Here is a 55022-nt window from a genome sequence, read left to right as displayed (position 1 = left end):
CAGGCCCTGGGTGCCGGCTACCGGCCGCGGATACCAGGTCTGGTAGGGCAGGTACTCGCCGAAGTCGCCGCGTTCGTCAGCCACCAGCACCACGTCGTACTCGGCGGTTTGGGTGAACAGCGGCATGTCGGCCTGGGCGCTGCGGCGCTGGTCGTTGTCGAATGTCCAGGCTTTCTCCGCGACCAGCTGCATGCCGAAGCGCTTCATGGCGCGGCGCAGGGCCGCCGCATAGGCCCGGTCATCGTCGGTCTGGCCGACGACCAACAGCGCCCGTTGCCATTTGCGCATTACCAGGAACTGCGCCAGGGCATCGGCCAGCATGGCGCGGCTGGGCAGGCTGTGCAGCACATTGCCCAGGCACTGGCTGCTGCGCAGGCTGTCGTCCGGGCTGCCGGCGTTGAACAGCAGGCTGTCGGGCAGGGCGGCAGATAGCGCGCGCAGGCTGGCGGCGGGGGCATTTACCACGAACAGCCGCAGGCCCTGGTCATGCTGGGCCTTGGCAGCCTGCAGCAGGGCTTCGGGGCTTTCGACCGTGGCATTGGCCAGGTGGAATTCCTGTTTGAGAAAACGCCCGCTGCTGTTGCTGTCGACAATCGCCAGTTCGGCGCCCTGCAGCCCGGCATCGGTGGGCTCGGGAAGGATGTTGGACAGCAGCGGGCCGGGATCGGGGCGATAGCCGAGGTAGCCGATGCGCACCTGCAACGGTTCCGCGGCCTGGGCCTGCGCAGCGGGCGCCGGGCTCGCAGAAAGCGTCGCGGCCAGGGCCAGCAGGCAGGTCAGGGCAAGGTGGGCAGGCTGGCGCATAAGGCAACTCCACGGCAGATGGCGCCAGCATAGGAAGCCCGCCGGGAGGGGGAAATATGCAGAAAGTAGCGCTCGGCCGGTACCAAGGTAGTAATTCACCACACGGGCCCGGGTTTTACGATGAGCCGCAGCCCCCTGCAGGAGAATTGCCCATGCGCCTTGTCAACCTGTCGGCCCTGTGGCGAATCAACCTCTGGGTCACCTGTTGCTTCGCGCTGGTGACGCTGGCCTGTGCCGGGGTGCTGCTGCGCCAGGCGGTGGCTGATGTGGAGCGGGAGTTGCAATCGGCGCAAGCCGTGGTGGCGTACCTCGGGGACACCGCCGAACGCGCCCCGCAGAGCCTGCAACCACGGCTGACGCAAAGCCTGCGCCATGTGCGGGTGCACTGGCTGGCGGCGGATGAACCTGCGCGGCTGCCGCAAGAAACCGGCCTGGATGCCTGGCTGGGCCGCCAACTGCTTGGCCAGCGCCATGACAGCAGTCGGCTGCTGGAGCTGGGTGACGGCCGCCGGGTAATGATTGCCGTGGATGCGCGGGATGAAATCGACGAGGTCCGTGACTCCCTGCAGCAGCTGTTGGTCCTGTGCGGCCTGGCGTTGTTGCTGAGCTTGTTGACCATTCGCTGGGCGGTGCGGCGGGGCATGGGCCTGCTGGACGAGCTGCTGCAGGCCTTGCGCCAGGTCTCGGGTGGGCAATTGACCACACGCCTGCGCGAGGCCGGCCTGCCGGAGGCGCGCCAGCTGGCCGAGCATTTCAACCGCATGACCGCATCTCTGCAGCAGGCCCGGGCCGACAATACCCAACTCACCCAGGCCCTGCTGGCGGTGCAGGAGCAGGAGCGCACCCAGCTGGCGCAGACGCTGCACGACGACCTCGGGCAATACCTGGCGGGTATTCGGGCCCAGCTCTGCCTGCTGCGCATGGTCGCCGACCAGCCCGCCGTGGTGGCGCGGACAACACGCACCCTGGAGCTCGATTGCGAGCGCCTGCAGCAAGGTTTCCGCGCCCTGGTACACGACCTGTACCCGCTGGCGCTGCAGCACATGCCGCTGGCCGAAGCCTTTGGCCTGCTGGTGAGCCAATGGCAGGCCAGCCAGGGTATCGATTGCCGCCTGCGGGTCGGCGAGCAGCTGCCGGCGCTGCCCGGGCCGAGCAGGACGCATCTGTATCGCTTGCTGCAGGAGGCATTGACCAACGTCGCCCGGCACGCCGGCGCCAGCCAGGTGCGGGTACGCCTGCAACGCAGCGCCAAGGGCTTGCGCCTGCTGGTTCGCGACAACGGTTGCGGTGCCAGCCAGCCCCAGCGCCCCGGGGTAGGCCTGCACTCGATGGCCGAGCGCGCCCGCAGCCTGGGCGGTGAACTGCGCATCCTCAGCCGCCCTGGGGCCGGCTGGGCGCTGGACCTGAACATTCCCATGGAGGTGTGATGAATATCGTGTTGGTCGATGACCACGCCGTGGTCCGCCAGGGCTATGCCAGCCTGTTGCGGGCAGTGCTGCCGACAATACAGGTGCGTGAGGCTGCCAGTGGCGAAGAGGCGCTGGCCCGGGTTCAGGAGCAGGTGCCCAACTTGGTGATCATGGACTTCGGCCTGCCAGGCATCAGCGGCCTGGAAACCACCCGGCGTCTGCGCCAGCGCCTGCCGCAATTGCGGGTGCTGTTCTTCAGCATGCATGACGAACTGCCGTTGGTGCGCCAGGCGCTGGATGCCGGTGCCTCGGGCTACCTGACCAAGAACTCGGCGCCCGAAGTGCTGATCGAGGCGGTGCAGCGGGTGTTGGCCGGGCATGCCTATATCGAACAGCCCCTGGCCACCCAGCTGGCCTGCACCTCACAGCAGAATGCCAGCGACCCGCGCTTGCAGCGCATGACCCAGCGTGAGCTGGAGATTTTCGTGATGCTGGCCAAGGGCACCCCGGTGCGAGGGATTGCCGAGCAGCTGTGCATCAGCGCCAAGACCGTGTCCAACCACCTGACCTTGCTCAAGAGCAAGTTGCAGGTCAGTTCCCATGCCGAGCTGGTGCATCTGGGGATTGATCTGGGGGTGGTGCGGGTGGCGCGGTGAGGTCTGTTTGGTTCGGGCCCGGACCCTGTGGGAGCGGGCATGCCCGCGAACACCGGCGAAGCCGGTGCCAGACACCGCGTCGGCTGCTTCGCGGGCGCGCCCGCTCCCACACGGTACGCGGATCGCTTGCGCACTGAGTTCTCTGCGCGACAGCGCAGCCCAAAGGGCTGGGTAATCTCCCACGGGTAACCGAGTGGTTGCAAAAATGGCAGCGCTCAATTGTCCCAGGTCTCGGGGCACCCCTTGCACCCCTCCATGTTGGCCTCCTGAAAATTCCCGTAATGCTGCCGCGCCCCGCGCAAGTCGGCGCGGGCCAGGTTGCTCTGGCCAAACTTGGCTTCCTGCAGGTTGGCATCGCCGAGGTCGGCCTCTTGCAGGTCAGCCTTGCTCAGCCAGGCCATTTCCAGGTCCGCCGCCCGCAGGTTGGCCTGCTGCATCTTTGCCCCTGACAACCTGGCGAACTGCAGGTAGGCCGCGCTGAGGTCGGCCTTGGCAAATTGCGCACCCTGGGCAAACAGGCCCCAGCCTTGGATAGCCACGAGCCGGCCATGGCTCAGGTCGGCCAGGCGCAGGTTGCTCTGCTGCAGGCTGGCGCGGGTCAGGTTGGCGCCTTGCAGGCTGGCCTTTTCCAGGTTGGCCAGGTCCAGCCGGGCATGGCGCAGGTCGGCATCGCGCAGGTCGGCGCCGGCCAGGTTCATCTTGCGCAGGTCCTGGTTGGCCAGGTTGGCGCCCCGCAGGTCGGCCCCCGGGCACTGGCTGGCTTCGGCAATCACGCAGCCGTTGATGGTCAGGGGGGTATTGTTGCCAACGTCGTCGGCATTCTCGGCCATGGCAGGGGCCAGCACGATCAGCAAGGCAAGTGGCAGGTAGTTCATGGCGAAAGGCTCTCAATGTGAAGTCGGGTATGCACCCTGGGGCCGCTTTGCGGCCCATCGCCGGCAAGCCAGCTCCCACAGAGACTGCGCAACCCTTGAGACCTGCGCTGTACCTGTGGGAGCTGGCTTGCCGGCGATGGGCTGCATCGCAGCCCCAGTGATGCGTCAACTCAGGCAGTCAACGCTGTGCAGTCTTGTTGTCCCAGCTGGGGATCTTGAACACCCAGAACGAACCACCCTGGGCAACCGGCTTGGTCAGTTCGGCCATGTCGCCGCCCCATAGCGGCACCGCGCCGCCGTAGCCCACGGTCACGCCGATGTACTGCTCGCCGTCCTGTTCCCAGGTGATTGGCGGCGAGACGATGCCGCTGCCGGTCTGGAACTTCCACAGCTCCTTGCCCGTCCTGGCGTCGAAGGCCTTGAAGAAGCCGTCGCCGGTGCCGGTGAACACCAGGTTGCCCTTGGTCGCCAGCACGCCGGCCCACAGCGGCAGCTGCTCCTTGTGCTCCCACACCAGCTTGCCGGTGCTCGGGTCCATGGCGCGCAGGGTGCCGACGTGGTCGTCATACATGCGCTTGATGCGGAAGCCCATGCCCAGGTAGGCCGAGCCCTTCTTGTAGTTCACTTCCTCGGTCCAGTACTCCTCCTTCCACTGGTTGCCAGGGATGTAGAACAGGCCGGTGTCCTGGCTGTAGGCCATGGGGTTCCAGTTCTTGCCGCCAAGGAAGGGTGGCGAAACCTCCACCGGCTTGCCCTTGGTTTCTCCCGGCAGCGGTTTGGCCGGGCGCTGCCCAGGGTTTTCCACCGGGCGCCCGGTCTTGAGGTCGATGTGGCTGGCCCAGGTGATGTTGTCGACGAAGGGGAAGGCGTTCTGCAGTTTGCCGTTGCTGCGGTCCACCACGTAGAAGAAACCGTTGCGGTCGGCGTGGCCTGTGGCCTTGACCAGCTTGCCGTCCTTGCCCTTGTAGTCGAACAGCACCAGTTCGTTGTTGCCGGAGAAATCCCAGGCATCGTTGGGCGTGTGCTGGTAGAACCACTTCACCTCACCGGTGCTCGGGTCGACGCCGACCTGCCCTGAGGTATACAGGCTGTCGTAGTCATGCGGGTTGCCGCCTTTCGAGGTGCGCGCCCAGGTGTTCCAGGGGCCGGGGTTGCCAGCACCGACAATGATGGTGTTGGTCTCGGGGTCGAAGCTGGCGCTTTGCCAGGGCGCGCCGCCGCCGTGGCTCCAGGCTTCGACCTTGCCGGTTTCGGTGGTGGGGTCGTCCGGCCAGGACGGCGCCTTGACGTCACCGGTCGGCGTGCTGTCCTTGCCGTTCAGGCGGCCCATGTGGCCCTCGACGAAGGGCCGCATCCACACCTCTTCGCCGGTGTCCGGGTCGCGGGCGAACAGTTGGCCGACCACGCCGAATTCATCGCCGGAGCTGCCGTGGATCAGCAGTACCTTGCCGCTGGTCTTGTCCTTGATCAGCACCGGGGCGCCGGTCATGGTGTAGCCGGCGGCATGGTCGCCGAACTTCTTGTTCCACACCACTTTGCCGGTGCGCTTGTCGAGGGCGATGACCCGCGCGTCGAGGGTGCCGAAGTAGATCTTGTCGCCGTAGATCGCCGCGCCGCGGTTGACCACATCGCAGCAGGGGCGAATGTTGTCCGGCAGGCGGTGGTTGTAGGTCCACAGGCGCTTGCCGGTTTTCGCATCGAGGGCGAACACCCGCGAATAGGAGCCGGTGACGTAGACCACACCGTCACTGACGATGGCCTGGGATTCCTGGCCGCGTTGTTTCTCGTCGCCGAAGGAATAGGACCAGGCCGGGGTCAACTTGAACACGTTCTTGTCATTGACCTGGGCCAATGGGCTCCAGCGCTGGGCGTTGGTACCCATGCCGTACTGCAGCACATCCTGGGTGGTCAGGTGGTCGTTGGCGATGTCTTCCCACGTCACGTTCTTGCTGGCAGGTGCCGCAGGGGTGGTGGCTGCCGTGGCCACGCTGCCCAGGGCCAGGCTACCGGCCAGCAGCAAGGCCCGCACGCTCAGGGCCAGAGGGGAAAGGGCGGGTAGCGTTCTTGTTGTCATGGTTGCAGTTCCCAGTGGAGGTTTTGGCCTGCACAGGGTGGGACGGGGCGGGCCTTGCGGGATACGGAAAAAATCCCGCCCTTGCCGGGAATAGTTCCCACGGGGCACCTCATTTGGCCCTTCGCCACAAGCCCTACTACCAAGGGAGTAAGGCGCGGCCACCAAAGCAGCATTCGGCCGCCTGCGGGCTGTTTCTAAGATGGCGACACGGCCTCTGTGGTTGAGGCCTTGCGTGCAATCGTGAGGGCATAAAAATGACAACAAAACGCAACGTCTTGCTGGCTGCCGGGCTGCTTGCCAGTGCAGTGCTGACCGGCACTGCCTGGGCACATGGCAATGTGGTGCCCCAGGCCGTGGAAACCAAGGGCCTGACCCCGATCAAGGACGCTGGCGTAACCCTGGACGGCGATGGCTGGGCAGCGGTCAACCCGTACCGCAGCTCTCCCGAGCACGACAAGGCCGTGGAGATCGGTGCCTCGGCCTACAACCAGAACTGCGCCGCCTGCCATGGCCTGGAGGCCAAGTCGGGGGGCATCGCCCCGGATCTGCGCATGCTCGATGCCGGCGAGGCCGGGGATGAGTGGTTCGTCGAGCGGGTACGCCACGGTGCGGTCCGCGACGGCCGGGTGTACATGCCGAAAATGGCCGACTACCTGAGCCAGGAGGCCCTGTGGGCGGTGCGCACCTACCTGGACAGCGTGCACGTCGAGGAATGACGGCCATGCGTCTGTTGGCGGTGCTGTTCAGTGGCTTGCTGCTGTGCTGCGCGGCGGCGCAGGCGCAGGTGCGCAACTACGACGCGATCATCGCCGCCGGCGAATTGAAGGTGGCTGTGTACAAGGACTTTGCGCCCTACAGTTTCGAGGACCACGGCCAGCCGCGAGGTGTCGACGTGGAGCTGGCGCAGGCCCTGGCCACGGCGTTGGGGGTGCGCTTGCAGCTGATCTGGGCGCCACCCGGGGAAAAGCTCGACGACGATCTGCGCGACTACATCTGGCGCGGCAGCCCGTTGCGCCACCAGCAACTGGCCGACCTGATGATGCGGGTGCCATACGACCATGCCTATGCGCAGCGACGCAACGAGGTAGGCGAGCTGGAAAACGCCCAGGTGGTCATGTTCGGCCCTTATCAGGAGGAGCGCTGGCAGGTCGCCTATGATCGCCGCCGCCTGCCCTCGGTGGCCAGTGTCGCGGTGTTCCAGCAGCACCCGATCGGGGTCGAGGTGGACAGCGTACCGTCGTTCTATCTGACTTCTGTGTTCAACGGCATGCTCAGTGCCAGGACCCATCACTACCCCAATGTGCAGCAAGCTTTCGGCGCCATGCAGGCCGGCCAGGTGGACGCGGTGATGGCGATGCGCGGCGAAGTTGACTGGCAACTGCATCAAGCCGCCGACCCGCAGCTGGCCCTGGCGGAAAACGCCTACCCGAACCTTGGCAAGCAGGCCTGGGAGATCGGCATGGCGGTGCATGAAAGCAACCGGCAGCTGGCCTATGCGCTGGAGGAGGCACTTGAGGGGTTGATTCGTGATGGGCGGATGAAGGCGATTTATGCCAGTTACGGCCTGCGTTACCAGGTGCCGGAAATGTATCAGTAGCGCTGGCGCGATCCCTGTGGGAGCGGGCACGCCCGCGAACACGGGCGAAGCCCGTGCCATCCACCGCGCCGCCTGCTTCGCGGGCACGCCCGCTCCCACACGCGGACCGCTTGCGCACTGAGTTCTCTGCACGACAGCGCAGCCCAAAGGGCTGGGTAATCTCCCACAGGGATCATGCTGGCTCAACGGATAACTGTTTCATCAAGGAGTGGGCGATGAACTGGCGAGCAACTTTGCTGCTGGCCTGCTGGATGCCCTGGGCCGCACAGGCCCAGGCCAGCGAGCCGAGTAACCACAAGGACCCGGTGCCGTCGGTGATGTGGGACTTCTACCACAAGCAGTTGCTGGGCCAGGCCGCATTCGTGTTCGATGACCGGGTCAAGCTGCTGGCGCCGCCGTTTGCCGAGGACGCCCGCCAGGTGCCGCTGGAGATCGACGCCCGGGCGTTCAGCGGCGAGGTGGTGCGGATTCTCGCCTGGGCAGAACTCAACCCGCTGCCGCGCATTATCGACTTCCAGCCCGGCGAGCGCGTGCTGCCCTGGTTGTCGATCCGCATCCGCATCGAGCAGGCCACACCACTGCGCGCTGCGGTGCTGACGCGCGACGGCCTGTGGCATGTCGGCTCGGCCCTGATCGATGCCGCTGGCGGCGGTTGTACCGCGCCCAGCGTGGTACGTACCCAGCCCGGCTGGGAGGAGCACCTCGGTGAAGTCCTGGGCGGGCGCTACCCGCGCGGCGACAGCAGCCGCTTGCGCCTGCAGGTGGCCCACCCGATGGACAACGGCCTGGTCAGCGGCATTCCCGAATTCTTCCTCAACCATGCCGAGCTGCAAGGCGCGGACGGCCAGCGCCTGGCCAGCCTGGAACTGTACCCGGCGGTCAGCGAAAACCCCAACCTGGGCTTCGACATCCAGGGCCCCGGGCCGACCCGGTTGGTGTTGCAGGACAACAGCGGCAACCAGTTCGAGGCGGCAGTGCCCTGAACGCCTTGCCCGACTCCATCCCTGACCAGAGGCGCCCGTCATGCGTTGCATTCTGCTGTTGCTGCTGTGCCTGGGCCTGCCGGCCTGGGCAGACCTGGACTATCGGCTCAAGCCCCGGCAGATCGCCGAGGGCACCTGGCTGCTGGAGGGCAGCACCGACAATTTCGCCAAGGACAACGGCGGCAATATCGTCAACACCGCGTTCATCGTCACCGACAACGGGGTGGTGGTGATCGACAGCGGGCCGTCGAAACGCTACGGCGAAGCCTTGCGCCAGGCCATTGCCGCCACCACCGACAAGCCGGTGGTCGAAGTGCTGCTGACCCATCATCACCCTGACCATGTGCTGGGCAACCAGGCCTTTGCCGATGTGCCCATCGGCGCCCTGGCCGGTACCGGCGAGCTGTTGCGCCAGCAGGGCGAGGCCATGGCCGAGAACATGTACCGCCTGGTCGGCGACTGGATGCGCGGTACCGAGGTGGTGCTGCCGACCCGGGTGCTGGAGCCGGGTATTCATGAGGTGGGTGGCCACCGCCTGCGGCTGCTGGCGCTGGGCGGGCATACCGGTGCCGACCTGGCGATTCTGGATGAAAACACCGGCGTGCTGTTCGCTGGCGACCTGGTGTTCCACGAGCGCGCATTGACCACGCCCAACAGCCCGGGGCTGGAGGTGTGGCTGAAGGACCTGGACACCTTGCAAGCGCTGCCCTGGAAGCAGCTGGTACCCGGTCACGGCCCGCTGGCCAGCGATGCCCGGCCATTTGCGCAGATGCGTGATTACCTGGGCTGGCTGGATGGGTTGATGCGTGAAGGCGCGGCACGTGGCGATGACATGGCCGAGATGATCCGCAGCCCGATACCCGAGCGGTTTGCCGGTATCAGCCTGACCCGTTACGAGCTGATTCGCAGTGTCAGCCACTTGTACCCCCGCTACGAACGCCAACAGCTGCGGCGCGTGGACGCCAAGCCCCCAATCTGAGGGTGTAACGCGGCCCCCTGTGGGAGCGGCCTTGTGTCGCGAAAGGGGCGCGAAGCGGCCCCAGAATTTGTGCCGATGGCTGAAATCGCCGGGGCTGCCTTGCAGCCCTTTCGCGACACAAGGCCGCTCCCACAGGGGGGGACCGCGTAGGTTCACTGATACCAAGGAACTAGAAAACTCAGCACTGCGGGCAATTGTTGGCAAGCAGGTCGGGACCAAGAATTCCCGACACACCGGGAAGTTTTCCCGGATACAACAAAAAAACCAAAGGTAGCCGTCATGACCCGATCCACACGTCGTCCCGTGTTCGCCTTGAGCCTGGTGCTCAGCGCCATGCTGCTTGCCGGTGCAGCCCACGCCGCTGTCAGCAATGAAGAAATTCTCCAGGACCCGAAGAACCCGCAGCAGATCGTGACCAATGGCCTGGGCGTCCAGGGCCAGCGCTACAGCCCGCTGAACCTGCTCAATACCGACAACGTCAAGGACCTGCGGCCGGTCTGGGCGTTTTCCTTCGGTGGTGAGAAGCAGCGCGGCCAGCAGGCCCAGCCGCTGGTCAAGGACGGGGTGATGTACCTGACCGGCTCCTACTCGCGGGTGTTCGCCGTGGACGCCCGTACCGGCAAGAAGCTGTGGCAATACGATGCGCGCCTGCCCGATGACATCCGCCCGTGCTGCGACGTGATCAACCGCGGCGTGGCGCTGTACGGCAACCTGGTGTTCTTCGGCACCCTCGATGCCAAGCTGGTGGCGCTGAACAAGGACACTGGCAAGGTGGTATGGAGCAAGAAGGTGGCCGACCACAAGGAAGGCTACTCCATCAGCGCCGCGCCGATGATCGTCAACGGCAAGCTGATCACCGGCGTTGCCGGCGGCGAGTTTGGCGTGGTGGGCAAGATCCAGGCCTACAACCCGGAAAACGGCGAGCTGCTGTGGATGCGCCCGACCGTGGAAGGGCACATGGGCTACGTGTACAAGGACGGCAAGGCGATCGAAAACGGCATTTCCGGCGGCGAGGCGGGCAAGACCTGGCCCGGCGACCTGTGGAAGACCGGCGGTGCGGCGCCTTGGCTGGGCGGCTACTACGACCCGGAAACCAACCTGATCCTGTTCGGCACTGGCAACCCGGCACCGTGGAACTCGCACCTGCGCCCGGGCGACAACCTGTATTCCTCGTCGCGCCTGGCCCTGAACCCCGACGATGGCACCATCAAGTGGCACTTCCAGAGCACGCCGCATGACGGCTGGGACTTCGACGGCGTCAACGAGCTGATCTCGTTCAACTACAAGGACGGCGGCAAGGAGGTCAAGGCCGCTGCCACCGCTGACCGCAACGGCTTCTTCTACGTGCTGGACCGCACCAACGGCAAGTTCATCCGCGGCTTCCCCTTCGTCGACAAGATCACCTGGGCCACCGGCCTGGACAAGGACGGCCGGCCGATCTACAACGAGGCCAGCCGGCCGGGGGCGCCGGGTAGCGAGGCCAAGGGCAGCTCGGTGTTCGTGGCGCCGGCGTTCCTCGGTGCCAAGAACTGGATGCCGATGGCCTACAACAAGGACACCGGGCTGTTCTACGTGCCGTCCAACGAGTGGGGCATGGACATCTGGAACGAAGGCATCGCCTACAAGAAGGGCGCGGCGTTCCTTGGCGCCGGCTTCACCATCAAGCCGCTCAACGAAGACTACATCGGCGTGCTGCGCGCCATCGACCCGGTCAGCGGCAAGGAAGTATGGCGCCACAAGAACTTCGCGCCCCTGTGGGGCGGGGTGCTGACCACCAAGGGCAACCTGGTGTTCACCGGCACGCCGGAAGGCTTCCTGCAGGCGTTCAACGCCAAGACCGGCGACAAGGTCTGGGAGTTCCAGACCGGCTCCGGCGTGCTCGGCTCGCCAGTGACCTGGGAAATGGACGGCGAACAGTACGTTTCGGTGGTTTCCGGCTGGGGCGGCGCGGTGCCGCTGTGGGGCGGCGAAGTGGCCAAGCGGGTCAAGGACTTCAACCAGGGCGGCATGCTCTGGACCTTCAAGCTGCCCAAGCAGCTGCAAACGGCAAGCGCCAGTCGCTAAGCCGATAACCCGCCGCTTGCTGCAGCCGACCCTGCGGCAAGCGGCCCTACTACCAAATGACGAGAGCCCCGCTGCCAACGATGCATTCGCCCGGCAGGCGGGGCTTTTTACCATCGGTCCATCGCCTGTCGCCGGACAGGCATCGACCCCCGCAGAGGCTCAGCATGATCTACGCACAACCCGGAACCCCAGGCGCCATCGTGTCCTTCAAGCCACGCTACGGCAACTTCATCAACGGTGAATTCGTGCCGCCACTGGGCGGCCAGTACTTCACCAACAGCTCGCCGGTCAACGGCCAGCCGATTGCCGAGTTCCCGCGCTCCGGCGCCCAGGACATCGAGCAGGCCCTGGACGCCGCGCATGCCGCTGCCGAGGCCTGGGGCAAGACCTCGGTGCAGGACCGCGCCCTGGTGCTGCTGAAGATTGCCGACCGCATCGAACAGAACCTCGAAGTACTGGCCGTTACCGAAAGCTGGGACAACGGCAAGGCAGTGCGCGAAACCCTCAACGCCGACGTGCCGCTGGCGGCGGACCACTTCCGCTATTTCGCCGGCTGCATCCGCGCCCAGGAAGGCGGCGCCGCCGAGATCAACGAAGGCACCGTGGCCTACCATATCCACGAGCCGCTGGGTGTGGTCGGGCAAATCATCCCGTGGAACTTCCCGCTGCTGATGGCCGCCTGGAAGCTCGCCCCGGCCCTGGCCGCCGGCAACTGCGTGGTGCTCAAGCCGGCGGAGCAGACGCCACTGTCGATCACCATTTTCGCCGAGCTGATCGCCGACCTGCTGCCGGCAGGCGTGCTGAACATCGTCCAGGGCTTTGGCCGTGAAGCCGGCGAAGCCCTGGCCACCAGCAAGCGCATCGCCAAGATCGCCTTCACCGGTTCCACCCCGGTGGGCTCGCACATCATGAAGTGCGCGGCCGAGAACATCATCCCGTCCACCGTCGAACTGGGCGGCAAGTCGCCGAACATCTTCTTCGAAGACATCATGCAGGCCGAGCCTGCGTTCATCGAAAAGGCAGCCGAAGGCCTGGTGCTGGCGTTCTTCAACCAGGGCGAGGTGTGCACCTGCCCGTCGCGGGCGCTGATCCAGGAGTCGATCTACGAGCCGTTCATGGCCGAGGTGATGAAGAAGATCGCCAGGATTACCCGTGGCAACCCGCTGGACACCGCGACCATGGTCGGTGCCCAGGCCTCGGAGCAGCAATACGACAAGATCCTTTCCTACCTGCAGGTTGCCCGGGAGGAGGGCGCGCAGTTGCTCACCGGTGGCGCTGCCGAGCGGCTCGACGGCGACCTGGCCAGCGGTTACTACATCCAGCCGACCTTGCTCAAGGGCAACAACAAGATGCGCGTGTTCCAGGAGGAGATCTTCGGCCCGGTGGTGGGCGTGACCACCTTCAAGGACGAAGCCGAAGCCCTGGCGATCGCCAACGACAGCGAGTTTGGCCTGGGCGCGGGGCTGTGGACCCGTGACATCAACCGTGCCTACCGCATGGGCCGTGGGATCAAGGCCGGGCGTGTGTGGACCAACTGCTACCACCTGTACCCGGCGCATGCCGCGTTCGGTGGCTACAAGAAGTCCGGGGTGGGCCGCGAGACGCACAAGATGATGCTCGATCACTACCAGCAGACCAAGAACCTGCTGGTGAGCTACGACATCAACCCGTTGGGCTTCTTCTAAACCGCGTCGCGGCCTTCGCGGGCTCGCCCGCTCCCACAGGTATTGCACTGGTCTTGAAACTTGTGCAGTCCCTGTGGGAGCGGGCGAGCCCGCGAAGAGGCCGGCACTGCCATGCACAGATCCACAGCAGCTCCGTGTTACCCCTACCAACGCACCCCGCAAACCTGTCCCAAAGTAGCATTCGGCCGCGTCGCCCCTCGTGCATTAATGCCTCTACCGGAATCGCCCGGCACCAAGAAGAGGAATGCCCCATGTGGACTAAACCCGCCTTTACCGACCTGCGCATCGGCTTCGAAGTGACGATGTACTTCGCCAATCGTTGATGCCTGTCCGGCCATCACCGCGATGGCCGGGTCTTCATTGAGCAAGCCTGTTGTGAACCTGATCGATCGTGAACAAGCCCTGGCCTTGCGCAAGGGCTTTCGCCTGCGCTGGGAGCCGCGCCAGGCGTGTCATGTGCTGCTGTACCCCGAGGGCATCATCGAGCTCAATGCTAGTGCCGGCTGGGTGCTCGAGTTGCTGGACGGCCAGCGCAGCGTGGCGGCTGTCATCGACCGCCTGGCACAGCGCTTCCCCGGTGTGCCGGGGCTCGACGAGGACATCCTGGCGTTCCTGGAGGTGGCCCGTGCCAAGTACTGGATCGAATGAGCCGTGGTCACGCTTTGGTCTGGTTGCTTTCGCTACGGGATGCTTTACGCTGGCGGTTACCTTCCAGAACAATAAGAACAGGCTTCCCGATGAGCCAGAGTTTCAGCCCGCTTCGCAAGTTCGTTTCGCCCGAGATCATCTTTGGTGCCGGCTGCCGGCACAATGTCGCCAATTACGCCAAGACCTTCGGTGCGCGCAAGGTGCTGGTGGTCAGCGACCCCGGTGTGATTGCCGCCGGTTGGGTGGCAGACGTGGAGGCCAGCCTGCAGGCCCAGGGCATCGACTACTGCCTGTACAGCGCCGTATCACCCAACCCACGGGTCGAAGAGGTGATGCTCGGTGCCGAGATCTACCGGCAAAACCACTGTGATGTGATTGTCGCGGTCGGCGGCGGCAGCCCGATGGATTGCGGCAAGGCCATCGGCATCGTGGTCGCCCACGGGCGCAGCATCCTCGAATTCGAAGGCGTGGACATGATCCGCGTGCCCAGCCCGCCGCTGATCCTGATCCCGACCACGGCCGGCACTTCGGCGGACGTGTCGCAGTTCGTGATCATTTCCAACCAGCAGGAGCGCATGAAGTTCTCCATCGTCAGCAAGGCGGTGGTGCCGGACGTGTCGCTGATCGACCCGCAAACCACCCTGAGCATGGACCCGTTCCTGTCGGCCTGTACCGGTATCGATGCGCTGGTGCATGCCATCGAAGCCTTCGTTTCCACCGGCCACGGCCCGATGACCGACCCCCATGCGCTGGAGGCCATGCGCCTGATCAACGGCAACCTGGTGGAAATGATCGCCAACCCCACCGATATCGCCCTGCGCGAGAAGATCATGCTGGGCAGCATGCAGGCGGGGCTGGCGTTTTCCAATGCGATCCTGGGTGCGGTCCACGCCATGTCGCACAGCCTGGGCGGGTTCCTCGACCTGCCGCATGGCCTGTGCAATGCGGTGCTGGTGGAGCACGTGGTGGCGTTCAACTACAGCTCGGCACCGGAGCGTTTCAAGGTGATTGCCGAAGTGCTGGGTATCGACTGCCGCGGCCTCAACCACCGGCAGATCTGCGCGCGCCTGGTGGAGCACCTGATCGCCCTGAAGCATGCCATCGGCTTCCACGAAACCTTGGGCCTGCACGGGGTGCGCACGGCCGATATCCCGTTCCTGTCGCAACATGCGATGGACGACCCGTGCATCCTCACCAACCCGCGTGCGTCGAGCCAGCGTGATGTCGAGGTGGTCTATGGCGAGGCCCTCTGACGAGCAGCAACGGGCGCTGGCCGGGCTGCTGGGGCTGGGCGACCACTCGGCGCGCAAGAGCCATTACCCGGAGCTGGCGGCGCGCCTGGACGAACTGGAGGCCGAACGCAACCGCTACAAGTGGCTGTTCGAAAACGCCGTGCACGGGATTTTCCAGGCCAGCCTGCAAGACGGCATGCGTGCCGCCAACCCGGCGTTGGCACGCATGCTGGGTTACGACAACCCGCAAGCGTTGCTGTTTCCGCTGACCGACCTTGCCGACAACCTGTTTGTCGGCGGGGCCGAAGAGTTGCACGCCATCACCGCGACCCTCGCCCGTGAACGCAGCCTGCACGGCTATGAAACCCGCTTGCGGCGCAAGGATGGCAGCCACCTCGATGTGCTGATGAACCTGTTGCTCAAGCCAGGCCAGGAAGGGCTGGTGGAAGGGTTTGTCGCCGACATCACCGAACGCAAGCTGGCCCAGCAGCGCCTGCAGCAACTGAATGACGAACTCGAGCAACGGGTGGCCGCCCGCACCGATGAACTGCTGGAGGCCAACCGCAACCTGCAACAGCAGATCGCCGAGCGCAAACAGATTGCCCGCGCCCTGCGCGATGCACGCGACGCCGCGGAAACCGCCAACCGCAGCAAGGACAAGTACCTCGCTGCCGCCAGCCATGACCTGCTGCAACCGCTGAATGCCGCGCGGCTGCTGATCTCGACCTTGCGCGAAAGGCCACTGCCAGAAGCAGAAAAGGTGCTGGTGGAGCGTACCCACCAGGCCCTGGAGGGCGCCGAAGACCTGCTGACCGACCTGCTGGACATTTCCCGGCTCGACCAGGCGGCGGTCAAGCCGGACGTGGCGCTGTACCGCCTCGACGAACTGTTCGGGCCACTGGTCTCGGAGTTTCGCACGGTGGCCGATGCGGCAGGCCTGAAGCTGCGCGCGCGCATTGGCGACTACGCCATCAGTACCGACCTGCGGCTGATGACGCGTATCCTGCGCAACTTTCTCAGCAACGCCTGCCGTTATACCGACGAGGGCAGGATCCTGCTGGGGGCCAGGCGCCGCGGCGATCACTTGCGCCTGGAGGTGTGGGATACCGGGCGGGGCATCGCGGCGGATCGGCTGCAGGCCATTTTCCTCGAGTTCAACCAACTGGACGTTGGCCGCGCCGCTGACCGCAAGGGCGTGGGCCTGGGGCTGGCCATCGTCGAGCGGATCGCCAAGATTCTCGGCTACCGCATCGAGGTGCGTTCGTGGCCGGGGCGTGGCTCGATGTTCAGCATCGACGTGCCGATCGGCGAAGCCATGCCGCTGCCTATCCACCAGGCCGCGCCGCAGCCGGGCGCCGGCAACCCGTTGCCGGGCCGCCGCCTGCTGGTACTGGACAACGAAGTGAGCATCCTCGAGAGCATGGGCGCGCTGCTCGGGCAGTGGGGCTGCGAGGTGGTTACCGCGACCGACCAGGCTGGTGCCTTGCTGGCCTTGCAGGGGCGGGCACCGGAATTGATCCTGGCGGACTTTCACCTGGACCACGGTGTTGTCGGCTGCGAGGTGGTCAGGCACTTGCGTGAACATTTCGGCGTCGCCATTCCCGCGGTGATCATCACTGCCGACCGCAGCGATCAATGCCGACGCTCCTTGAACAAGCTCGGTGCGCCGTTGTTGAACAAGCCCGTCAAACCGGGGAAGTTGCGTGCGGTGTTGAGCCAGTTGCTGGGCTGAAGCCTCAACTCACGGCCTTGCGCGACAGATAACTGAATTCGCAAGCGATCCTCGTACGCTGTGGGAGCGGCTTTAGCCGCGAAGAATCCAACGCGGTGCATGGCACCGGCTGCGCCGGTGTTCGCGGCTAAAGCCGCTCCCACAGGGGCCATGCTAATTCAATGAGTCATGTGCAGTTCTATGAGAGCAGCCTTGTGCTGCTCCTACAGGGTGGGGCCCGCAGTGCCAGGTGGCTGTTCCCGAAATGGGACTCTGTGTTGCGGATGCCAGCCTGTCACGGCTCTGCCTGGCTGGTTATCTTACCGGGGCGCCATTGTTTGGGCGAAGTCATACCAAACGCATCCAACCCGAGTAAGGAAAACATCATGGCCTTTCAATACAAGCGACTGGACAAGAACAACGCCGCCGTACTGCTGGTGGATCACCAGACGGGTTTGCTCTCTTTGGTAAGGGATATCGAACCCGACCGTTTCAAGAACAATGTGCTGGCCCTGTCGGACCTGGCCAAGTACTTCAAGCTGCCGACCATCCTCACCACCAGCTTCGAGAACGGCCCAAATGGCCCGCTGGTGCCCGAACTCAAGGAGCAGTTCCCTGACGCGCCGTACATCGCGCGCCCGGGCAACATCAATGCCTGGGACAACGAAGACTTCGTCAAGGCGGTCAAGGCCACCGGCAAGAAGCAGCTGATCATCGCCGGTGTGGTGACCGAGGTTTGCGTGGCCTTCCCGGCACTGTCGGCCCTGGAAGAAGGCTTCGATGTGTTCGTGGTCACCGATGCCTCCGGTACCTTCAACGAACTGACTCGTGATTCGGCCTGGCGCCGGATGGAAGCCGCCGGCGCGCAGCTGATGACCTGGTTCGGCGTGGCCTGCGAGCTGCACCGCGACTGGCGCAACGACATCGAAGGCCTGGGCACGCTGTTCTCCAACCACATCCCGGACTACCGCAACCTGATGACCAGCTTCAGCAAGCTGTCGAAGTAATCCGGCCGGGGAGCCATGCGCGTGCATGGCTCCCCGATCGCTTGTGTCACACGTCAGTTTTGTGCCGCCGGTACCTGCGCCTCGAGCAGGGCGGTACCCAACCTGTCGTCAGTTAATCTGCTTATATATCTTACGGTTGCTCGACTCGCGCACTTGAACGGTAATGTGAGTGTGCTCGCGGATGCGCAGAGACGCCTCCAGCTCATGAATCAACCCGGCCCGGAATGCCATGCGCCCATGCGCGGCTCCCTGGCCGTGTCCCGAGGTGCCGGATGGCTCCACTGATTTCCTATTTCAAGATGGCCTTGAACCCTGGCCGTGGGGTGCTGTTCTTCGCGCTGCGTACCATCGTTGCAGGCCTGTTGTGCCTCTACCTGGCGTTCATCTTCGACCTGGAGCAACCGAAGTGGGCGCTGATGACCGTGATCATCATCAGCCTGCCGTTGGCCGGCATGACCCTCAAGCGCAGTTTCGCCCAGGTACTGGGCACCGCAGCGGGGGCGGCCATGGCGGTGGTGATCATGGCCTTGTTCCCCCAGGCGCCAATGCCTTTCATCGTCTGCCTGGCCCTGTGGCTGGCGTTCTGCACGGCGGGCGGCACGCTGCTGCGCTATACCGACTCGCATGCCTTCGTCCTCAGCGGGTTTACCTCCGTGGTGGTCGCGATGCTGGCCGTGCCGGAACCGGACGGCATCCTCCTGCTGGCCATCACCCGGTTGACCGAAACCCTGCTGGCGGTGGCCTGCGTGGCCGTGGTCAGTTTGTTGAGCGCGCGCCCACAGGCAGTGGCGCAGGGCTACTTCAGCAAGGTCGATAGCCTGGTCAAGCTGATCGCCCGGCACGCCGCCGAGGTGGTGCGCAGCGAAGAGGACGAAGCCGCGCTGCACCAGCGGCAGGCGCAATTGATCAGCGAGATCAGTGTGCTGGAAGGCCTGCGCCGCCATCTCTATTTCGATGCGCCGCACCTGCGCAACGCCGATGGGCTGGTGCAGCTGCTGGCCAACCAACTGGTGCTGCTGGTGTCGCGCCTGCTGGTATTGCGCCAACAGCGCGAGTTGATCAAGCAGCACTGGCAAGGGCCGTTGCCAGAAGAAATCCAGCTGTTGCGCCAGGACGAGCTGGACAATCTGGAGGCACTGGCACGTGACGGCGTGAAGTTGTCGGCGCAGCGCCGCGAAGCGATCCACCACCTGTACCAGCGCTTCGACGCCGCCGCTGACCGGGTCGAGTTTCTCGACGAGCCCTTGCCCCCGCGCATGCGCTCGCTGGCCTGGGCCCTGCGCTGGGAGCAGGCGCGCCTGCTGCAGCAGCTGAATGAACTGATCGAGCTCAACGAGGCGATCCAGCAGGGCAGGGGCGCCAGTTGCCCCCACGCCCAAGGGCAAGCCAGCGCGCTGCATCTGGACTTCCGCCTGGCCGGCATGAACGCCGTGCGGGCCTTTCTGGCGCTGTTTCTCGCCGGTTGGTTGTGGATCGAAACGGCCTGGGACGGCGCGCGTTCCGGGGTGATCCTGATCGGTGTCATGTGCTCGCTGATGGCGACGCTGCCGCGGCCGTTGCTGGCCAGCCAGAACTACAACCGTGGCCTGCTGGTCGCGCTGCTGTTGTCCGCCGTGTATCAGTTTGCCCTGCTGCCGATGTTCACCGATTTCGAAATGCTTGCCGTGTGCCTGGTGCCGTTGCTGTACCTGGCGGCCGTCGGCCTGGCCAGCCCCATGACCGCGGGCATCGGCATGGGCATCGGGTTGATCAGCCTGTTGATGATCGGGCCGCAGAATGTCGGCGCCTACCACAACAGTGCCATGCAGTGGTTCGAGTTTGCCGGCGGCTATGCGGCGGCTGGCGGGCTGGCGATGGTGGTGTTCGCCCTGGTGTTCCCGTTCAACCCGCAAAAGCGCATGGCCCGGCTGTTCCGCCAGACCCGCGAGGATGTGCATGAGTACGTGACGGCACCTGCCAGCGTGGCGCGTCAGTTCGATTTCGAGAGCCGTATGCTGGACCGCCTGTCGGCGATGATCGGCCTGTTGCCCGCCGCCACTGATGCGCGCTCCCGGGAGTTGTTCGATTGCAGCCTGGTGTGCCCGGCGCTGGCCATTGCGCTGGGCCAGGCGCATGCCCAGTGCGTCAACCTCACGGTGTTGCCTGAAGGCACGAGGGCGCGTTTGCGCCTAGGGTTGCAGGAGATGGCGGATCTGATCGGTGCACGCCGGCGGGTGGATGTGGACGGGCTGTTGCGCGAGCTGGCCGAGCTTGCCGAAACCCTGGATGCGCTGCACCAGGCTCACGCCGAGACGGGCCGCGAGACGCTGCGGCAGTTGTTCATCCTGCGGGTCGCACTATCGGTTGCCGGCCAGCTGCTGCAGCGCTATCGACCGGTGCTGGCAGCGCAGACGTTGCCTGAGGAGGAGGGCGCCTATGCCCGTTGATTTCGAGTTTGGCGGGGTCTACCTGCCGCCGATTGCCCAGGCGTTGTTGCTGGGGTTGCCGTTGTTCCTGGTGCTGGACGCCCTGTTGCGGCGCAGTGGCGTGCTGGCGCGTGTGTGGCACCCGGCGCTGTTGCAGGGCGCCTTGTATGCCGCGATCTGCGCGGCGCTGGTGTTGTTGATGGGAGTGAGTGCCTGAATATGCCTGTGTTTAAACCTGTTCTTGCCAAGGCCCTGACCCTGGCAGTGCTGGCGCTTGCGGTGGTGCTGGGCTGGTTTGCCTGGGACTACTACACCCGTGCGCCCTGGACCCGTGATGCCCGTGTGCGGGCCGATGTGGTGACCCTGTCGGCCGAGGTGGCAGGGCGCATCATCGAGCTGCCGGTGCAGGACAACCAGTTCGTCAGGCAGGGCGACCTGTTGCTGCAGATCGACCCGGCGCGCTACGAGCTGGCCGTGCTGCATGCCGTGCGAGCCGTCGAAGTCGCACGTGCGGCGCTGGGCCAGTCGCAGGCCGCCATCGTCGCCAACGAGGCGCAGCTCAAGCAGCGGCGCAGCGAAGAGCAACGCCGACGCAAGCTGCAATCGATGTCGGCAATCTCTGCCGAAGAATGGGAAAAGGCCGGCACCGACGTGGCCGTGGCCCAGGCCGACCTGCTGCGCGAACAGTCCAACCTCGGCCTGGCACAGGCCAACGTGCAACTCGCCGAGGCCACGCTGCAGCAGGCCCGGCTCGACCTCGAACGTACCCGGGTCAGCGCCCCGGTCAGCGGTTACGTGACCAACCTGCTGACCCGCCAGGGCGACTATGCCCAGCCGGGCATGCCGCTGCTGGCGCTGGTCGACAGTTCGTCGTTCCACGTCAGTGGCTATTTCGAGGAAACCAAGTTGCCGAAAATCAAGGTGGGCAGCCGTGCGCGCATCGCCCTGATGAGTGGCGAGGTGCTGGAGGGCACGGTAGAGAGCATCGCCTATGCCATTACCGACCGCGAGAATCAGCCGGGCAACCGCCTGCTGGCCAACGTCAACCCGAGCTACACCTGGGTCAAGCTTGCCCAGCGGATCCCGGTACGGCTGCGCCTGGAGCGCAGTGCCGATGCGCCACCCTTGCGTGCGGGGACCACTGCCACCGTGACCATTCTCGAATAGCTGGGGGTGGGCGATGAGCATGATGTTCGATTTGAATGAGCTGTACCTGTATACCAAGGTGGTCGAGTGTGGCGGTTTCGCATCGGCCGGGCGTGCGCTCGGCTTGCCCAAGTCGCGGCTGAGCCGGCGAGTCGCCAATCTGGAGGACCGCCTGGGGGTGCGCCTGATCCAGCGCTCCACCCGGCAGTTCGCGGTCACCGAAGTGGGGCTGGAGTACTACCATCACTGTATGTCGATGGTCGATCGGGCATTTGCTGCCGAGGACGCGATCCAGCGCAGCCGCGCCGTGCCCAGCGGCATTGTCCGGCTGGCCTGCAGCACCTCGCTGCTGGATGCACGCCTGGCGCCGATGCTTGGGCAGTTCATGGTGCAATGCCCGGCGGTGGAGTTGCTGGTGAAGAGCTACAACCGCCGGGTCGATGTGATCGGCGAGGGCTTCGACCTGGTCCTGAGCGTGCGCCATCAACCGTTGGAAAGCAGCGAGCTGGTGATGCGCAAACTGGCGCAGAGCCGCCAGTGCCTGGTGGCTTCGCCCGGCTTGCTGGCGCAGTACGACCGCCCTCTGCAGCCTGCCGACCTGTTTGAACTGCCCAGCCTTGGCTGGGGGGCGAATGTTCAGGAGTACGTCTGGGACCTGGACGGCCCCGAAGGCGGGGTGGCGTCCATTCGCTTCCGCCCACGGTTGGTCTCCGACGATATCGCGGTGCTGTACCAGGGCGCGCTCGCGGGCGTGGGCGTGGTGCTGCTACCAGCGGATATGGTGAAGGATGACCTGGCCGCCGGGCGTTTGCTGAACGTGCTGGAGAGCTGGGTGCCCAGGATGGGCGAGGTAATCGCCCTGTTTCCTTCGCGGCGGGGGCTGACGCCAGCGGTGCGGGAGTTGATCGACTTTCTTGCGGTGGCGTTCGAGCGGTCGGCGTAGCGTTCACCAGACAGAACGCTGCGGCGCATTTCATCACCTACCGTCCGTTGCGTCGTGCACCTATCATTCAAGCTTTGCAGCCTGTGCAGCAGGGTGGCCACAGGCAATCGTCAATCAGGAGTTTCAATGTCAGAGCGAGCAATCCGCGCTTCGTTTGCAGGCGTGGCGTACCAGGTGAACGTGACAGATGGCCAGCACCAGTGGGCCAGCGATGTTGATGCGGCGGCAGGCGGCGGGGATATCGGGCCGTCACCCCATGGGCTGTTGCTGTCATCCCTTGGCGCCTGCACTTCCATCACGGTTGCCATGTACGCACAGCGCAAGGAAATGCCGCTGCAAGCCATCGATGTGGATATCCGCATCGAGCAGGAACAACTGGGGCGCGAACCTCGGATCCAGATCGCTCGTGACATTCGCTTGAGCGGGCCGCTGAGCGAAGAACAACGCACGCGCTTGCTGGAAGTTGCCAATGCCTGCCCCATTCACAAGGTGTTGAGCGGCGAAATCATCATCGCCAGCAAGCTGGTTGGATGAGGCCAGGCGCAGCGTTGCGCCTGCCGGCTGCCGGCTGCCGGTAGAGGAGCAGCACATGAGTACATGCGCCAACGATCCCTTGAAAAGTCCTGGCGCCTTCAGTACGAAACCTGATCGCGTGATGTGCGTCGGCCACGACGCACAGGCCCGCTGAAGGGATGATGCTTGGTCATGCAGGTCTTATGTGACATCGATTGGGGCTGCCTTGCAGCCCTTCGCGGGCACGCCCGCTCCCACAAGTACGGTGCAGGCCTCAAGGAGTGCACCATCCTGTGGGAGCGGGCGTGCCCGCGAAGGGCCGCAAGGCGGCCCCGGCCTGACATCGGCCAGGCGCCGGCATAGCGCCGGTCATTCCCAGATATGTTCGGCCAGAAAGTCGATCAGGCTGCGCACTGAGGGCAACAGGCCTCGGCGGGAAGGGAACACCGCATGGACGATGCCGCAGCGCGGTTCCCATCGCGGGTTGAGCTCCACCAAGCGGCCGTTTTCCAGGTCCTGGTCAACCACCATGAGCGGCAATTGCACGATGCCTACACCGTCAAGCGCCGCCTGCCGCAGTGCGCTCATGTCATCGGTGATGTAGCGCGGCGTGTGGCGGATTTCGGCATGCGCGCCGTCGGGCCCTTCAAGTTGCCAGATGTGGTCCCTGGGTGGCCCCCAATCCAGGCTCGGCTGCTCACCCAGGTGCTCTGGTTCGACGGGCAGTTGCAGCGCCAGTCGCTCCACCAGCGAGGGGCTCGCGACCAGCCGCTGCGGGCTCCTGGCCAGTGCGCGCATGACCAGGTCGCTGTCCTCCAGCGGCGGGAAGCGCACCCGCAGCGCCAGATCGAGGCCTTCGCCCAATACATCCACACGGCGGTTGGTGGGTTCCAGGTGCACCTTCACTTTCGGGTTTTCGGCCATGAATCGACTGACCAGCCCGCCGACCCGGTAATGCAGCAGGGTTGTCGGGCAGCTCATGCGCACGGTGCCCTGGGGCTCGGCGCGGGTGCGTTCGACCACCCATCGGGCCGCTTCCGCTTCCACCAGCATGGCCCTGCAATGCTGGAAGAACTCCTGGCCCGTCTCGGTCACCGAAAAGTGTCGAGTGGAACGCTGGAGCAGGCGTACGCCCAGGCGCTCCTCCAGCTGCAGGATGCGCCGGCTGAGTGTTGATTTCGGAATGTTCAGTGCCCGCCCGGCCGGCGCGAAACCGCCGTGCTCGACGACTTGGGCGAAGTAATACAGGTCGTTCAGGTCTTCCATGTTCGATCGTTCACCAGATGGAACTCTGTGACCAATCTATCAGCTCTACCGCATGCAGCGTGAGAGCTGCCGCCGTTGCCGCTGGGCAACACCAGCTTCCTGGATGGGGTCGTACGGTCAGGCATGCTGTTCGAACTGCCGCGAAGGGCCGCAAAGCGGCCCCAATTTGCTTAGCCTCTTTGCACCTCGCACGCTTCTTGCGAAGGCACACCGTAGGACACGTAGTACGCCAACCCCACGAAGATCGCCCCACCCACCGCATTCCCCAGGAACACGGCCACCAGGTTCTCCACCAACTGCCCCCAGCTCAGGTAGCCGGCAAAGATCGCTGCCGGAATCAGGAACATGTTGGCTACCACGTGCTGGAAACCGATGGCGACGAACGCCATGATCGGGAACCAGATGCCGAGAATCTTGCCGCTCATTTCACGGCTGGCATACGACAGCCACACTGCCAGGCACACCAGCCAGTTGCAGCCGATTCCGGACACGAAGGCGTGGAGGAAGTCGGCGTTGGTCTTGCTGGTCGCAGCCGCCAACATCTTGTTCAGGTAGGCCCCCTCGGTCAGGCCCAGCAGGTGACCGAAGCACCCGGCAACGAACAGTGCACCCAACAGGTTGGCGACGGTCACCAGCAGCCAGTTGCGCGCCACGGCGCCTGGGCCGATACGCCGGGCGAACATCGCCAAGGGCAGGCTCATCATGTTGCCGGTGAGCAGTTCGCCACCGGCCAGGATCACCAGGATCAGGCCGATGGGAAATACCGCGGCGCCCAGCAGTGTGCCGAGCGAGGCCCACTGTACCGGGATCATGGTGCTGACGTGGATAGCCAGGAGAAACCCCAGCGAAATGAATGCACCTGCGAGAAACCCCAGGACCAGTGTCGCATGGGTGGATAGATGGGCTTTTTTGACGCCGCTCTCGATGACGAGCTCGGTGATACGGGTGGGGCTGTTGACGGACATTTTGCAAACTCGAACACAGTGACGGCGACGCAACTGGCAGGCACGCCGTGGTGGGGCTTGATCAGTACGGGGTAGGCTGCGCAGCTGGCGCAAAGGTGTAACGCGCACCTTTGGGCCAGCTGCGAAGAGGGCGGCAAGCTACATGAGGCAATTTGACGCGGTCAAATCGATGGAATGGATGAGCTGATAGACCGCGTCGATGAGGCCCGCAGGTCAGCGCTCGTAGATCAGCTTCCCGGCAAACCAGGTCTGCAGCACTTGGGTATCGCGCAGCGTTTCGGCATCGACGTCGAGCACGTCGCGGTCGACCACGATCATGTCGGCCTGCTTGCCGACCTTGAGCGAACCGATCTGCTGCTCCAGGCGCATGGTGCGGGCGGCGTTGAGTGTATAGGCCTGGAACATCACCTGGCGGTCGATGGCTTCAGCAGCGTTGAGCACACCTTTGGGCCCCTTGCGGCTGATGGCCTGGTAGATCGCCTGCCAAGGGTCCGGTGTGGTGATCGGCCAGTCGCTGGCGCCGGCAAGGGTGGCGCCATGCATGAGCAGCGAACGGGCCGGGAAGGTGTGCATGAAGGCCATGGCGTTCACGTACGGCTTGACCAGCTCCATGTTCGATTGGTCGGCGCTGGCCCAGTACAGCTGCATTGCTGCAATCACGTCGAGCTGCTTGAAACGGGCGTATTCCGTGGGGTTGACCATCTGCAAGTGGGTGATGGAATGGGGGATGCCGCTGTGGCGATCACGCCGTGCCTGCTCGATGCCGTTGAGCGCCTCGCGCACGGCGCGGTCGCCGATGGCATGCACGTGCACCAGCCAGCCACGGGCGTCGGCGGCACTGACCAGCTCGCCAAAGTGCTTCGGGTCCAGCAGCAGTTCGCCGTGCTTGCCGGAGTTGCTGTAGGGCTCGAGCATCGCCGCCGTTTGCGCTGGCGCTTCGGCAACGCCGTCGGCAAACACCTTGATGCCCGGCAGGGTGAGGTTGTGCACGCCGAGAAATTGCCGGCGTACCTTGTCCAGTTCGTCCAGGTCGGCAGGGCGTGCCCTGGAATCGGCCATCAGCAGGGCGGCGACGTGGGCGGTCAGCTCGCCGCGCGCGGAGAGGTCCTTGTACACCGGCAGCACGCCCAGCGAATGGTTGTTCACATCGGCCCCCGGCAGCTCGTTGGCCAGCGGGTCCATCCAGCCGGTGATGCCCAGCTGCTTGTAATGGTCAAGGGCCATGCGCCCTGCGCTCAGCAAGGTGGCGTGGGGCAGCGCGGGCAGCAGGTCTGTCACCGGGTAGTAGCTGGCATCGGCGAGGAAACCGTTTGGTGTTCCGTCCGGATGTTGGCCGATGGTGTTGCGTGCCTCGGCAGGCAGGGCAGCGATGGTGTCGGCATCGATTGCGGCGCGCTTGAGCATGGCCTGGTTGGCCCAGCCGGTGTGCATGTCGTTGGCGGCGAACAGGATCGGTTGCTCGGCCCATTCGCCGTGGTTGAAGCGCTGTTCCAGCGCCGGAATGTCATTCCAGTAGGTGACCGGTACACCACCGACGACAAGGAACTCGCCGCGCACGGCCTTGCCGTCGCTGCGCCACTGGCGCAGGCGCCGTTCCAGTTCGTCCAGGGCAACCTGCTCGCCGGCGAGGTCGGCCAGCACCAGTTGCAGGCCACCCTTGATGGCATGCGAGTGGGCGTCGAGCATGCCCGGCATCAGCACCTTGCCGCCCAGGTCGATGACCCGGGTGCCTTCGGCCCTAAGGCGTAGCACGGCCTGATCTGGACCTACCGCGACGATTTTCTCGCCTTCGACGGCCACGGCCTGCTGCAAGGGCTGGCCGGGCTCGGCGGTGTAGACCTTGGCGTTGTGCAGGATCAGGTCCACTGCCGCGAAACCCGGCATGCAGGTGCAGGCCAGGCCGGCGCTGATTGCCATCTTCAGGAGCTGCTTCATGCTGTGCCTCGTTGTTGTCGTGATGGCGCCGCAGCCTAGCCAGGGGGGCAGGGCGGATAAAGGCGAGGGCAGGCACAACTTTTTTCGTGATGGGGAAAGAATCCCGAGCCCGTATTTGCCAGGCTGCAAGCAGCGGACCTTGCCGTGCCTATTCAAATCGGCGGCATTTGCGGGTTTGATAGGAGGGGCAGATACTCGCAACCCTCGCATCACTCCCACCGTTTGTGCCGAACAGGAAGAAACCATGGACAAGATGATGGCCCTGACCATCTTCGTCGCTGCCGCCGAACACGGCAGCTTCAGCCGTGCGGCCGAGCAACTGGGCAAGACGCCGTCTGCCATCACCAAGGCTGTTGCGCACCTGGAGAGCGAACTGGGCGTGCGCCTGTTCGAACGCACCACCCGGCGCATGGCGCTGACCGAGGCCGGTACCTTGTACCTGGAAGGCGCGCGCCAGGCGCTGATGCACCTGCAACGGGTGACCGAGGAAGTGGAGCAGTTGCAGCACGCGCTGCGCGGTACCCTGCGCATTACCGCGCCACCGTCGTTCGGCCCCGCGTTTCTCAACCAGGTGTGTTGCCGCTTCATGCGCGAGCACCCGCAGGTGCGCCTGGAGGTCAACCTCAACGATGCCAACGAAGACCTGATTGATGGCGGCTACGACCTGTCGCTGCGCGACGGCCCCACCGACCAGCCGGAGCTGATCGCCCAGCCGCTGATCGAGAACCGCGTGATCCTTTGCGCCAGCCCTGCCTACCTGGCCCAAAAAGGCGAGGCGATCACTCTGGAGAACTATGCCCAACACGACTGGCTGCTGTTGCGCCACCCGCTGCTCAACCGCAGCTTCTGGTGGATCGAACACGGCGGCCAGACGCTGCGTGTGCGTCAGCCCACCCCCCGACTGGTGAGCGACAACTTCGACTTCCTGCTGGCCTGCCTGCTCGATGGGCAGGGCTTGCAGTTCGTACCCACCTGGTGTGCCGCCCCCTACCTGGCCAACGGGCAGCTGGTGGAGGTGATGCCCGACTACTGGCGGGCGCTGAGCGCGTTCGGCCCCTGGGTGCACGTGCTGTACCTGCCGCATCGGCGCAATACCCGCAAGGTGCAGGCGTTCATTGCCTTGCTGCATGAGCACCTGCACGGGCAGGGCACGCAGGCGTTGGCACGGGGCTGAGTTTTTCCATCGGGGCACAAAAGTTGTGCGGGTTGTGGCGATGATCGATTGGGGGAGGCCTCGTTAGGCTAGCGGGGCTTGCCTGACCACCGCGGCCTGTACCAGGAGTTCCCCGCCTTGAAGATCCACACCCATGTCAGCGACATCCGCAACCCCCTCGAGCGTGGCCACCAGATAGGTGCGCGCTTCGCCGAGCAGATCCGTACCACCACTGCACTGTACCTGGGCTTTTTCCCGCGGGTTGGCGTGCCCTTGAGTGAGGCGCAGCGCATCGGCGAAAACAGCTTGGCAGCCCTGGAAGCCTGGAGCCCGGGCCTGGCCGCTGAAGTGGTCGGCATGGCCAGCGGTGCCGAGCTGCCGCTGTGGCAGCTGGCGAGCCTGAACGCCCGCACTGAAGTACTGGCGGCCCGAACCCGCCACAGCGAATGCTCCACCACCGTGCATGCACCCCGTGGCGCACGTGCGCCGCAGACCCTGCAGACCTGGGATTGGCATGACAGCCTGTGCCCCCATGGCCTGATGCTGGCGCTGCACACCGAGCGCGGCATGAACGTCAAGCTGTTCTGCGAGTTCGGCATGCTCGCCAAGCTTGGTGTGAACAGCGCGGGCCTCGGCCTGCACTTCAATATCCTCCACCACACCAGTGACAACGACAGTGGTGGTGTGCCGGTGCACGCCATCGCCCGGCGTCTGCTGGAGGAAGCCAGCAGTGTCGAGGAGGCCATCGAGCTTGCCCGTTCGGCGCGGGTCAGTGCCTCTACCGTGCTGACAGTGTTCTCCCGCCAGGACCGCAGCCCGCGCGCGGCCAGCATCGAATTGAGCCCCGCGCGCACCGCCTTGGTTTTGCCACGGGAAGACGGCTGGCTGCTGCACACCAATCACTTCCTCGACCCACAGCTGAGCCTGGGCGAGCAGGTCGCCGACCGTGCCGATACCCAATGCCGCCTGGGCCACCTCGAGCAGGTGGTCGGCCAGATGGCCAGCGCTGACCTGCGTGCCCGGGCCGAGGCCATGTGCGGCGCCGAGGGCGACAGGGCGCCGATCTGCTTCCACCCGGACATGGCCATGCCCGATACCGAACGCTGGGAAACCTTGCTCAGCGTCGGCATCGACACCGAACGCTGTGCCCTGCAGTACGTGGCCGGCACGCCTGTGCAACTGGCCAAGGCCGGCTTCGACACTTTCTGAGCCAACCCGGTGCCGCCAGCTCAAGGCGGCGCCGCTGAACGAGAACAACAACAATGCATGCGCAACATTCCCGCCCTGCGTCATCCCGTTCCGCCTTGCGAACCTTCTGCGTCTCCGGACTGGGGACGGCGCTGGAATTCTATGACTTCATCATCTACGGCACCGCCGCCGCACTGGTGTTTCCCCAGGTGTTCTTCCCGCAGATGGACCACCTGACAGCCACGTTGGTGGCCTTCAGCGCTTTCGGTGCGGGCTTTCTTGCCCGACCGTTGGGTGGCCTGGTGTTCGGCCACTTCGGTGACCGCATCGGCCGGCAGAAGGTACTGGTTGCCACCTTGCTGCTGATGGGCATGAGCACCTTCCTCATAGGCTGCCTGCCCGGCCATGCCAGCGTCGGCGTGGCCGCGCCGATCCTGCTGGTGCTGCTGCGCCTGGTCCAGGGCTTTGCGGCTGGCGGGGAGTGGGGTGGTGCCGCGCTGTTCGGCATCGAGTCTGCGCCACCGGGGCGGCGCGGGCTGTGGGGGAGCTTCACAAGCATGGGGATTGGCGTGGGTGGCATCCTCGGGGCTGGGGTGTTCGCCATCGTCAGCGCGGCCTTTGACGACAACCTGGTCGATTTCGCCTGGCGCATCCCGTTCTGGCTGGGCGGTACCTTGGTGCTGATCGGCCTGTACGCGCGCCTGAAGGCACCGGCAGCGGCCACCACGCCCGTGACCAAACCTGAACATGCACCGTTGGCCGCGGCCCTGCGCCAACGTCCGCGGCAGCTGTTGCTGTGCACCGGGATCGCCTTCGGTTACTGCACCATCGCCTACATCGGCAGCACTTTCTTCCTGACTTACGCCACGCAGGTGGGCTTTGGCAGCACCGAGGCGTTGATGTTCGACCTGGCGATGTCGGTCGCCATCGTGCTGTCGGCACCGTTGTTCGGCTACCTGTCGGACCGTTTGGGGCGGCGCACGGTGATGTGCTTTGGCGCAGTGGCAATGGCCGTGGGGCTGTTCTTGTTCTTTTCCCTGGTGGGCATGAAGAGCTTCGCCATCGCCTTGTGCGCCTACAGCCTGACCGGCCTGCTGATGGGCGCGACCCAAGGGCCTATCCCGGCCTTCCTCGGCGAGCAGTTCCCGCGCAGCATGCGCTACTCGGGTATCTCGGCCAGCTACCAGATCGGCGCCGCGCTGGGCGGCGGCACCGCATCGAGCATCGCCACGGCCATCCTGATCCTCACCAACCATGACCCGTTGGGCGTGGCGCTGTATGGCGCGGGGGCACTTGCACTGGTTGCGGTGTGTTCGCTCATGCTGCGCGAGACATCGCGATTGAGCATGGCGCAGATCGATGAGGAGGTGCCGGGGCGCGTGGCGTCTGCGGCATTGGGCAGTCATTGAGGGTATTTGCGCTGCCTGCCATCACCCAGGACAAATCTGAGGGTGTTGGCAGGCTGAAGGCGACAGACGGGCTGCTGGCCGCGCGAGGCGATCGGAATGGGTGTGGTCTTGGCCTGACTGATGGCACTTCAGCCACGGCCACCTGCAAAACGAGATCTGCGAAACTGCGGAATAGAGCATTCAAAGTCACTTGCGAAGTTTGGATCCAGTTGCCGATAAAACTTTCCACTCGGTCAAATTACAACAATTTAGCAAACTAACTAACTTGATTTAGTGTACCGCCTGTCGGTCGTTTTGCTTGAGAAATGAACGATTTGGGCGACGCTGACTCCTATTTGCCAGCAGGTGCCTTCAATGTGATTGCACCTCGCGCCTTTCCCCCAGAACTTATGGACGTTCAACCTCATCGGCATCGCAGGGATGCTCATGGGGCTTTTTTTTTCCTGAATAGTGGAGCAATGCCATGCCCAACCGAGGCTCTTCGGGTGAGCCACCGTGTGTATTGAATAATGATCTGCTTTTTCATTTAACGATTCGAATTTGGCTTTGCCGCTGCGATTAAATCGTTCGCACGCCTATTGCAAGGTCATCTAGCGCTAACGCATTACGTGGAGAAAACGTCGTGGAGATTAATACAATTATTAGCCTGTTCGGGCAGAAAGAATCCATGGAGCTGGTGCGGTTGTCGGTGATTTACGTTCATTTACTGGCCTGTTGCATTGCCATTGGCCTGGTATTCGCCAGTGACGCCGAGATGGTCAGGAACTTGTTGAAAGGTCATAAAGAGGCCGGGCATGACAGTAAGCATATGACGAGCTTGCAGAAGTCCGTGGCCAATGCCCTGATATTCTTGTGGCTCACGGGCGCCGCAGTGATTGGAATTGACTACCTTGATAAAGGTATGAACTATTTTGCCAATCCGAAACTTCAAGCGAAGGTCATTATTGTCATGTTGCTGACCTTCAATGGCATGCTGTTGCATCGTTATGTATTGCCTGCCCTGCTCAAAGCGGGCAACTTGCTGGACCTTAATTTTGGCGTGCGGATGTTCGCACTGTTCTCCGGCGCACTGTCGGGTGTGTCCTGGTTGTATGCGGCGATGCTGGGCGTTGGCCGGCCACTGGCCTGGAAATACTCGCTGACCGAGTTGCTGCTGGCTTATCCGGTATTGATCCTGCTTGGCTTTGCCATGATGGCTGCCCTGACCCAGTGGGCACGCAAACGCAGCCAGGCCGAACCGGTTCCGGCGCCTGTCTGGCGACTGGCAGGCATTCCTACCTGATTGCCTGAGTAACGCTTCAATTACGCCGCGAACCGGGAAACCTGGTTCGCGGCGAGCTCGTTTCATGCGCAGCCTCTGGGCGGTTCGGCTGGCGGTTGGTAAAGGCCCGAAGTGATGTGTCGCCTGATCTGGCCTCTTCGCGGGCGCGCCCGCTCCCACAAGGTCCCGCGCAGTTCTGTGGGATATCGCCCGGTCCTTTGGGCTGCGCTGTCGCGTAGAGAACTGAATCCGCAAACAGTACGCGTACCCTGTAGGAGCGGGCGTGCCCGCGAAGGGGCCGGAACAGGCAGTCGAGAAATTTCAGGACTTCCACTTCTACCAAGATTGCAAACCAGCCCCATCCGCTGACGGGTCAGGCGCGACCCAATAGAAATATCGCCGGTAGCAGTTGCCCATCGTCAGGCGGCAGGCCGCCTGCATTGGTTTTTTGCGCTCCTTGCAGCGTGGTGGCGATGGTGATTTCCGTTCGCGACTCGATACTCGGATTTGAACGTCGCTGCATGGTTGAGGCTCTTAATGCAAAGGACACCGTGAGGGCTCCCTTATGAGCATTGAACGCAGTATCCCTGAGCTCGAGGCCTGGTACGCCCAGTACGACGACATCAGTTACCGCCGTGAGTCGCCGGATGCCTACCACCATGAACTGCTGCGCACCGCCGAGGCTTTGCGTGACGATGGCGCCATCGATTGGGACGACTGGCTGGCACTCAAGGCATTGGCCGATGACGCCCATGTGCGTGCTGTGGAAGATGCCGTGCAGGCCCACGTCAGCGACCCCGACGCATGAAAGCGCTGAAGATTGCCACGTTCAACATCAACGGCATTCGTAGCCGGCTGCCGGCACTGCTGGCTTGGCTGGAGCGGGAAAAGCCCGACATCGCCTGCCTGCAGGAACTCAAGGCGGCGGATCAGCAGTTTCCTCGCCAGGCGCTCGAAGCGGCGGGTTATGGTTGCCTCTACCAAGGGCAGCCTTCGTGGAATGGCGTGGCCATTCTGGCGCGGGGCAGCGAACCGCTGGAAGTACGTCGTGGCCTGCCTGGCATGGAGGACGACAACCAGAGCCGCTACCTCGAGGCAGCGGTGCAGGGCGTGCTGGTGGCATGCCTGTATCTGCCGAACGGCAACCCGCAACCGGGGCCGAAATTCGATTACAAGCTCCGCTGGTTCGAAAGCCTGATCGCCCATGTGAAAGGGCTGCATGACAGTGGTCATCCCGCGGTGCTGGCGGGTGATTTCAATGTGGTGCCTACCGACATGGATATCTACAACACGCGCTCCTGGATGAAGGATGCGCTGCTGCAGCCCGAATCACGTGCGTGCTACCAGAAACTGCTGAATCAAGGCTGGGTCGATGCCATTCGTCATCTGTATCCGGACGAACGCATCTATACCTTTTGGGATTATTTCCGCAACCACTGGGCCCGCAACGCCGGGTTGCGTATCGACCACCTGCTGCTCAACCCCGAGCTCGCGCCTTACCTGAAGCGGGCTGGTGTCGATGCCTGGGTGCGTAACGAACCCAAGGCCAGCGACCATGCACCAGTCTGGATCGAGCTGAGCACGCGTCGTCGGCCATAGGGCAGTTCGCGCGAACCTTCAACTACCGGAACTACCGCTGGAGCCCGAACCACCGGAGCTTCCTGTCCCGTTGCCGCGTTCCGATCCATTGCTGTCACTACCCGATCGGTCGGTAGTGCCATCGCCACCGGTATTGTCAGTATCATTGCTATCGGTGCCGCCAGAGCCCGACCCCATGGCATCCGCAGGCGTGCCGGAGCCGGTCGCTCCGCCTTGGCCGTTCATGTGCCCACTGTCATGCGGCTGCGTGCCAGGAGCACGCTGATCGTTCAGGTCGGTGGCTGCCAGCACCACAGGTGCGCTGACCCCCAGGTACAGCGCGAGCAGTAACGAATGAGGCTTCATGATCTTCATGGCGATACTCCGTTGCGGGTTGGTCACCTTCTGTTCGGCCTGCATTACCCACGGCCGTGCCGTGAAAGCGACGGAATGCTTCGAGCGCTGACATGCACGGGGGCGGGTTACCCCACGTGAATACTTTGAGGCCCGCGCTTCGATTCCTCTGGCAAGGCCGTGACCTTGATCGCGCGTACCGGTACGGCGAATTTTGCACCCACCTTCGAGAAGCGCTCGAGCAGGTGGAAATTGATCGCTTGCTGGATGTCCATGTACAGGTTGTAGCCGGGGTCCTTGACGATATACACGCACTCGAATTCCAGCGCCTCCTTGCCGAAGCCGCGCAGGTGGGCACGGTCGAAGCGCACCTGCTGCTGTGCCTTGATCGCTTCCTCGACAATGGCGGGTGCTTTCTTCACGGCCTCGGTTGGCGTGTCGTAGGACAGGCCGAACTCGAACACGATCCGTCGTTCCTGCAGGCGCTTGTAGTTCTGGATGGTGCTGCTGATCATGCTGGCGTTGGCCATGACGATCTGCTCGCCGCCCAGGCTGCGGATGCGTGTGGTCTTCAGCCCCACGTGCTCCACCGTGCCGGCCAGGGGGCCGATGACGATGAAGTCGCCCACCTCGAACGGCTTGTCGACGGCGATGGATAGCGAGGCGAACAGGTCGCCGAGGATGTTCTGCACGGCCAGTGCAACGGCGATACCGCCTACCCCCAGGCTGGCGACGAAGGCGGTGATGTTCACGCCCAGGTTGGACAGCATCGCCAGCAGCACCACTGACCACAACAGCACCCGCGCGCCCCATGCCGACAGCGTGGCCAGCGCGCTGCCCTGGTTCAAGCCGTCGGTGCGCTGCCGGGCGAAGTAGCGACTCAGGCCCAGGCCGATGGCGCGGTTGGCCCACAGCCCGATCTGCAATGCCGCGACCACGAACCACAGGCTACCGACCCGGGTCAGCCAGCGCTCGGGCAGGTCGAGCATGCTCAGGCCCACCAGCAGCGAGGCAAGGAACAGCAGAAAATTGCTGGTCCCGGCGAGCACCTTGGCCAGCACCTGGCTGAGCGCGCCGTCATGCTCGGACCAGCGCCTGACCCGATGCAGCATGAAACTGATGGCCGCCCGCGCCACGAGGAATGTCAGCAGCGCTACCGTCAGTGCCAGCAACAAATTGAGAACGGAAACTCCGAACAGTGTGGTATCGGTGAACAAGGCGATGATGCGATCACTCATGAGACACTTGCCTCCTTGCGCAGGATTGGGTGACTGGGGGAGCGGCATTGCCGGCGAAGCAGGCAACGCCACTCGTTAGGTGAGCCTCAGCCGTCGGACTGCTCCTCCGGCGGCACCTGGCCTTCGGGCCAGTCGGGCGCTTCCTGCTCCTGTTCAGGCACAGGCTCGCCTGGGTTGTGGGGTACTTCGTCCACGTACGGATCGGGTGTGTTGGGTTCGATCATGGTCTGGCTCCTCGCCGTTGGGCTTTCAGGCATGAAACCGGGCTTTCAGCCCGACTCCACGGCAGTGTTTTTCTTCCAGCCTCGCAGGTTCATGGCGCACAGGCAGCCCTGGAGGAGGATCAGCGCCCAGGCTTGCGCCTGCCACCCCCAGGCGGCCCACAGCACGTTGCTGGCAATGAAGCAGCAGAAACCCAGCTTGCGCCGGCCTGGGCGCCGTGAGCCGATGCACCAGGCGGCAAGTACCGTCAGGACCATGGCGGGCCATTCAAGAAAGTCGATCCAGGCCTCCATCACGCGGCACGCTGTTCGCCCTTGAGCAGTTTCTTCTGCGCTTCCATGGCCTGGCCGAGCTCATCCAGTTCCTGCTTGCCCAGCAGCTTGCGGGCGGTCGGGAACAGCTCGCTTTCTTCTTCCTCGATATGGTGTTCCAGCAGTTCCTTCATCACTTTGACCCGCCCGGCGAACTCGACGGTGCCGGTCTCGGTCTGCAGCAGGTCTGGCAGCACCAGGGAGTCCACGGTGCGGTGTTCCTCCTTGGCTTCGTAGTACATCTTCGCTTCTTCCTTGCCGCCGGCCTGCTTGATGGCCGGGTACAGGATTTCTTCTTCCAGGGCGGTATGGATGCTTACCTCCTGCTTGATGCGTTCGAGCAACTCGGCGCGCTTCTTCACTGCGCGCTCAGTGGTGGAGGAGAGTTCCTCCAGCAGCTTCTTCACCAGCTCATGGTCCTGGATCAACAAATCGATAGCGTTCATGCGACACCTCTTCGGGGCTGAAAAAATCACGATTGCCTTCGATGGAGTAGGGGCCGCGCGCCAAGGTTCAAAGCGGATGATCAGCGTACTGCTGTCGCGAAAGGCGGCTCTCACCGGAATCCGCGCGGGTTGCGCCGGCCAGGCAGGGTCACTCCTGCGGAATGATCGAGATCTTGCCGTTGCGCTCGACGATGGCGATCTTGATCTGCCCGACGCTTTCGATTCCCTGGCTGTCCCGGGCGGACTCGAGAATGTCGTCTTCGGTCAGCCGTGCCCGCCGCATTCGGTGGTGGAGAAAGCGCCCGTGATCCACGACCAGTGTCGCGTGGCCATCAACCAGCCGGGCCAGGCGCTTGGAGTTGAGCTTGGCCAGCGACAGGCCGACATCCAGGACGATCAGCGTGGCGATCACCAGCATGGCGTTGGTGAACGAGAAGTCCTCGCCGAGCAGTGCCTGCTGGGTTGCTTCGCCGATGATCAGCAGCAGGACGAAGTCGAAGGTGGTGAGTTCTGCCAGCGAGCGCCTGCCAGCCACGCGAAACAGCAGCATCAGCGCGATGTACATGCCGGTCGCACGAAGAATGGAGTCCATGTCGCGCTCCTACGGGTAGAGAAAGGTGGAGAAACGCACTGCGCTGCCTGGGCCGGCGCTGACAACACCTTCGAGAGTGCCGACATGTTCGCTGCGCAGGGTCAGGTAGAGGGTGGCGATACCCTCTTTGCTGGTGCCAAGCTGGAGCAGGAGCGACCTGCCATGGGAAAGCGATACTTGCGGCTCTGGCTGCAGCGTTTCGATGCTGGCTTCGTGTAGCAAGGTCCCCCCGAGCAGCAACATCACAGGCTCCCCGGCATTGCCGCGAACCGTGATGCGCAGGTTGTCGGTGGTGCCGCTGCGGCTGAGGCGCTGATACTCCACATGCACCCGGCCGTCGTCGCTCATGACCTGGGCGTCACTGAGCGGACCGTTGCCGAACAGCCCGGCCAGGCCCAGCAGCACGACCAGCACCAGCGCGTACCATCCGACCCGTTCGAATCGCCAGACCCGCTGCTGCATGCGCATGTCTTCCTCGACGGGGTGATGCCTTGAAGCCAACTCGTCTTCGTCCATGCTTGCAGCCTCTCACGTAGCCTCTCACGTAGCCCCTTACGTAGCCCCTCAGGCGCGCTCACCGCGCAGCCAGCGTTGGTGGTAATGGGCCAGGTGCGACAACCCGTACAGCGCGCCCTGGCGGATTACATCCGCGCGCTCGCCAAAAAAGCGCTGGCTGCGTGTGAATACCGCCAAAGGCTCGCCGGCAAAGGCCCAGGCAAAGCACACAGTGCCCGGGGCGATGCCATCCTGCGGCTGTGGCCCGGCGACACCCGTGCTGGCGATGGCGACGGTGGCGTCGCTGTCTTTCAATGCGCCGAGGGCCATCTCCCAGGCTACCGCCTCGCTGGTCAGGCCGTAGCGTTCGATAGTCTGTGGGCTGACGCCGAGCAGGCGTTTCTTGGCGCTTGGCGAGTACACCACGTAGCCGCTTTCCAGAACCTCGCCGGTCCCCGGCACTGCTGCCAACAGCGCAACCATGGCACCGGCCGTGCAGGATTCTGCGGTGGTCAGTACCAGCTTGTGGGCCTTGAGGTAATCAAGGGCCTCGAGTACGGGGTCGGTCGTCATGGCCGGTCACTCGTGCGTTGTTTTTTGGTGGACGTGTTTCCTGCGGGATTGGTTCATTGCTTGTGTGCCACCCATCAAGGGTGGGGAAAGCTTCCTGAACTTTGTTCCGTTTGCCGGCTTCCTCTAGGTAGGAGGGCGGCGGTGCGGGCCTCGCGCTGCGGCCGGACTAACAGAGGAGAAGCGATCATGACCGAGCCTGTGACATATTTCTGGATCGCTGTTGCAGCGATCATCGTGTTGCTCGATCTGTGGGCCATCGTCAGTGTTTTCCGCAGTGACAAGAGCGACGTGACGAAGGCGATGTGGGCACTGTTGCTGTTGGCGTTGCCCATTGTCGGCCTGGCCATCTGGGGCGTGCTTGGGCCGCGTGGGATCAAACGCGGTACCGGGCCGTCGTCGCCTGAACATAGCAAGGGGTAGGAGGGGAGATGAAGAAAGGATCGGAGGCACCTCGCAGCGGAACCCGAGGTGAAGAGGAACGGGACAATGATGCGCAGCGTCCTGATGGGTCAACTGGCACGTCCCATGATTCCACTGCGCAGAAAACAGCTCGTGATGAAACGCAACGCAAGCGTTGAGCGGGTCGGCTGGAAGAACTGAATTCGCAAGCGGTCCGCGTAACCTGTGGGAGCGGCTTTAGCCGCGAAGAATCCAACGCGGTGCATGGCACCGGCTGCGCCGGTGTTCGCGGCTAAAGCCGCTCCCACAGGTCCCTGCTAATGGTCAGGTCCCAATGTACCGGCAGCAGCGCCCGGCACGAGGATGACCTTGCGACAGTCGTCCTGTTTCTGGTCGAACAACTTGTAACCCAAAGCCGCTTCTTCCAGGGCCAGACGGTGGGTGACGATGAGTTCCGGCTCCAGACGCCCGGCCTCGATATGTTCGAGCAGTTCAGGAAGGAACTTCTGCACGTGGGTCTGGCCCATCTTGAACGTCAGGCCCTTGTCGAAGGCATCACCAAACATGAAGGCGTGGATAAAACCCGCATAGACCCCAGGCACGCTGACCACGCCGCCTCGGCGCACCGCGGCGATACTCTGGCGCAGCGCCTTGCCGCTGCTGCTCTCGATCTTCAGAGTGGTCAGTACCGTTTCGGTGGTACTGCCCTTGGCCTCGAAACCGACCGCATCGATGACGGCGTCCACGCCGCGCATGCCGGGGGTCAGGCGGATGATGGTGTCGGCCGGATCGTCATCCTGCTCGAAGTTGATCGGCACCACGCCGTAGGCATCGCGGGCAAACGCCAGGCGGTAGTCATTGTCGTCGACCATGAAGATCGTCTGGGCGCCCAGCATGCGCGCGCAGGCTGCGCTCAGCAGGCCGACCGGCCCGGCGCCATAAATCGCAACTGTCGAGCCTGAGCCGACCTGCGCATTGGTGACGGCCTGCCAGGCTGTGGGCAGGATATCCGAGAGGAACAGCACCTTGTCGTCCGGCAGGGCGGTAGGCACCTTGAATGGGCCGACGTTGGCCTTGGGCACCCGCACGAAATCCGCCTGGCCACCGGGCACGCCGCCATACAGATGGCTATATCCGAATAGCGCGGCCCCTGGCGGGATGCCTTTCTTGTTGATGATTGCACCCCGGCCGGTGTTGGTCGTTTCGCAAGCGGCGAACTGGTCGAGTTGGCAGAAGAAACAGCTGCCGCAGGCGATCACGAAGGGAATCACCACGCGGTCACCGACCTGCAGGTTGGTTACCCCGCGGCCGGTATCCTCGACGATACCCATGAACTCGTGGCCGAAGATATCTCCCGGCTCGGTCTGTGGAATCTTGCCATGGTAGAGGTGCAGGTCGGAGCCGCAGATGGCGGTAGCGGTGACCCGGAGGATTATATCGTCCTCGTCCTGGATAAGTGGGTCGGGGACATTGTCGACCCTGACGTCCTGGGTTCCGTGGTATGTCAGTGCTCTCATTGGTTCATCTCCTGGGGCCGGGTGGTCTATGCAGGGGAAGCCAAGGAGGGAGGTAAAGTTCAGGTGGAATCATCCATCGGTAATTTTCAGTGCTACTGGCCCCACCAACATCATGAAGAACTGTCGTTGAGGTGACATGGCAACAGGTGAAGCCGGCGCCCGGAGGAAACTTTAGCTGCCCTGCGAGGCTCAACCGTGCTCAAGCCGAGCGTAAAACCATGAACAGGAATCCAGCATTGCAAACAAGCTTTGCCCCTTCGGCCACGCCACGCCAAGCCGCGGGCTTGCTGACATCTGCCATGTTGCTGATGCTTGCCTCGGGGGTTGCGCCGCTTGATCGTGCGGATTGGTGGCTCGAAAACGTTTTGCCGCTGGCGCTTCTGCTCACCTTGGCTGCGACCAGCCGTTATTGGCGCTTTTCTCGGCATGCTTACCTGGCAATCGTGGTGATGCTGGCGATTCACGAGCTAGGAGCGCATTTTACCTATGCCAAAGTCCCCTATGACGCTTGGCTGCGTGCGCTTACCGACCACTCTCTGAATGCCTGGATGGGCTGGCAGCGCAACCAGTTCGATCGTCTGGTGCATCTGAGTTACGGCCTTTTGTTCGTCCTGCCGATCAGGGAGCTGCTCCAGCGCCAGGCCCGGTTGCGAGGTGGTTGGTTGGCGTTGTGTACCGTTTCCTTCGTCCTTGCCACATCGGCGCTGTACGAGCTGCTGGAGTGGATAGGTGGCCAATACCTGGGTGATGACCAGGCACAAGCCTTTCTCGCGACCCAGCAAGACCCTTGGGATGCACAAAAGGACATGGCCCTGGCTTTGCTTGGTGCACTTGTCACCTTGTTGATCCAGCGGTTTGGGGCAAGCAAGGTCTGGGGCAGAAGGGTAGTGAGTTTGGAGGGGGAGCACGGGTGACGGGTAGAAATAAAAGGCTTCTCCACCACTGGAAAGGCTTTTTGCAATCAGCCTGTGACCGTTGAAAAACCCTTAAGTTTCCATCGGGAAAACAATAACTTGGAGAATTTTTCCAAGTCGTGTCACTCGTCGGATTTCCATTGTAAGCCCCTGTCCAGAGCCTCAGGATCGCCTCCGTATCCCTCTGAGGCTTTCACAAATGAAGTACTCCTCGATTCTGTTGTTGTCACTTGGCCTGCTTAGCGGCGTTGCGTCGGCAGGCGGCAATACCGGAGCAGGTATAGGTGGCGCATTGGGTGGAGTATTGGGCTCGGTAGTCGGTCAGTCGATCGGCGGCAGCACCGGCTCGGCAATCGGCGCCGGCCTGGGTGGCGCGGCCGGTGGTGCGGTGGGTGCCGACAAGCACAGCCGTGGCGAGGCGGCCATTGGCGGCGCACTGGGTGCAGCTGGCGGCAACGTGGTGGGTCGCAAGATGGGCGGCACCACTGGCAGCATGATCGGCGCAGCAGCCGGTGGCGGTGTGGGTGGTGCCTTGGGCAACCACATGGGCCGGGAATACGATGACGAGAGCGGGCATCGCTACCGGGATTATGACGACGATGACGACGACCGGGGCTGGCGCCGTCACCGCCACGACCGTGGCCATCATTATGGCTGGCGCAACAATCACCGCTACGACGACTGATCCCCGCGTTACTGGCCCATCGCCGGGCTGGCCGCAGCTGTCACTCGGCTAGGCATCATGCGTGCTCTGCTGTAGCCACTCCCTCGGGCTTGCACCCACCTTGCGGCGAAAGGTGCGGGCCAACGCAGACGGGCTTTCGTAGCCGACCTCATCGGCAATCAGGGCGATGGGGCGGCCTTCGCGCAGCCGTTTCTGGGCAAGGCTGATTCGCCAGTTCGCCAGGTAATCGGCAGGGGTGATGCCCACGGTCTCGCGAAAGTGCGCAGCAAAGCTCGCGCGCGACATGCCTGAGCGGTCAGCCAACTCTGCCACGGTCCAATTGTGCTGTGGCTCGTTATGGATACCCACGAGCGCACGGGACAGCTGTGCATTGGCCAGCCCGGCCATCATCCCCGAAGCAATGCTGCGGCTGGCGATCAGATGGCGAAGTAGCTGAATCACCATCAACTCGAACAGCCGATTGAGAATGACATCCCGTCCACACTCGTCGCCGAAGGCTTCTTCGAACAGCCATTCGAGGGTGCCATCGAGGCCCTGCAATTCGCGCAACGGCTTGATGATGAAGTCCGGCAAGGCCTGGGTCAGCGGATTGTTGGCGCCACCATCGAACTGCAAGGTGGCGCACACCAACTCCGCTTCGTCTGCTTCGATCGCCAGCAACTGATGCTCCTGCGGACGTACCGCAAGTATCAGGCTTGGCTCCGCCAGCTCCATGAGCTGACCACGTTTGTCACTGAAGGTCAGGCGACCCGAACGAAGCAGGTGCGCGTGGCCGGAACTTTGCTGCCCATGAAAGCGGGTCGTTCCACAAAAATCACCGTGGTGGAAGGTAGACGCATGCAGGTTGAAGTGCTTGAGCAGTGTCGATAGTCGGTCCATGGGGCGCTCAGGTTTGGACGATCGGTTGCATAGATTCGACGATCTGAAGCCGAAAGGATAGTCGTCTTCCCTAGTATTGACTCCAGGCTTGATCGACAAGCTGGTTAATCACCCTACTGGAGAAACTACCATGACTCGTATCGCTGCTCTCTCGCTGGACCAGGCCCCTGCTGGCTCGCGCACTGCCCTTGAAGGCATTCAGAAAGGCCTTGGTTTCATACCCAACGCCTTCAAGACCCTGGCTCACTCCCCAGCCGCTCTCAATGGATACCTGGGCCTCGCCCAGGCTCTGGGCAAGAGCTCACTGAGCGCCGCGGAGCGTGAAGTGGTTGCGCTTGCCACCTCGGAAATCAATGGTTGCGACTATTGCCTGGCCGCACACAGCTTTTTTGGTGCCAAAGCCGGCTTGAGCGATGAGGCCATTAGCCAGGCGCGTAGTGGCACGCTCAGCGCGGTCGCCGCGCTGGCGCATCAGATCACCGAAAGCCGCGGCCAATTGAATGACGATCAGGTCGCCGCAGCACGCGAGGCTGGTCTCAGCGATGGCAAGATCGTGGAGGTGGTGGCACAGGTCACGCTGTTGACCCTGACCAACTACCTGAACAACATCTCCACCACCGATATCGACTTCCCGCCGTTGGCACACTAGGAGGGCAACCGACATGAACCAGGTGACAATCTATACCACCCAACACTGCCCTTACTGCGTGAGCGCCAAGCGACTGCTGGCGCACAAGGGGGTCAGTGCCGTGGAAATCGATATCGAGGCTTCGCCGAACCATCTGGCCGAGATGCTGCTGCGATCCAGGCGCAGGACCGTGCCGCAGGTCTTTGTGGGGAGTGTCCATGTGGGAGGTTTTGATGATCTGAAACGCCTCGATCAAAAGGGCGAGCTCGAAGCACTGCTCAGTGCCTGAAGGGCTGATTCAGCGATATTTGCCTTTGGCCGTTAGCCGCCCTTGGCAAGGGCAGCTAACGGTTCAAAGCGGTCACTTGCGATCCCTGTTTCACCGACGCTTCGTTGCACTCGTCGATGATCAGCACTGAGCCGCAGCAACCTGCTTGCGTTCACCCATGGGAGAGACGCCGAAGAAACGGCTGTAGCATTTGGAGAAATGCGCCGGCGAAACGAAACCACAGGCAAGGGCGATATCCCGTACTTGCGATTCGCTGTGCAGTAACAGTTGTCGGGCGCGCGACAGGCGTAATTCAAGGTAGTACTGGCTAGGGGTACTTTGCAGATGCTTGTGGAACAGGCGCTCCAACTGCCGAACTGAGATGTCGTTCAACTGCGCCAGTTCCTCCAGGGTCACAGGGTCTTCGAGATTGGCCTCCATGATGCTGACTACCTGGCTGAGCTTGGGTTGGGACGTCCCTAGCCGCTGTCGCAGGGGCACGCGCTGGCGTTCCTGCGAACTGCGAACGCGGTCGCACAACAGCAATTCGGCCGCATGTTCGGCAATCTCTCGCCCGCCGGGTTCGCGTGCGATCAGTTGCAGGCACATGTCCATTGATGCCACCCCACCCGAGCTGGTGTACCGGTCACGGTCAAGTTCAAACAACTGGCTGGAAATGATGATCCCGGGAAAGCGCTCTTTCAGCGCTTCGATATCTTCCCAGTGGATGGTGCAACGGTAACCCGTGAGCAGATTGGCACGCGCCAACAAATGGCTACCCGTGCAAATGCCACCCAATGCCACTTGGTCATGGGCGAGCTTGCGCAGCCAGTTCAGGATGGCGCGGGTATTGTGGTCGGAGACGATGGGGTTTGGCCCTACCACAAACAGCATGTCCAGCTTGGGCGCATCCTTGATGGTGTATTCAGGCAGGATGCGCATGCCGTTGCTGGCGCTCACCGGCTCCATGTCGGCGGCGATGATCAGTGTCTGGAACATGGCCCTGCGCGCAGCAAGGTTAGCCATGCGCAAGGTCTCCACCGCAGAGGCGAACCCGATGGTGGTGAAATTGGGGATCACCAGAAACCCGACGATCTTGGGTGTGGGGGCATCGACAGGGTAACCCGTGGCCAGCGGGGAGGATCTCGGCGTAGCCATCAATACGACTCCTACAATGCAAGATGACGTGTTCAGCGCCTGTCTCCCGATACAGGCAATTTTTTGTGTAAAAGGGCTCCAAGCCTGCGGCGGCATACTACACGCAGCAATCAGGCTACAGGGTGCGCACTGGCCGATATTCGCCCCCTGTTTGCAGTTTGACGCAAAAAGGCGACACCCTGCGAACGCATAGCCTTCGCAGGGCGAAGCGGCTGAGCCAGCCTCAGGCCGATTTGGTTGCGACACGGGGCAGTGGGCGCTTCCTGGGCGAGAAGATCGAACTCATGCACACGATGGCAATTGCCAGCGCGCCGGTTGTCATTACTTCCATGCGGTGGCCGGGCATGATCAGCATCATTGCCAGAATCCCGATGATGGAGGCGACGACCAAGTAGCTCAGCCAGGGGAACAACCACATCTTGAAGGCCATGACCTCACCTCGACGAGCCATCTGCTTGCGCAGGATCAGTTGCGATACCGCGATGGCCAGGTAGACCAGCAGTGCCACGGCACCGGAACTCGCCAGCAGGAAGGAGAACACCTCGTCCGGCGCAAAGTAGTTCAACGCGGTGGTAAGGAAGCCTACAGCGGTGCTGGCCATGACCGCGACGAATGGCACACCGGCCGATGAGGTGCGCTGGAGAACGGCAGGGCCGTCGCCACGTCTGCTCAGCGAGTAGACCATGCGCGATGCGGTGTAGATTGCCGAGTTGAGGCAGCTGGCCACGGCAATCAGCACGACGACATCCACGATCATCTTGGCGTGAGGGATGTTCATCAGCTCAAGGGCCCTCTGATAGGAGCCGACCTGCACCAGCATGGGGTCGTTCCAGGGCACGATCGAGACGATCAGGAACACCGAGACGATGTAGAAGATGCCCATGCGCCACACGACCGAGTTGGTAGCGCGGGTGATCTGTCTGGAGGGGTCCTTGGATTCTGCGGCGGCGATGGTGACGATTTCGGTGCCCATGAAACTGAACACCGTGGTCAGCATGGCGCCAATCACCGCTGCCATGCCGTTGGGCATGAAACCGCCGAAGTCGTTGCTCAGCTTGGCCACGCCACTGACGCTGAGGTTTGGCACCACGCCGGTCAGGGCCAGCGCACCCAGGGCGATGAAGGCCAGTACGGCGATGACCTTGAGCATGGCGAACCAGAACTCGAACTCCCCGTAGCGCGCAACGCTGAACAAGTTGGTCAAGGTGAGCAGGGCAGTAACGGCCAGTGCGAATTCCCAGGTTTCGATCGCGGGGAACCAGGCATGCAGGATTGCCGCTGCGGCAATTGCCTCGATGGGAATGACCAGCACCCAGAACCACCAGTACAACCATCCAATGGTAAAACCGGCCGAACGACCCATTGCGCGTTCGGCATAGGTGGAAAACGAACCGGTATCAGGGGAAGCAACTGCCATTTCACCGAGCATGCGCATGACCAGCACAACCAGTGTGCCGGACATGATGTAGGCCAGGATGGCCGCTGGGCCGGCCGCTGCAATTGCATGCCCCGATCCGATGAAAAGGCCGGCACCGATAGCGCCGGCTATCGAGAGCATGGTGACGTGGCGCTGCTTGAGGCCGGGGGCCAGAGTTGAATGGCTGGACATTATCATTACCCTTGTTGTTATAGATGGCGGGTTAACAGCTAATGCGAATCGTGCTCTGGTAGATCAATGCGGTGTTGCGGCGCTTAACTGAATGCCTCGCGGACAGCGTTGCTGATGCCTTCGGTGCAGACACGCAGAATCAGTTCGCCTTTCTCGCGGCTGGCGCCTTTTGGCGATGACAAGGTTCCACACGCCGGCGTGCGCTCGGCAATGATCGGGAACACATCGTAGGGGGGGAAGGTGGCTGGCGGATGATCGACGGCACGGGTCAGGTCGACTTTCTCGGGGTGCAGGGCCAGCATCAACGAAGTCTCGAAGACGCCACCGTGTTCAATGTCCCAGCCGAGGAATCCGTCAGGGTAGAGTTCCTGGATGACCTCAGGCGCGTTGACGAAGTCCCAGTAGGACAGGACCACGACCTTGAAATCGGTGATGCCGGCATAACGGAGTTCGCGCAGCGCCAGGTCGATGCCTTCCACGATGAACATGGAGTTCTCGTAGTGCCCGTTCATCATCACCAGCTGACGCGCGCCGTGCCGGGCCAGCTCCCTGATGATGTCCTGGATTGTATGTGTCAGTGTTGCGCCATCCAGGCTGGTGGTGCCGGGAAAGTGGTTTCCGCCGCCCGATTTTTGCTGCGACTTGTAGCCGTAGGCCAATGCGGGGAGCACCAGGCCGTCGACATTGCGCGCTACGGCCTTGCACAGCGCGGTCGGTAGCAGTACATCCACTTCCATGCACATGTGGTGGCCGTGTTGCTCCAGGGCGCCTACAGGCAAGAATATCGGGCTGCCGGATGCAACACGCCGGGCGTACTCGGGCCAGGTGAGTTCGCCAATTACAACGCTATCGTTCATCGGGTGGTCTCTCTATGTTCTTGTAATTGCAAAAGCTCGTCCGGTTTGCAGCAGTAGCAGATGTCCCAATTTGATCAGATCGCCATCGGCTGGAATTGTCAGTTTCCGACCTGGAATTGACAAAAGCTGCCGTGGCTCTATCCCGTAGGTCACGGCATGCGTTGATTCACGAGTTCAGGGGCGGCGAAAACGTTCATGTCGGACGAACTGATTTGCTTGCCCATTCTGCCTGGCAATTAGGGGTCGAAATCTGACATATCTGGCCAGGCAACTACCGGGACAATATTACTGTTCGCAGTAGACGCTGCGTGGGTAAAGTTGGAGGTAGTACATGCAGCAATTGACCGAAGTGGGCCAGCCATTGGCAAGCACAGTGCGCATTGGTTTCCTGTTGAGTGAAGGGTTTGATTTCTATGCGTTGGCCGCCGCATTGGAGCCGTTGCGCATCGCCAATGAAATTGCCCGGTGCGAAGTGTGCCAGTGGCAGATCATCAGCCTTGGCGGCCGGCCGTTGAAGGCCAGCAACGGTATTTCCACGGCCACCGTGGAACTGAGCCAGGCAAAACCGCTGGATATACTCATTGTCTGCCCGGGTGATGAAATGCGTTCACGCACAGGCACCCCGCATCTGCGCCACCGTGTATCGGGGCCGAAGGTGCGCTGTGCGGCAAAACAGATGACGTGGTGGTTGCCCACCGTTGACGATTACGCAGACCTGCCTGTCGGCCAGATCAAATGTGTGCATGCACCGGCCAGTGTTTCGGAACAGGTCAAGAAGACCCTGGCTTTGTTCCCGCCGTCTACATCCCACCTGCTTGGAGTCAGCGAACTGGCAACGCTGATCGGCGTTTCGCGGCAACTTCTCGAGCGCTTGTTCGCGCACCGCCCCCACTGAATCCTCACTATCGGTTGATTGCGCTGGCGCCTCGGATTCTGCGTCGCCTTTGCGGTGTTTGGCCTCGTTTGCACGGCGACGGATCTGGTCATTTACGGGTCGGATTCGCGCAAAAAAGCATTCGGCTTATCTGGTCGAATGGTCACCAGTGGCACCGATAAACAAGTTTCTCCGCTGTTAACTACAAGGAATAAAAAACATGCAAATGCCAAAAACCATTCAGATCAAGAACGGCGAAAAAGTCAAACCGACGTTCTCGCAACAGGAATATGCCAACCGTCAGTCCAAGTTGCGCACTTACCTGGCACAAAACAATATCGATGCTGCGGTCTTTACCTCCTACCACAATATCAACTACTACAGCGACTTCCTGTACTGCTCGTTTGGCCGCCCCTATGCACTGGTTGTCACTCAGGAAGCCGTCGTGTCGATCAGTGCCAACATCGATGGTGGCCAGCCATGGCGCCGTACGGTCGGTACCGACAACATCATCTACACCGACTGGCAGCGTGATAACTATTTTGTCGCGATTCAGCAGGCACTGCCCAAGGCCGGGCGCATCGGCATCGAGTTCGACCACCTCAACCTGATGAACCGGGACAAACTGGCCAGCCGTTACCCGCAGGCCGAGCTGGTGGACATCGCCGCGCCGTGCATGCGCATGCGCATGATCAAGTCGGCTGAAGAACACGCGATCATCCGCCAGGGCGCCCGGGTAGCCGACATCGGTGGCGCTGCAGTGGTGGAGGCCCTGCGTGACCAGGTACCTGAGTACGAAGTGGCATTGCACGCTACCCAGGCGATGGTGCGTGAGATCGCCCGCACCTACCCGGACTCCGAGCTGATGGATACCTGGACCTGGTTCCAGTCGGGCATCAATACCGACGGCGCCCACAACCCGGTGACCTCGCGCAAGGTCAACAAGGGCGACATCCTCAGCCTCAACTGCTTCCCAATGATCGCGGGTTATTACACCGCACTGGAGCGTACGCTTTTCCTGGACCACTGTTCCGATGAGCACCTGCGCCTGTGGGAGGTCAACGTCAAGGTGCATGAGGCTGGCCTTGAACTGGTCAAGCCCGGCATGCGTTGCAGCGACATCGCGCTGCAGCTGAACGAGATCTTCCTGGAGCACGATCTGCTGCAATACCGTACGTTCGGTTACGGCCACTCGTTCGGTACGCTTAGCCATTACTATGGTCGCGAGGCAGGCCTGGAGTTGCGTGAGGACATCGACACCGTACTCGAGCCGGGTATGGTGGTGTCGATCGAGCCGATGATCATGCTGCCCGAAGGCCTGCCGGGAGCTGGCGGTTACCGTGAACACGACATCCTGATCGTCAATGAGCACGGTAGTGAAAACATCACCAAGTTCCCGTACGGTCCGGAACACAACATCATCAAAAAGTGATTGAACCCGCCGCACAGTCACCCTGTGCGGCTTTCTCCCTGCACCGGCGATTTGCGCGGTGCGCCTGAAGGCGTGAACCGCGGTTGACTGAGTTACGCCGGATATAACTGCTCCTCTATCGAAACCGTGAGTGATGAAGTCTCTGCACCGGTGTGGAGGGTGGTATCCGTTTCGATCAGCATGACCGCACATTCTTCCTCGGCAATCGGCCGGTGTCGCATTTGCTTTGGAATCACGCAGAATTCTCCTGCGTTCAGGACAATGGTGCGGCTTTCGAGCTCGATGCGAAGCGTGCCAGAGACCACCGTAAACATTTCGTCTTCATGTTCATGGGCATGCCAGACGAACGCGCCTTTCAATTTCGCAATCTTGATGAAATGGTTGTTGACGCGGCCGATGACCTTGGGCTTCCAGTATCCGGTCAGCGTATCCAGTTCATGTTGCAGGTTGATGCTGTCCACCGTGTTGATCATGCGCGTACTTCCTTCTGCAAGTCAGTCTGAGGCTTGCAATCTAGAGCGGCGCGTGGCTTTTGCGTATCGACGAATTACAATACCGGTATTAACACTGCTAATGGCCTGGCATGAACAAGAACCACACCCTTGATCTGGCGCTGCTCAGGGCCTTTGTCGAAGTGGCGGATACCGGAAGCATGAGTGTTGCATCGGTAGGCCTGCACCTGACACAAGGGGCTGTCAGCCAGCGAATCAAGCGGTTGGAGGCATTCCTCGGCTGCCCATTGCTGATGCGTGACACTCAAGGCAGTAGCCTGACCTGGCAGGGGAGGTCGTTGTTGCCTGACGCTCGTCGCCTGCTGCGGATGCATGATGCATTTTGCGCCAGTGTCGGGGCCAGGGAATCAGACGCCCCGGTGCGTCTCGGGCTCCCGTTCGATATGGCCGGCGCGCCGCTTGCTCCCGTGCTGAAGGCGTTCGGTGATGCCTTCCCCAAGGCCGAGGTAAAGATCTTCAGTGCTTCGTCCGTGGACCTCGACCAGGTGTTCGCCACGGGCGAACTCGATCTGGTGCTCAGCCAAGGCCCGGTTGATGTCGAGTTGGGCGAACGCCTGGCTGTTGATCAGCTGGTGTGGCTGGGCAACGAGACTGCATCGGCACGGCGCCCATTGGCTCTGTGCTTCCTGACGGCGAATTGCGCCTTTCGCGACACCGTTTTCCGGTGTCTTGGCGAAGCAGGTATCGTGGCAAAGGTGGTATTTGAAAATGCGTCGGTCGATACCACGTTGACCATGGTTCGCAACGGGCTGGCGGTTACGCCATGGCTGCAAAGTCTCGTTCCTGAAGATATCAGCCTGGCTGCACCTGAATGTGGGTTACCAACACTGCCCGCGTTCGCCGTGCGGTTGCAGACGGTCGAGGATGCCAGTCGTTCCGTTTCTGGCCTCGCGGACATTATCCGGGAACATTTCAAGCGCTGAGACGGCTGCGTTTCTCATCACTGCGAAGCCGGTCCAAATGAGCAGTGCCAGATTGTTTGTTGACGTTGCTCCACGCCTGTGCACCCGACTGACGCAGGCCTACGGCTCTTGCGCAAGACCGTGCAGGTGCTCGCGCAGAAAGTCGATGAAGGCCATCGCCCGTGCCGAATGTCGCCGCTCGCGGCTGAACACCGCGCTGACGGGCAGTGCCGTGGCTTTGTAATCGTCAAGCACGCTTAGCACGCTGCCGCGTTCAACGTCTGCTTTGAAAAGCCATTGTGGGGAGAGGGAGATGCCCAAACCGCACAGCACCATTTCCCGAATGGCCTCGCTGCTGTTGCTGGTGACGTTGCCTGTGATGGCGATATCGAACGCGTCCGACCCCCGTGTGAAGCGCCAGCGATCGTATTGCTCCAGCAACGTGAAGCCGATGCAGTTGTGGTTTGCCAGTTCGCCAGGCTCCAGTGGCAGGCCGTGGCGTTCCAGATAGGCAGGCGAGGCGTATACCTGCCGCAGGGTGTTGCCGAGCGGTACCGCCACCAGGCCCTCGTTTTTCACTACGCCTATCCGGATCGCCACATCTATGTCCTCCATGAGCAGGTCTTCGTTGTGATCGTTCAGCCGGAGGTCAAGCCGCACATCGGGATAGCGCTGCAGAAAAGTCCCGATCAGAGGCGGGCAGATGCGGGGCAACTGACGATCCGGGTGGATCGGCAACGGTTCGCACTGGACGAGGTAAACGACGCCTTCCGCCAGGTCGCAGAAGGCCGCGCCAAGGGCAAGACAATCATCCAGTTGTTGAGCGAATAGAACCGAGAACGTTGAACGCCATGGTATCCGCCGATGGGGGCCGCTTTATCGAGCGGCCCCCTGACTTTGTCGTGCTGGAGAGCAGATTTCGGGGGACGCGATTCTATGGCACACGCTGAGTGGGTCAATTGCAATCGCTGGCATGCTTTGGCAATGCACACGATATCAGTGCTGCCAGCAGAACAAATACTGTGGAGATCCACAGGCAGGCCTCCAACCCGTAAGCCTGGAATACCCAGCCGGAAAGCAGCGTACCGACCAGCCGCCCTAGCGCGTTGGACATGTAGTAGAAGCCCACATCCAGCGATACCCCGTCTTCCTTGGCATAGCTGACGATCAGGTAGCTATGCAGTGACGAATTCACGGCGAACAGCACGCCGAACAGCATCAGCCCGCCAAGCACCATCACCTGGGCCGACCAGCCTGCCGACAGGCCCACGGCGATGAGCGCCGGCAGCCCGGCAAGGGCGATCGCCCAGATGAAAGCCGCGCGACCGTCGGGCACCTGGCCGCGTTTCTTGCCAGTGATGTGGGGGGCAAGCGACTGGACGATGCCGTAGCCGATTATCCATGCAGCCAGGAAGCCGCCGACCAGCCAGAAGTCCCAGCCAAAAGCCGTGCTCAGATATACCGGCAAAGCCACGACGAACCAGACGTCACGGGCGCCAAAGAGAAACAGCCGTGCGGCCGAGAGAATGTTGATGGCCCGGCTCTTGGACAGCATGTCGCGGAACTTCGGTTTGGCCTTGGCCTTGCCCAGGTCTTTCTTCAGCAGGATCAGGCTGCCGATCCAGATCAATGCCAGTACCGCCGCCATGGCCAGCACCGCCAGGGTGAAGCCGAGCAGGGCGAGCAGGGCACTACCAAGGAAGAAGCCCACGCCTTTGAGCGCGTTTTTTGAACCTGTGAGAATGGCTACCCACTTGTACAGGGTGCCTTGCTGGCTGTCCGGCACCAGAAGCTTGATGGAGCTCTTGGCGCTCATCTTGTTCAGGTCCTTGGCGATGCCGGACAGCGCCTGTGCCGCCATCACCCAGGGCACTGTCAGCCAGGCTGCCGGCACCGTGAGCATCAGCAAGGCCAGCACCTGCATGCCCAGGCCGATGTTCATGGTGCGGTTGAGCCCCAGGCGGGCGCCGAGGTAGCCGCCCACCAGGTTGGTGATCACGCCGAACACTTCATAGAACAGGAACAGCGCCGCGATCTGCAGCGGCGTGTAGCCCAGCGAATGGAAGTGCAGTACCACCAGCATGCGCAATGCGCCGTCGGTGAGAGTGAAGGCCCAGTAGTTGCCGGTAACCAGCAGGTACTGACGCACTTCCGCAGACAGGGCTGACAACGCCTTCATGATCGCCGGTTACTCCGCCGTGCCGACCAAGCGTGCCAGTTCAGCTGCACGGTTGGCGTAGCCCCACTCGTTGTCGTACCAGGCGTAGATCTTCACCTGGGTGCCATTGACCACCATGGTGGACAGCGCGTCGATGATCGAAGACCGTGGATCGGTGCGGTAGTCGATGGATACCAGAGGGCGTTCTTCGTAGCCCAGGATGTCCTTGAGCGGCCCTTCGGCAGCGGCTTGCAGCAGCGCATTGACCTCGTCAACCGTCGTCTCACGCTCCACCTCGAACACGCAGTCGGTGAGCGAGGCGTTGGCCAGCGGTACACGCACAGCGTGACCATTCAGCTTGCCGCGCAGCTCAGGGAAGATCTCGGCGATTGCGGTGGCCGAGCCTGTGGTGGTCGGGATCAGGCTCATGCCCGAGGCACGGGCACGACGCAGGTCCTTGTGTGGCGTATCGAGGATGCTCTGGGTATTGGTCAGGTCGTGGATGGTGGTGATCGAGCCGTGGCGGATGCCCAGGTTCTCGTGAATCACCTTGACCACCGGGGCCAGGCAATTGGTGGTGCAGGAAGCGGCGGTGACGATACGGTGCTGCGCCGGGTCGAACAGGTGCTGGTTGACGCCCATCACCACGTTCAGCGCGCCTTTCTCCTTTACTGGAGCGCAGACGACCACACGTTTGACGCCCTGATCCAGATAGGCCTGGAGCACCGCTACCGACTTCATCTTGCCGCTGGCTTCGATGACCAGATCGCAGCCCGACCAATCGGTGTCGGCGATGGCCTTGTTCGCGGTGACCTTGATGCGCTTGCCCTCGATCACCACCGAGTCGCCTTCTGCCCCGGCTTCACGCTGCCAGCGGCCGTGGACCGAATCGAAGTTGATCAGGTGGGCGTGGGTCTCGGCGTCGCCGGCCGGGTCATTGATCTGGACGAATTCGAATTCCGGCCAGCCCCAGGACGCGCGCAGCGCCAGGCGACCGATACGGCCAAACCCATTGATGCCTACTTTGATTGCCATGGTCTTGTTCTCGAGTTGTGATTCAGATGGATCGTTGATTGACACGCCTGGACAGTTCCTCGGCCGACTCCTTGCGCTCGGAGTAGCGATCGACCAGGTAGTCGGCGCGGTCGCGCAACAGCAGGGTGAACTTCACCAGCTCTTCCATGACATCGACGACACGGTCGTAGTACGGGGACGGTTTCATGCGGCCCGTTTCGTCGAACTCCAGGTAGGCCTTGGGTACGGACGACTGGTTGGGGATGGTGAACATGCGCATCCAGCGCCCAAGCACGCGCAACTGGTTGACCACGTTGAACGACTGCGAACCGCCGCATACCTGCATGACCGCGAGGGTCTTGCCCTGGGTCGGCCGTACGGCGCCCATGCTCAGGGGGATCCAGTCGATCTGCGACTTGAACACACCAGTCATCGCGCCATGACGTTCCGGGGAGCACCAGACCATGCCTTCCGACCACAGCACCAGGTCGTGCAACTCCTTGACCATCGGATGGTCATCCGGCGCGTCATCCGCCAATGGCAGCCCGGACGGGTTGAAGATTCGCGTCTCGGCACCGAAGTGCTCCAGCAGCCGGGCGGCTTCTTCGGTCAGCAGGCGGCTGAAGGAGCGTTCGCGGGTCGAGCCGTACAGCAGCAGGATGCGAGGCTTGTGGGTGGACTGCTGCGCGATCGCCAGTTTCTCGGCTGTCGGCACATCGACCAGGTCGTTGTCGATGTTGGGAATGTGGTGTTCGGTCATGGTTTCACTCCTGGGACAAGGCACCCGATGGCTGATCGAACCAGCGACGCTTCAGCCACCAGGCCACGCCAACCAGCGAGATCAGTACCGGCACTTCCACCAAGGGCCCGATGACGGTGGCAAACGCGACCGGCGAGGCGAGGCCGAAGGTGGCGATGGCCACCGCAATGGCCAGTTCGAAGTTGTTGCTTGCCGCAGTGAAGGCCAGCGCAGTGGTGCGGGGGTAGTCGGCCTCCAGCAGCTTGCCCATCCAGAAGCTGATGAAGAACATGACCACGAAATAGATGGTCAGCGGGATGGCAATGCGCAGCACGTCCAGCGGCAGTTGCAGCACCATGTCGCCTTTCAGGCTGAACATGGCAACGATGGTCAGCAGCAACGCCACGAGGGTCAGCGGGCTGATTTTCGGAATGAAGTGCTCCTGGTACCAGGTGGCGCCTTTACGGCTGATCAGGGTCTTGCGGGTCAGGAAACCGGCCAGGAACGGGATACCCAGGTAGATCAGCACGGATTGGGCTATATCGAGGAAGCTGGTCTCGATGACGCTACCCTCCAGGCCAAACAGTGGCGGCAGCAGGCCCAGGAAGATCCAGGCGTACACGCTGAAGAACAGGATCTGGAAAATGCTGTTGAAGGCGACCAGGCCGGCCACGTACTGGTTATTGCCGCCGGCGATCTGGTTCCATACCAGCACCATGGCGATGCAACGCGCCAGGCCGATGAGTATCAGGCCGGTCAT

57 protein-coding genes and 3 pseudogenes (2 of these 60 cut by a window edge) are annotated in these 55022 nt (G+C 62.8%); 34 read left to right on the top strand and 26 right to left on the bottom strand.

The genetic code is table 11. The annotated features are described in order from the left end of the window. On the bottom strand, positions 1-804 hold the 5' portion of the coding sequence (locus B2790_RS03235; RefSeq protein ID WP_286918251.1) for an ABC transporter substrate-binding protein. The gene continues 390 nt to the left of window position 1, outside the view; 804 of the gene's 1194 nt are visible here — the first part of the coding sequence; its start codon is at positions 802-804; its stop codon lies beyond the left edge, outside the window. Positions 805-956: 152 nt separating this feature from the next. Between B2790_RS03235 and B2790_RS03230 the strand changes: the two genes are divergently transcribed. Then, positions 957-2231: a HAMP domain-containing sensor histidine kinase gene (locus B2790_RS03230; protein WP_274078471.1), complete on the top strand. Its 1275-nt coding sequence runs from the start codon at positions 957-959 to the stop codon at positions 2229-2231. Beyond that, on the top strand, positions 2231-2869 hold the full coding sequence (locus B2790_RS03225; RefSeq protein ID WP_286918250.1) for a response regulator: 639 nt from the start codon (positions 2231-2233) through the stop codon (positions 2867-2869). Before B2790_RS03230 ends, B2790_RS03225 begins: the two co-directional genes overlap by 1 nt. 215 nt (positions 2870-3084) lie before the next feature. Here the strand turns inward: B2790_RS03225 and B2790_RS03220 are convergent, their stop codons facing one another. Next, positions 3085-3744 carry a pentapeptide repeat-containing protein gene (locus tag B2790_RS03220; protein ID WP_286918249.1) on the bottom strand — a complete coding sequence of 220 codons (660 nt, stop codon included), beginning with the start codon at positions 3742-3744 and terminating at the stop codon, positions 3085-3087. 178 nt (positions 3745-3922) lie between these two features. Then, positions 3923-5818 (bottom strand): quinoprotein ethanol dehydrogenase, encoded by a 1896-nt coding sequence (exaA, locus tag B2790_RS03215; RefSeq protein ID WP_286918248.1) that lies wholly within the window; start codon positions 5816-5818, stop codon positions 3923-3925. A gap of 254 nt (positions 5819-6072) precedes the next feature. Between exaA and pedF the strand changes: the two genes are divergently transcribed. The 16 genes from pedF (at position 6073) to B2790_RS03135 (ending at position 22752) form a co-directional block, all read left to right on the top strand. Then, entirely contained in the window at positions 6073-6534 is a 462-nt protein-coding gene (gene pedF, locus B2790_RS03210; protein ID WP_013972175.1) for a cytochrome c-550 PedF, read from the top strand. Positions 6535-6539: 5 nt separating this feature from the next. After that, positions 6540-7415, top strand: a complete 876-nt coding sequence (locus B2790_RS03205; protein WP_286918247.1) for a substrate-binding periplasmic protein — start codon at positions 6540-6542, stop codon at positions 7413-7415. Between the two features lie 215 nt (positions 7416-7630). Further along, on the top strand, positions 7631-8398 hold the full coding sequence (locus B2790_RS03200) for a quinoprotein dehydrogenase-associated SoxYZ-like carrier (RefSeq protein ID WP_286918246.1): 768 nt from the start codon (positions 7631-7633) through the stop codon (positions 8396-8398). Between the two features lie 40 nt (positions 8399-8438). Then, on the top strand, positions 8439-9377 hold the full coding sequence (locus B2790_RS03195) for a quinoprotein relay system zinc metallohydrolase 1 (RefSeq protein ID WP_286918245.1): 939 nt from the start codon (positions 8439-8441) through the stop codon (positions 9375-9377). 279 nt (positions 9378-9656) lie between these two features. Beyond that, positions 9657-11441 carry a PQQ-dependent alcohol dehydrogenase PedH gene (pedH, locus tag B2790_RS03190; protein ID WP_025339553.1) on the top strand — a complete coding sequence of 595 codons (1785 nt, stop codon included), beginning with the start codon at positions 9657-9659 and terminating at the stop codon, positions 11439-11441. A gap of 164 nt (positions 11442-11605) precedes the next feature. Then, a complete protein-coding gene (locus B2790_RS03185; protein WP_025339552.1) occupies positions 11606-13126 on the top strand; it encodes an aldehyde dehydrogenase family protein in 1521 nt (506 codons plus the stop codon). Between the two features lie 251 nt (positions 13127-13377). Next, positions 13378-13449 carry a pyrroloquinoline quinone precursor peptide PqqA gene (gene pqqA, locus B2790_RS03180; protein ID WP_003253598.1) on the top strand — a complete coding sequence of 24 codons (72 nt, stop codon included), beginning with the start codon at positions 13378-13380 and terminating at the stop codon, positions 13447-13449. A gap of 52 nt (positions 13450-13501) precedes the next feature. After that, positions 13502-13774: a pyrroloquinoline quinone biosynthesis peptide chaperone PqqD gene (gene pqqD / locus B2790_RS03175; protein WP_025339551.1), complete on the top strand. Its 273-nt coding sequence runs from the start codon at positions 13502-13504 to the stop codon at positions 13772-13774. A gap of 89 nt (positions 13775-13863) precedes the next feature. Continuing rightward, positions 13864-15027 (top strand): alcohol dehydrogenase-like regulatory protein ErcA, encoded by a 1164-nt coding sequence (ercA, locus tag B2790_RS03170; RefSeq protein WP_286918244.1) that lies wholly within the window; start codon positions 13864-13866, stop codon positions 15025-15027. Then, positions 15011-16738, top strand: coding sequence for a PAS domain-containing hybrid sensor histidine kinase/response regulator (locus tag B2790_RS03165; protein ID WP_286918243.1), 1728 nt, complete (start codon positions 15011-15013; stop codon positions 16736-16738). The genes ercA and B2790_RS03165 overlap by 17 nt, the downstream gene beginning before the upstream one ends. Before the next feature lie 365 nt (positions 16739-17103). Next, complete coding sequence (gene ycaC, locus B2790_RS03160) at positions 17104-17724, top strand: isochorismate family cysteine hydrolase YcaC (RefSeq protein WP_046613875.1); 621 nt, start codon at positions 17104-17106, stop codon at positions 17722-17724. Positions 17725-17996: 272 nt separating this feature from the next. Next, positions 17997-20150 carry an FUSC family protein gene (locus B2790_RS03155; RefSeq protein ID WP_286918242.1) on the top strand — a complete coding sequence of 718 codons (2154 nt, stop codon included), beginning with the start codon at positions 17997-17999 and terminating at the stop codon, positions 20148-20150. Next, on the top strand, positions 20140-20346 hold the full coding sequence (locus B2790_RS03150; RefSeq protein ID WP_286918241.1) for a DUF1656 domain-containing protein: 207 nt from the start codon (positions 20140-20142) through the stop codon (positions 20344-20346). Before B2790_RS03155 ends, B2790_RS03150 begins: the two co-directional genes overlap by 11 nt. Positions 20347-20348: 2 nt before the next feature. Then, complete coding sequence (locus B2790_RS03145) at positions 20349-21296, top strand: HlyD family secretion protein (protein WP_286918240.1); 948 nt, start codon at positions 20349-20351, stop codon at positions 21294-21296. A gap of 22 nt (positions 21297-21318) precedes the next feature. Continuing rightward, entirely contained in the window at positions 21319-22218 is a 900-nt protein-coding gene (locus B2790_RS03140) for a LysR substrate-binding domain-containing protein (RefSeq protein WP_025339543.1), read from the top strand. 126 nt (positions 22219-22344) lie between these two features. Beyond that, positions 22345-22752 (top strand): OsmC family protein, encoded by a 408-nt coding sequence (locus tag B2790_RS03135; protein WP_286918238.1) that lies wholly within the window; start codon positions 22345-22347, stop codon positions 22750-22752. A gap of 348 nt (positions 22753-23100) precedes the next feature. Here the strand turns inward: B2790_RS03135 and B2790_RS03130 are convergent, their stop codons facing one another. After that, complete coding sequence (locus B2790_RS03130) at positions 23101-23997, bottom strand: LysR family transcriptional regulator (RefSeq protein ID WP_286918237.1); 897 nt, start codon at positions 23995-23997, stop codon at positions 23101-23103. Between the two features lie 66 nt (positions 23998-24063). Between B2790_RS03130 and B2790_RS03125 the strand changes: the two are divergent. Beyond that, positions 24064-24138, top strand: a pseudogene (locus tag B2790_RS03125) (hypothetical protein); the annotation flags it as partial. A 29-nt stretch (positions 24139-24167) separates the two neighbouring features. Here the strand turns inward: B2790_RS03125 and B2790_RS03120 are convergent. Both B2790_RS03120 and B2790_RS03115 read right to left on the bottom strand, forming a co-directional pair. After that, positions 24168-24962, bottom strand: a complete 795-nt coding sequence (locus B2790_RS03120) for a formate/nitrite transporter family protein (RefSeq protein WP_286918236.1) — start codon at positions 24960-24962, stop codon at positions 24168-24170. A gap of 213 nt (positions 24963-25175) precedes the next feature. Continuing rightward, positions 25176-26897 (bottom strand): amidohydrolase, encoded by a 1722-nt coding sequence (locus B2790_RS03115; protein WP_286918235.1) that lies wholly within the window; start codon positions 26895-26897, stop codon positions 25176-25178. A gap of 244 nt (positions 26898-27141) precedes the next feature. Here B2790_RS03115 and B2790_RS03110 point away from each other — a divergent pair, with 244 nt between their 5' ends. From B2790_RS03110 to B2790_RS03095, 4 genes are all read left to right on the top strand, one after another. Next, the gene (locus tag B2790_RS03110) at positions 27142-28071 is read left to right on the top strand and encodes a LysR family transcriptional regulator (protein ID WP_274078461.1); all 930 of its coding nucleotides are present in this window, start codon (positions 27142-27144) and stop codon (positions 28069-28071) included. A gap of 117 nt (positions 28072-28188) precedes the next feature. After that, the gene (locus B2790_RS03105; RefSeq protein ID WP_274078534.1) at positions 28189-29259 is read left to right on the top strand and encodes a C45 family autoproteolytic acyltransferase/hydolase; all 1071 of its coding nucleotides are present in this window, start codon (positions 28189-28191) and stop codon (positions 29257-29259) included. Positions 29260-29312: 53 nt separating this feature from the next. Then, on the top strand, positions 29313-30647 hold the full coding sequence (locus B2790_RS03100; protein ID WP_274078460.1) for an MFS transporter: 1335 nt from the start codon (positions 29313-29315) through the stop codon (positions 30645-30647). A 667-nt stretch (positions 30648-31314) separates the two neighbouring features. Then, positions 31315-31929: a hypothetical protein gene (locus tag B2790_RS03095; protein ID WP_038409376.1), complete on the top strand. Its 615-nt coding sequence runs from the start codon at positions 31315-31317 to the stop codon at positions 31927-31929. 352 nt (positions 31930-32281) lie between these two features. Here the strand turns inward: B2790_RS03095 and B2790_RS03090 are convergent, their stop codons facing one another. Continuing rightward, on the bottom strand, positions 32282-32431 hold the full coding sequence (locus B2790_RS03090) for a hypothetical protein (RefSeq protein WP_286918234.1): 150 nt from the start codon (positions 32429-32431) through the stop codon (positions 32282-32284). 42 nt (positions 32432-32473) lie between these two features. On the opposite strand from B2790_RS03090, the gene B2790_RS03085 reads away from it, so the two are divergent. Both B2790_RS03085 and xth read left to right on the top strand, forming a co-directional pair. Next, positions 32474-32716, top strand: a complete 243-nt coding sequence (locus B2790_RS03085; protein WP_274078458.1) for a hypothetical protein — start codon at positions 32474-32476, stop codon at positions 32714-32716. Beyond that, positions 32713-33507: an exodeoxyribonuclease III gene (xth, locus tag B2790_RS03080; protein ID WP_025339516.1), complete on the top strand. Its 795-nt coding sequence runs from the start codon at positions 32713-32715 to the stop codon at positions 33505-33507. Before B2790_RS03085 ends, xth begins: the two co-directional genes overlap by 4 nt. 18 nt (positions 33508-33525) lie before the next feature. Here the strand turns inward: xth and B2790_RS03075 are convergent, their stop codons facing one another. The 8 genes from B2790_RS03075 to B2790_RS03040 all read right to left on the bottom strand — a co-directional run bounded on the left by B2790_RS03075 (position 33526) and on the right by B2790_RS03040 (position 37717). Then, on the bottom strand, positions 33526-33861 hold the full coding sequence (locus B2790_RS03075; protein ID WP_274078457.1) for a hypothetical protein: 336 nt from the start codon (positions 33859-33861) through the stop codon (positions 33526-33528). 107 nt (positions 33862-33968) lie between these two features. Continuing rightward, complete coding sequence (locus B2790_RS03070) at positions 33969-35078, bottom strand: mechanosensitive ion channel family protein (RefSeq protein WP_274078456.1); 1110 nt, start codon at positions 35076-35078, stop codon at positions 33969-33971. A gap of 86 nt (positions 35079-35164) precedes the next feature. Then, the gene (locus B2790_RS03065) at positions 35165-35302 is read right to left on the bottom strand and encodes a hypothetical protein (protein ID WP_274119966.1); all 138 of its coding nucleotides are present in this window, start codon (positions 35300-35302) and stop codon (positions 35165-35167) included. A gap of 45 nt (positions 35303-35347) precedes the next feature. Beyond that, a complete protein-coding gene (locus B2790_RS03060; RefSeq protein WP_025339513.1) occupies positions 35348-35593 on the bottom strand; it encodes a hypothetical protein in 246 nt (81 codons plus the stop codon). Further along, positions 35593-36057 carry a hemerythrin domain-containing protein gene (locus tag B2790_RS03055; RefSeq protein ID WP_286918233.1) on the bottom strand — a complete coding sequence of 155 codons (465 nt, stop codon included), beginning with the start codon at positions 36055-36057 and terminating at the stop codon, positions 35593-35595. Before B2790_RS03055 ends, B2790_RS03060 begins: the two co-directional genes overlap by 1 nt. 148 nt (positions 36058-36205) lie before the next feature. After that, on the bottom strand, positions 36206-36649 hold the full coding sequence (locus B2790_RS03050) for a DUF421 domain-containing protein (RefSeq protein WP_286918232.1): 444 nt from the start codon (positions 36647-36649) through the stop codon (positions 36206-36208). A 9-nt stretch (positions 36650-36658) separates the two neighbouring features. After that, complete coding sequence (locus B2790_RS03045) at positions 36659-37165, bottom strand: hypothetical protein (RefSeq protein WP_286918231.1); 507 nt, start codon at positions 37163-37165, stop codon at positions 36659-36661. Positions 37166-37213: 48 nt separating this feature from the next. After that, positions 37214-37717, bottom strand: coding sequence for a CinA family protein (locus B2790_RS03040; protein WP_013972207.1), 504 nt, complete (start codon positions 37715-37717; stop codon positions 37214-37216). A 186-nt stretch (positions 37718-37903) separates the two neighbouring features. Between B2790_RS03040 and B2790_RS03035 the strand changes: the two genes are divergently transcribed. Further along, a complete protein-coding gene (locus tag B2790_RS03035) occupies positions 37904-38137 on the top strand; it encodes a PLDc N-terminal domain-containing protein (RefSeq protein ID WP_004376302.1) in 234 nt (77 codons plus the stop codon). Positions 38138-38433: 296 nt separating this feature from the next. On the opposite strand, the gene B2790_RS03030 is transcribed toward B2790_RS03035, so the two are convergent. After that, positions 38434-39633, bottom strand: a complete 1200-nt coding sequence (locus B2790_RS03030) for a zinc-dependent alcohol dehydrogenase (protein ID WP_013972208.1) — start codon at positions 39631-39633, stop codon at positions 38434-38436. Positions 39634-39851: 218 nt separating this feature from the next. Here B2790_RS03030 and B2790_RS03025 point away from each other — a divergent pair, with 218 nt between their 5' ends. Together B2790_RS03025 and B2790_RS03020 are read left to right on the top strand one after the other, a co-directional pair. After that, positions 39852-40547 (top strand): DUF2238 domain-containing protein, encoded by a 696-nt coding sequence (locus tag B2790_RS03025; protein ID WP_286918229.1) that lies wholly within the window; start codon positions 39852-39854, stop codon positions 40545-40547. A 199-nt stretch (positions 40548-40746) separates the two neighbouring features. Continuing rightward, positions 40747-41232, top strand: coding sequence for a glycine zipper domain-containing protein (locus tag B2790_RS03020; protein ID WP_013972210.1), 486 nt, complete (start codon positions 40747-40749; stop codon positions 41230-41232). Positions 41233-41280: 48 nt separating this feature from the next. Here the strand turns inward: B2790_RS03020 and B2790_RS03015 are convergent, their stop codons facing one another. Continuing rightward, a complete protein-coding gene (locus tag B2790_RS03015) occupies positions 41281-42111 on the bottom strand; it encodes an AraC family transcriptional regulator (RefSeq protein ID WP_286918228.1) in 831 nt (276 codons plus the stop codon). A gap of 130 nt (positions 42112-42241) precedes the next feature. Between B2790_RS03015 and B2790_RS03010 the strand changes: the two genes are divergently transcribed. Together B2790_RS03010 and grxC are read left to right on the top strand one after the other, a co-directional pair. After that, positions 42242-42760, top strand: coding sequence for a carboxymuconolactone decarboxylase family protein (locus B2790_RS03010; protein WP_286918261.1), 519 nt, complete (start codon positions 42242-42244; stop codon positions 42758-42760). 13 nt (positions 42761-42773) lie between these two features. After that, entirely contained in the window at positions 42774-43028 is a 255-nt protein-coding gene (gene grxC, locus B2790_RS03005) for a glutaredoxin 3 (protein ID WP_015270068.1), read from the top strand. A 120-nt stretch (positions 43029-43148) separates the two neighbouring features. Here the strand turns inward: grxC and B2790_RS03000 are convergent, their stop codons facing one another. The 3 genes from B2790_RS03000 to B2790_RS02990 all read right to left on the bottom strand — a co-directional run bounded on the left by B2790_RS03000 (position 43149) and on the right by B2790_RS02990 (position 46631). Next, positions 43149-44165 (bottom strand): GlxA family transcriptional regulator, encoded by a 1017-nt coding sequence (locus tag B2790_RS03000; RefSeq protein WP_015270069.1) that lies wholly within the window; start codon positions 44163-44165, stop codon positions 43149-43151. A 223-nt stretch (positions 44166-44388) separates the two neighbouring features. After that, entirely contained in the window at positions 44389-45774 is a 1386-nt protein-coding gene (gabP, locus tag B2790_RS02995; protein ID WP_013972215.1) for a GABA permease, read from the bottom strand. An 83-nt stretch (positions 45775-45857) separates the two neighbouring features. Further along, positions 45858-46631, bottom strand: a complete 774-nt coding sequence (locus tag B2790_RS02990; protein WP_013972216.1) for a creatininase — start codon at positions 46629-46631, stop codon at positions 45858-45860. Positions 46632-46971: 340 nt separating this feature from the next. Here B2790_RS02990 and B2790_RS02985 point away from each other — a divergent pair, with 340 nt between their 5' ends. Together B2790_RS02985 and B2790_RS02980 are read left to right on the top strand one after the other, a co-directional pair. Then, positions 46972-47526 carry a hypothetical protein gene (locus B2790_RS02985; protein ID WP_280044798.1) on the top strand — a complete coding sequence of 185 codons (555 nt, stop codon included), beginning with the start codon at positions 46972-46974 and terminating at the stop codon, positions 47524-47526. A 199-nt stretch (positions 47527-47725) separates the two neighbouring features. Continuing rightward, positions 47726-48937: a M24 family metallopeptidase gene (locus tag B2790_RS02980; RefSeq protein ID WP_013972218.1), complete on the top strand. Its 1212-nt coding sequence runs from the start codon at positions 47726-47728 to the stop codon at positions 48935-48937. Between the two features lie 92 nt (positions 48938-49029). Here the strand turns inward: B2790_RS02980 and B2790_RS02975 are convergent, their stop codons facing one another. Then, positions 49030-49410, bottom strand: a complete 381-nt coding sequence (locus B2790_RS02975) for a cupin domain-containing protein (protein ID WP_003256754.1) — start codon at positions 49408-49410, stop codon at positions 49030-49032. A gap of 110 nt (positions 49411-49520) precedes the next feature. Here B2790_RS02975 and B2790_RS02970 point away from each other — a divergent pair, with 110 nt between their 5' ends. Further along, positions 49521-50372 carry a LysR family transcriptional regulator gene (locus tag B2790_RS02970; RefSeq protein ID WP_013972220.1) on the top strand — a complete coding sequence of 284 codons (852 nt, stop codon included), beginning with the start codon at positions 49521-49523 and terminating at the stop codon, positions 50370-50372. Between the two features lie 99 nt (positions 50373-50471). Here B2790_RS02970 and B2790_RS02965 read toward each other — a convergent pair. Further along, positions 50472-51053 (bottom strand): annotated as a pseudogene (locus tag B2790_RS02965) (substrate binding domain-containing protein); the annotation flags it as partial. Here B2790_RS02965 and B2790_RS02960 point away from each other — a divergent pair. Beyond that, positions 51051-51182: pseudogene (locus tag B2790_RS02960) on the top strand (zinc-binding dehydrogenase); the annotation flags it as partial. The pseudogenes B2790_RS02965 and B2790_RS02960 sit on opposite strands and share 3 nt — an antisense overlap. A 124-nt stretch (positions 51183-51306) precedes the next feature. Here the strand turns inward: B2790_RS02960 and arsJ are convergent. The 4 genes in view from arsJ to arsB are tightly spaced (at most 22 nt apart) and all read right to left on the bottom strand, a layout consistent with a single transcriptional unit that may run on beyond the window. After that, positions 51307-52530, bottom strand: a complete 1224-nt coding sequence (gene arsJ, locus B2790_RS02955) for an organoarsenical effux MFS transporter ArsJ (RefSeq protein ID WP_286918227.1) — start codon at positions 52528-52530, stop codon at positions 51307-51309. Positions 52531-52539: 9 nt separating this feature from the next. Beyond that, positions 52540-53544 (bottom strand): ArsJ-associated glyceraldehyde-3-phosphate dehydrogenase, encoded by a 1005-nt coding sequence (locus tag B2790_RS02950; protein ID WP_286918226.1) that lies wholly within the window; start codon positions 53542-53544, stop codon positions 52540-52542. A gap of 22 nt (positions 53545-53566) precedes the next feature. Then, positions 53567-54283, bottom strand: a complete 717-nt coding sequence (gene arsH / locus B2790_RS02945; protein ID WP_286918224.1) for an arsenical resistance protein ArsH — start codon at positions 54281-54283, stop codon at positions 53567-53569. Between the two features lie 4 nt (positions 54284-54287). After that, positions 54288-55022: the 3' portion of an ACR3 family arsenite efflux transporter gene (gene arsB, locus B2790_RS02940; protein WP_286100052.1), read on the bottom strand. It continues 327 nt past the right edge of the window; only the last 735 of its 1062 coding nucleotides appear in the window; its start codon lies off the right edge, out of view; its stop codon occupies positions 54288-54290.

Origin of the sequence: Pseudomonas sp. UBA6753 (genome assembly GCF_002453565.1) — a bacterium.
Lineage (GTDB): Bacteria > Pseudomonadota > Gammaproteobacteria > Pseudomonadales > Pseudomonadaceae > Aquipseudomonas > Aquipseudomonas putida_Z.
This window is presented reverse-complemented; position numbering and strand designations above follow the sequence as displayed.

Coding starts and splice junctions, on each gene's coding strand:
- B2790_RS03230 (WP_274078471.1), top strand. CDS start 957: ATGCGCCTTGTCAACCTGTCGGCCCTGTGGCGAATCAACCTCTGGGTC.
- gabP (WP_013972215.1), bottom strand. CDS start 45,774: ATGTCCAGCCATTCAACTCTGGCCCCCGGCCTCAAGCAGCGCCACGTC.
- B2790_RS03065 (WP_274119966.1), bottom strand. CDS start 35,302: ATGATCGAACCCAACACACCCGATCCGTACGTGGACGAAGTACCCCAC.
- pedH (WP_025339553.1), top strand. CDS start 9,657: ATGACCCGATCCACACGTCGTCCCGTGTTCGCCTTGAGCCTGGTGCTC.
- B2790_RS03130 (WP_286918237.1), bottom strand. CDS start 23,997: ATGGAAGACCTGAACGACCTGTATTACTTCGCCCAAGTCGTCGAGCAC.
- B2790_RS03155 (WP_286918242.1), top strand. CDS start 17,997: ATGGCTCCACTGATTTCCTATTTCAAGATGGCCTTGAACCCTGGCCGT.
- grxC (WP_015270068.1), top strand. CDS start 42,774: ATGAACCAGGTGACAATCTATACCACCCAACACTGCCCTTACTGCGTG.
- xth (WP_025339516.1), top strand. CDS start 32,713: ATGAAAGCGCTGAAGATTGCCACGTTCAACATCAACGGCATTCGTAGC.
- B2790_RS03045 (WP_286918231.1), bottom strand. CDS start 37,165: ATGGACGAAGACGAGTTGGCTTCAAGGCATCACCCCGTCGAGGAAGAC.
- ycaC (WP_046613875.1), top strand. CDS start 17,104: ATGGCCTTTCAATACAAGCGACTGGACAAGAACAACGCCGCCGTACTG.
- B2790_RS03145 (WP_286918240.1), top strand. CDS start 20,349: ATGCCTGTGTTTAAACCTGTTCTTGCCAAGGCCCTGACCCTGGCAGTG.
- ercA (WP_286918244.1), top strand. CDS start 13,864: ATGAGCCAGAGTTTCAGCCCGCTTCGCAAGTTCGTTTCGCCCGAGATC.
- B2790_RS03135 (WP_286918238.1), top strand. CDS start 22,345: ATGTCAGAGCGAGCAATCCGCGCTTCGTTTGCAGGCGTGGCGTACCAG.
- B2790_RS03165 (WP_286918243.1), top strand. CDS start 15,011: ATGGCGAGGCCCTCTGACGAGCAGCAACGGGCGCTGGCCGGGCTGCTG.
- B2790_RS03150 (WP_286918241.1), top strand. CDS start 20,140: ATGCCCGTTGATTTCGAGTTTGGCGGGGTCTACCTGCCGCCGATTGCC.
- exaA (WP_286918248.1), bottom strand. CDS start 5,818: ATGACAACAAGAACGCTACCCGCCCTTTCCCCTCTGGCCCTGAGCGTG.
- B2790_RS03040 (WP_013972207.1), bottom strand. CDS start 37,717: ATGACGACCGACCCCGTACTCGAGGCCCTTGATTACCTCAAGGCCCAC.
- B2790_RS03070 (WP_274078456.1), bottom strand. CDS start 35,078: ATGAGTGATCGCATCATCGCCTTGTTCACCGATACCACACTGTTCGGA.
- B2790_RS03205 (WP_286918247.1), top strand. CDS start 6,540: ATGCGTCTGTTGGCGGTGCTGTTCAGTGGCTTGCTGCTGTGCTGCGCG.
- B2790_RS03090 (WP_286918234.1), bottom strand. CDS start 32,431: ATGCAGCGACGTTCAAATCCGAGTATCGAGTCGCGAACGGAAATCACC.
- B2790_RS02990 (WP_013972216.1), bottom strand. CDS start 46,631: ATGAACGATAGCGTTGTAATTGGCGAACTCACCTGGCCCGAGTACGCC.
- B2790_RS03075 (WP_274078457.1), bottom strand. CDS start 33,861: ATGAAGATCATGAAGCCTCATTCGTTACTGCTCGCGCTGTACCTGGGG.
- B2790_RS03110 (WP_274078461.1), top strand. CDS start 27,142: ATGGACAAGATGATGGCCCTGACCATCTTCGTCGCTGCCGCCGAACAC.
- B2790_RS03220 (WP_286918249.1), bottom strand. CDS start 3,744: ATGAACTACCTGCCACTTGCCTTGCTGATCGTGCTGGCCCCTGCCATG.
- B2790_RS03055 (WP_286918233.1), bottom strand. CDS start 36,057: ATGAACGCTATCGATTTGTTGATCCAGGACCATGAGCTGGTGAAGAAG.
- B2790_RS02975 (WP_003256754.1), bottom strand. CDS start 49,410: ATGATCAACACGGTGGACAGCATCAACCTGCAACATGAACTGGATACG.
- pedF (WP_013972175.1), top strand. CDS start 6,073: ATGACAACAAAACGCAACGTCTTGCTGGCTGCCGGGCTGCTTGCCAGT.
- B2790_RS03100 (WP_274078460.1), top strand. CDS start 29,313: ATGCATGCGCAACATTCCCGCCCTGCGTCATCCCGTTCCGCCTTGCGA.
- B2790_RS03015 (WP_286918228.1), bottom strand. CDS start 42,111: ATGGACCGACTATCGACACTGCTCAAGCACTTCAACCTGCATGCGTCT.
- B2790_RS03085 (WP_274078458.1), top strand. CDS start 32,474: ATGAGCATTGAACGCAGTATCCCTGAGCTCGAGGCCTGGTACGCCCAG.
- B2790_RS03140 (WP_025339543.1), top strand. CDS start 21,319: ATGTTCGATTTGAATGAGCTGTACCTGTATACCAAGGTGGTCGAGTGT.
- B2790_RS03010 (WP_286918261.1), top strand. CDS start 42,242: ATGACTCGTATCGCTGCTCTCTCGCTGGACCAGGCCCCTGCTGGCTCG.
- B2790_RS03050 (WP_286918232.1), bottom strand. CDS start 36,649: ATGGACTCCATTCTTCGTGCGACCGGCATGTACATCGCGCTGATGCTG.
- B2790_RS03035 (WP_004376302.1), top strand. CDS start 37,904: ATGACCGAGCCTGTGACATATTTCTGGATCGCTGTTGCAGCGATCATC.
- B2790_RS03025 (WP_286918229.1), top strand. CDS start 39,852: ATGAACAGGAATCCAGCATTGCAAACAAGCTTTGCCCCTTCGGCCACG.
- B2790_RS03200 (WP_286918246.1), top strand. CDS start 7,631: ATGAACTGGCGAGCAACTTTGCTGCTGGCCTGCTGGATGCCCTGGGCC.
- B2790_RS03225 (WP_286918250.1), top strand. CDS start 2,231: ATGAATATCGTGTTGGTCGATGACCACGCCGTGGTCCGCCAGGGCTAT.
- B2790_RS03185 (WP_025339552.1), top strand. CDS start 11,606: ATGATCTACGCACAACCCGGAACCCCAGGCGCCATCGTGTCCTTCAAG.
- B2790_RS02970 (WP_013972220.1), top strand. CDS start 49,521: ATGAACAAGAACCACACCCTTGATCTGGCGCTGCTCAGGGCCTTTGTC.
- B2790_RS03115 (WP_286918235.1), bottom strand. CDS start 26,897: ATGAAGCAGCTCCTGAAGATGGCAATCAGCGCCGGCCTGGCCTGCACC.
- B2790_RS03095 (WP_038409376.1), top strand. CDS start 31,315: ATGGAGCTGGTGCGGTTGTCGGTGATTTACGTTCATTTACTGGCCTGT.
- arsH (WP_286918224.1), bottom strand. CDS start 54,283: ATGACCGAACACCACATTCCCAACATCGACAACGACCTGGTCGATGTG.
- arsJ (WP_286918227.1), bottom strand. CDS start 52,530: ATGAAGGCGTTGTCAGCCCTGTCTGCGGAAGTGCGTCAGTACCTGCTG.
- B2790_RS03020 (WP_013972210.1), top strand. CDS start 40,747: ATGAAGTACTCCTCGATTCTGTTGTTGTCACTTGGCCTGCTTAGCGGC.
- B2790_RS02950 (WP_286918226.1), bottom strand. CDS start 53,544: ATGGCAATCAAAGTAGGCATCAATGGGTTTGGCCGTATCGGTCGCCTG.
- B2790_RS03060 (WP_025339513.1), bottom strand. CDS start 35,593: ATGGAGGCCTGGATCGACTTTCTTGAATGGCCCGCCATGGTCCTGACG.
- B2790_RS03030 (WP_013972208.1), bottom strand. CDS start 39,633: ATGAGAGCACTGACATACCACGGAACCCAGGACGTCAGGGTCGACAAT.
- B2790_RS03120 (WP_286918236.1), bottom strand. CDS start 24,962: ATGTCCGTCAACAGCCCCACCCGTATCACCGAGCTCGTCATCGAGAGC.
- B2790_RS02980 (WP_013972218.1), top strand. CDS start 47,726: ATGCAAATGCCAAAAACCATTCAGATCAAGAACGGCGAAAAAGTCAAA.
- B2790_RS03195 (WP_286918245.1), top strand. CDS start 8,439: ATGCGTTGCATTCTGCTGTTGCTGCTGTGCCTGGGCCTGCCGGCCTGG.
- B2790_RS03000 (WP_015270069.1), bottom strand. CDS start 44,165: ATGGCTACGCCGAGATCCTCCCCGCTGGCCACGGGTTACCCTGTCGAT.